Below are 57,671 nucleotides of genomic sequence, written 5' to 3'. Positions count from 1 at the left end.
ACAATCAGCCCGTCGACCTGCTGTTTGCGCTTTTAGTGCCGGCGGATCAGACAAAAACCCATCTGCATACGCTGTCGCTGGTGGCAAAACGGCTGGCGGATAAAACGATTTGCCGTCGCCTGCGCGCCGCGCAAAGCGACGAAGAGCTATATGAGATTATCACCGAAGCAGGAAGCAGCGATGACGCATAACGGGAGCGATAGCCTCCCCTTTATCGTACTGAGGAGAAACGGTACATGGTACTGATGATCGTCAGCGGCCGCTCAGGTTCGGGGAAATCCGTCGCCCTGCGGGCGCTGGAAGATATGGGCTTCTACTGTGTAGATAACCTGCCGGTAGTGCTGCTGCCCGAGCTGGCGAGATCGCTGGCCGACAGAAACATTTCCGCCGCCGTCAGCATTGACGTGCGCAACATGCCGGAGTCGCCAGAAATCTTTGAACAGGCGATGAAGAGCCTGCCTGAGGCGTTTTCTCCTCAGCTGCTGTTCCTTGATGCCGATCGCAATACGCTGATTCGTCGCTACAGCGACACGCGTCGCCTGCATCCGCTTTCAAGCAAAAACCTGTCGCTTGAGAGCGCCATCGACGAAGAGAGCGCGCTGCTGGAGCCGCTGCGCTCCCGCGCCGACCTGATCGTCGACACCTCCGAAATGTCGGTACACGAGCTGGCAGAAATGCTGCGTACGCGCCTGCTGGGCAAACGTGAGCGTGAGCTCACCATGGTCTTTGAATCCTTTGGCTTTAAGCACGGTATTCCGATCGATGCCGATTACGTCTTCGACGTGCGCTTCCTGCCTAACCCGCACTGGGATCCCAAGCTGCGCCCGATGACCGGCCTCGATAAACCCGTTGCCGCCTTCCTCGACCGGCACACCGAGGTTCACAACTTTATTTATCAGACCCGCAGCTATCTTGAGCTATGGTTACCCATGCTGGAGACCAATAACCGCAGCTATCTGACGGTCGCTATCGGTTGTACAGGCGGTAAACATCGTTCGGTCTATATCGCCGAACAACTGGCTGACTACTTCCGCTCGCGCGGTAAGAACGTGCAGTCGCGTCACCGGACGCTGGAAAAACGCAAATCATGACCGTAAAGCAGAGCGTTGAGATCACTAACAAGTTGGGCATGCACGCGCGCCCGGCGATGAAGCTGTTCGAGCTAATGCAAAATTTCGATGCCGAAGTGCTGCTGCGCAACGATGAGGGCACGGAGGCGGAAGCCAATAGCGTGATTGCTCTGCTGATGCTCGACTCCGCGAAGGGTCGGCAAATTGAAATTGAGGCCAGCGGTCCGCAGGAAGTCGAAGCGCTGGCCGCGGTTATTGCGCTGTTTAACGCCGGTTTTGACGAAGACTAGCGCCGGCGTCATTCCCCCGGTCGCTCGATGCTTACCGGGGTAACACACCCACCGACCGTATTAATACAGCCTGTTCTCCCGCATAAACCCTTCCCCGCCGAGCTGACGCATCTGGCGTAAAATCCACGCCTGTCGACTGCGGACATAGCCCGACGGCGCGTCCGCGCGAAAGCGAATCGGATTAGGCAATACGGCGGCCAGCAGGGCCGCTTCCGCCGGCGTTAACCTGCTCGCAGGCTTATGGAAGTAGCGCTGCGACGCGGCTTCAACGCCAAACGTCCCCTCGCCAAACTCGGCGATATTCAGATAAACGGTGAGGATGCGTTTTTTACTCCATACCGTTTCAATCCCGACCGTCAGACCGGCCTCCAGCCCCTTACGCAGCCAGCTGCGACCATCCCATAAAAACAGGTTTTTGGCCGTTTGCTGCGACAGGGTCGAGGCGCCGCGCACGCGGTTTTCGTTACGCTCATTGTGCGCCAGCGCCTTTTCTATCGCCGGAACGTCAAAGCCCCAATGGTCGGGGAACTTTTGGTCCTCAGCCGCCATCACCGCCAGCCCCATCCACGGCGATATCTCATCCATCCCCACCCAATCAGAGTGGGCGACATAATGAAAATTGCCGCTCAGCCAGGCGCCGACCTGCCGCTCCAGCATCACCGCCGAAAAGGGCACCGGCAGCACGCTAAACAGCGCAATGCCGCCGCCCCAGAAGGCGGCGGCCACCAGCAGCACCCGCAGCAGCCCACGCTTTACCGTTCGCAGCGGCGAAAAGCGGGTCTTCATGCCGTGAGAACCAGCACGCGCGCCACCAGCTTCTCAATCCCGCTCGCCGCTTCGGCGATATTTTGCGCCAGCATATAGGCCGGAGTGGTCACGACTTTATTCTCTTCATCCACCACAATGTCATCGACCGGACAGGGCACATGCTCGGCCCCCATATCCTCCAGCGCTTCGGCGGTGTCCAGATCGGTGCCAATGGTGACCCGCAGCGGGGCGGGTAAGATTTTTGGCAGCAGCGCCGGCGCGATGCAGATAAAGCCCAGCGGCTTACCGGCCCGATGCATAGCCTGCGTCAGCGCCTTCAGCTCGCCGTCGACGACGCATTCGCTGCCCCGGGAGGCGAAGCTGCTGAGGTTTTTCGCGGCGCCAAATCCACCGGGGACAATCAGCGCATCCAGATCATCGGCCCGGGCGTCGGACAGAGGCTGGATCTCACCGCGGGCGATGCGCGCGGCTTCAATCAGCACGTTGCGGCTTTCCGGCAGGAGCTCGCCGGTCAGATGGTTGATCACATCCGTTTGCGCCTTATCAGGGGCAAAGCACACCGCCTGGGCGCCGCCGCGAGCAATCGCCAGCAGCGTAATAACCGCCTCATGAATCTCGGTGCCGTCATAGACACCGCAGCCGCTTAATACGACGCCAATCTTTTTCATCACCCCTGCTCCTTAGTGCAAATTCGCTGAAACCAGTCAAAAATTTTGATTTACCCGTATTGCTTCACATATTTGACTGATTCATGTAACAAATAATTTAAGGTTTGCTATCTTGATCAGCGAGCAAACCAAATCCTCAGGTTGCGCCGTGTAAAAAATATCTCTAAAAATTGTGGCGCAACGACCGGTTCCCTGGTGTTGGCGCAGTGTTCGCGCACCCCGGTTTATCCGGGGTCATTTTTTATGTGCCGCCGCAACCCACGCCTTCAGCACCGCCACATCGTTCTGCCACTCCGATTTCATCTCTTCAACCCATTCACCAACGTTATCTGACCACGCGGGCAGGTCCGGCGTCTGAATCTGCTGTCCAAGCTGCTGAATGTGGCGCAGGCCGATAGAGCCCGCGGCGCCCTTAATCTTATGGCCTTCATCGACGATCCCTTTCTGGTCGCGGGCGGTAAGGTTGGACTCCAGCACCGCCAGATACCCCGGCATCATCTTCTCGAAAACCGCCAGACCGTCGCTGATAAGCTTCGGCCCCACCAGCTCGATATACTGCTCCAGCATCGGAATATCCAGCACCGAGGCCGATTTAGCCTCATCCACGGCCGGTGCCTCTTCTTCGTCATCTTCCGGCGAATCCCAGAACTTTTTGATGATGGCGGTGAGCGCCGGGACCGACAGCGGCTTACTCAGCACATCATCCATACCGGCATTCAGGTACTCTTTTTTGTCCTTCAGAACGTTGGCCGTGAGCGCCACCAGCGGCGGCAGCTCGTCGGCGGCAAAGCGCTGCTTCAGGTGGCGTGAGATATCGAGGCCGGTCATATCCGGTAGCTGAATATCCAGCAGCACCAGGTCATATTCACCGGGTTCGAACATCTCCAGCGCGGCTTTACCGGTCATCGCCACATCAACGCTATTGCCCAGTTTTTCCAGCACCGAGCGGGCGACAATCACGTTAAGCTCAATATCCTCTACCAGCAGCACGTTCAGCGCCGGGAGCGGCATTTCATCTTCCGCCAGCGTGTCTTCAACCTCCTCCGCTACCGCCGGCGCATGCACCGTTAAGGTAAAGGTTGCGCCCTGGCCCGGCTGGCTGGCGACGTTAATATCGCCGCCCATATTGCGTGCCAGCCGGCGCGACACCGCCAGGCCAATTCCGGTGCCGGTGGCAGGTTTCCCGCCGTGGCTATCCTTAACCTGATAGTACATGGCGAAGATTTTATCCTGCTCCGCCTGCGGAATACCGATACCGGAATCCTCGACCTCAAAATGCAGAATATTGCCCTCATCGTAGCGAATACGGACGGTCACGTTGCCGCCCTGAGGGGTAAATTTGACCGCGTTGCTGATGAGGTTCCACAGGATCTGCCGCAGGCGCGTACCGTCGGTGACGACCTTATGCGGCAGCGGCAGCGTCGGATCCATCACGAAGCGCAGCCCTTTCTGCTGCGCCTGCAGGCCGGAGAGGTTTTCGAGGTCGGCAAGGAAGCTGGTGAAGTCCACCGGCTGATTATCGAGCTGGACCTTACGCCGCTCCATCTTATCCATATCGATAATATCGTTGAAGATGTTACCCAACGTCACCGCCGATACGTGGATCGTTTTCAGGTATTTTTCCTGCTCGCCGGTAAGTTCGGTATCCAGCAGGATGCGGCTGAGGCCCACGATGCCGTTAAGCGGCGTACGCAGCTCGTGGCTGATGGTGGAGATAAAGGTCGTCTTATCGCGGCTGGCGCGCTCCAGAGCGTCCTGATAGCGCTTACGTTCGGTAATATCGCGACCGAAGCCCATCAGGCCACGGCGTTTACCGACGCGATCGTAGTAGGGAACCTTGCGGATTTCAAAGCAGGCTTTGCGCCCGTCCGGGTAATCCAGCCACTGCTCATAGGTCAGAGAGACGTTATGTCGGAATACCTTTTCATCCGTTTCCAGCACTTTCTCCGCAGCTTCCTCGTTATAGACATCCTGCGGCTTGAGGTGAATAAGCTGCTTCTCGCTTTTACCCGTCAGCAGCTCCATCGCCCGGTTACAGCCGGAAAACTCTTTATCTTCATTGCGATAGAAAACAAGGTCCGGCGAGGCGTCGAGGAATGAGCGCAGGAAGGAGGACTGCTGCTCAAGCTGAATCTGCGTCTCTTCACGTTCCTTCATCTCAATCTTTAGCTGTTCCAGCGTGGTTTCGCGCTCGGCTTCCGCCTTCTCGCGCTCGCCAATCTCCTGATTGAGCTGGGCGATGTTGTCTTTGAGCTGCACGTTGAGCTTCAGATCCCGCTCGCGCATCTCCTCCAGCTTCTCCACCAACCTCGAGAGGCGCTGTCGCGACTCCTCAAGCTGCTCAACCACCACCGACAGAAAGTAGACCGCCCACGGGGTAATCAGCAGGCCAAAGAAGATAGAGCGGATCACATCGATGCTTTCAACCTGGCCGTGCAGCACCATCGTAACGGCCATCTGCACCACAATCGCCAGCACCACCAGGGCCAGGGCTAACAGCATGGAAAAACGCACCAGACCCAGCTTCATCATCAGGTCAACATAGTACTGCGCCAGCATACGAATTTGCTTCATAAGGGATTCCTTCGCCACAACTGTGCACAATAATACCCAATTCTGAGCGAGGCGCCGTAAGTTGTGCGAAAAATGCCGATCCTCTTCATACTTCAGGCCGCCGCAGCGCGGGCCGCTGCTGAACTATCCGCGACGCTGCGCTATTCACGGACTATGCGGCGGTCGGGCTCCACGCGCGTCCCAGGGCCGAACCCTGCACGCCGTGCTGGTTCAGATAGCGGTCCAGTTCAACCATCCCGGTCCAGCGATTTTCGCACCACAGCGGTGCCAGCAGAGTGGGACGGCGGGCGCTGGCCGAGATTCGGTGATAAATCACCTCCGGCGGCGTATGTCGAATCATCTCTCCGGCGGTGACGGTATAGTCATCCAGCTCAATGCCGTTAAGGCGCCCGGCCTGCCAGGCTTTCGCCATAGTGCTGCCGGTGACGATATGCAGCGGATGCAGCTTGATGCCGTCCACGCCGGTCCCGACCACCTGCTCCAGCGTTTGCAGGCAGTGTCCCGGCCCTTCGCCCGGCAGCCCGACAATCAAATGCGCGCACACCTTCAGCCCGCGCGCTCTCGCCAGCCGGGTCGTGCGCTGATAGCAGGCAAAATCATGGCCGCGGTTAATGCGATGCAGCGTTTTATCGTGCGCCGTTTGCAGCCCCAGCTCCAGCCAGACTTCGTAGCCCTGCTCCCGGTACTCCGACAGCAGGTCCAGCACCGCTTCGGGGACACAGTCCGGACGGGTGCCAACGCAGAGCCCGACAATATTGGCCTGGCTCACCGCCTGCTGGTACATCGCGCGCAGCACCTGCACTTCGGCGAAGGTGCTGGTGTAGGCCTGAAAATAGGCCAGATAGCGCTTCGCGCGGTTCACCCGCTGCGCCTGAAGCGCCAGCTGCTCGGTAATCGAGCGGTGCTGCTGCTCTTCGTCGGCAAAAGAGGCCACGTTGCAGAACGTGCAGCCGCCCCGGCCAAGGGTGCCATCACGATTTGGGCAGCTAAATCCGCCATGCAGCGTCAGTTTATGAACCTTTTCGCCATAGCGACGCATAAGATCCCCACCAAACATATTGACTAATTTTTGTAACTGCATAATCTGATAGACCGGCCTGAAGAAAGGGGCCAAGCCTGCCATTTTTAGTCACCTACGGCGATGACCTGGATCAATCGTCAGAGTGACCGCTCACCTCATTGCATAACCACTCAATATAACTGCAATTTCATTCACGATTTCTATGATGACTTTTCCTTATACTTAGCCTCTGGTTTGCCATTATCTTCGCCAGGGTTAAAAACAGTGTTATTTCTGGCCTCAGAGACAATAAGCAGCTAAATGTTCTGCAATAAAAAGACACTTCAGCACAGATCGATAATGTTACGCTATCGATATAGTGAGACAGATCACACTAGATTACGCTTTCCGGCACGTTTCAATAGCGTTAAAAACCCGTTAATATCTTTAATAATCATAACATTAAACACCTCATAGCACATTTTTGTATAAATAAGATTGCCATTTGACGTAAGTGTGGATTCCCGATAAGTTGGGAATCCGCTGGAAGCTTTCTGGATGAGCTCTCTGCTCATCATATTTATGCAGTAATTGAGATTCCCTCTTACAGCAAGTCCTCAAACTTGCGTACCGATGCGAAAAGGATTTAAAGAGGGCGAATGCGAGGTGCAAACCCCGTCGCCATGCTCTTTCTGTGCCCGTGCGCAATCGGTATCGGAGGGTGTCCCGTAGAGCCTGGGGAGGTTCACTGATATGTTGTACGATAAATCCCTTGAGAGGGATAACTGTGGTTTCGGCCTGATCGCCCACATAGAAGGCGAACCTAGCCACAAGGTAGTGCGTACCGCTATACACGCACTGGCCCGAATGCAGCACCGCGGCGCGATCCTCGCCGACGGTAAAACCGGCGACGGTTGTGGCTTGCTGCTGCAAAAACCCGATCGTTTCTTCCGTATCGTTGCGGAAGAACGCGGCTGGCGTTTAGCCAAAAATTACGCCGTTGGGATGCTGTTCCTTAATAAAGATCCTGAACTGGCTGCTGCCTCACGCCGCATCGTTGAAGAAGAACTGCAACGTGAAACCCTGTCTATCGTCGGCTGGCGCGAAGTGCCAACTAACGAAGGGGTTCTCGGTGAAATCGCCCTCTCCTCGCTGCCCCGTATTGAACAAATTTTTGTTAACGCACCGGCAGGCTGGCGCCCGCGTGATATGGAACGTCGCCTGTTCATCGCGCGTCGTCGCCTTGAAAAACGCCTGCAGGATGATAAAGATTTTTACGTTTGCAGCCTGTCGAACCTGGTGAATATCTATAAAGGTCTGTGTATGCCGGCGGATTTGCCGCGCTTCTACCTGGACCTTGCGGACCTGCGTCTGGAGTCGGCAATCTGCCTGTTCCACCAGCGCTTCTCCACCAACACCGTGCCGCGCTGGCCGCTGGCACAGCCGTTCCGCTACCTGGCGCACAACGGCGAAATCAACACCATCACCGGCAACCGCCAGTGGGCGCGCGCGCGTACCTATAAGTTCCAGACCCCGCTGATCCCCGATCTGCACGATGCCGCACCGTTCGTCAACGAAACGGGCTCGGACTCCAGCTCTATGGATAACATGCTGGAACTGCTGCTGGCAGGCGGGATGGATATCGTTCGCGCCATGCGCCTGCTCGTTCCGCCGGCCTGGCAGAACAACCCGGATATGGATCCGGAGCTGCGCGCGTTCTTCGACTTTAACTCCATGCATATGGAGCCGTGGGACGGCCCGGCGGGCATCGTCATGTCCGATGGGCGCTACGCTGCCTGTAACCTCGACCGTAACGGTCTGCGTCCGGCGCGCTACGTCATCACCAAAGACAAGCTGATCACCTGCGCCTCCGAAGTGGGCATCTGGGATTATCAGCCTGACGAAGTGGTTGAAAAAGGCCGCGTTGGTCCAGGCGAACTGATGGTTATCGATACCCGCGGCGGCCGCATTCTGCACTCAGCAGAGACCGACGACGACCTGAAAAGCCGCCACCCTTACAAAGAGTGGATGGAGAAAAACGTTCGTCGCCTGGTACCGTTCGAAGACCTGCCTGACGAAGACGTTGGCAGCCGCCAGCTGGATGACGATACGCTCGCCAGCTATCAGAAACAGTTTAACTACAGCGCTGAAGAGCTGGATTCCGTGCTGCGCGTGCTGGGCGAGAACGGCCAGGAAGCCGTCGGCTCCATGGGCGACGACACGCCGTTTGCCGTGCTCTCCAGCCAGCCGCGTATTATTTACGACTACTTCCGCCAGCAGTTCGCGCAGGTGACCAACCCGCCGATCGACCCGCTGCGTGAAGCGCACGTGATGTCTCTGGCCACCAGCATTGGCCGCGAAATGAACGTCTTCTGCGAAGCGGAAGGCCAGGCGCATCGCCTGAGCTTCAAATCGCCGATCCTGCTGTACTCTGATTTCAAACAGCTGACCACCATGGAAGAGGAGCACTATCGCGCCGATACCCTGGACATCACCTTCAACGCCGCGGAAACAACCCTGGCCGAGACGGTGAAGGCGCTGTGCGACAAAGCGGAGCAGATGGTGCGCAACGGTACCGTGCTGCTGGTGCTGTCGGATCGCAACATTGCGAAAGATCGCCTGCCGGTACCGGCGCCAATGGCGGTCGGTGCTATCCAGACTCGTCTGGTCGATAAGAGCCTGCGCTGCGATGCCAACATCATTGTTGAAACCGCCAGCGCCCGCGACCCGCACCACTTCGCGGTCCTGCTGGGCTTCGGCGCAACGGCTATCTACCCCTATCTGGCCTATGAAACCCTGGCAAGACTGGTCGATAGCAAAACCATCGATAAAGATTACCGCACGGTGATGCTGAACTACCGTAACGGCATCAACAAAGGTCTGTACAAGATCATGTCGAAGATGGGTATTTCGACCATCGCGTCCTATCGCTGCTCGAAGCTGTTTGAAGCCGTTGGCCTGCATCGCGACGTTTCCGACCTCTGCTTCCTCGGCGTAGTCAGCCGCATCGGCGGCGCAGGCTTCGACGACTTCCAGCAGGACCTGCTGAACCTGTCGAAACGCGCCTGGCTGGTCCGCAAACCGCTGGACCAGGGCGGTCTGCTGAAATACGTTCACGGCGGCGAATATCACGCCTATAACCCGGACGTCGTACGCACCCTGCAGCAGGCGGTTCAGAGCGGTGAATACCGCGATTACCAGCAGTATTCTCAGCTGGTCAACGAGCGCCCGGCCGCTACGCTGCGCGATCTGCTGGCGCTGAATCCTGGCGACGAAGCGATCGATATCGCCCACGTTGAGTCGGCAAAAGAGCTGTACAAACGCTTCGATACCGCGGCCATGTCTATCGGCGCATTAAGCCCGGAAGCGCATGAATCGTTGGCGGAAGCGATGAACAGCATCGGCGGCTTCTCCAACTCCGGCGAAGGCGGCGAAGACCCGGCGCGCTACGGCACCAACAAAGTGTCGCGCATCAAGCAGGTTGCCTCCGGCCGCTTCGGCGTCACCCCGGCTTACCTGGTTAACGCCGACGTTATTCAGATTAAAGTCGCTCAGGGCGCCAAACCGGGCGAAGGTGGCCAGCTGCCGGGCGATAAAGTCACCCCGTACATTGCCAAACTGCGCTACTCGGTACCGGGCGTGACGCTGATTTCACCGCCGCCGCATCACGATATCTACTCGATCGAAGATCTGGCGCAGCTGATTTTTGACCTGAAACAGGTCAATCCGAAAGCGATGATTTCCGTGAAGCTGGTCTCCGAGCCGGGCGTTGGCACCATTGCCACCGGCGTGGCGAAAGCCTATGCCGACCTTATCACTATCGCCGGCTATGACGGCGGCACCGGCGCCAGCCCGCTCTCCTCGGTGAAGTATGCGGGATGTCCGTGGGAGCTCGGCCTGGTGGAAACCCAGCAGGCGCTGGTGGCCAACGGCCTGCGGCATAAGATTCGCCTGCAGGTGGACGGCGGCCTGAAAACCGGCCTCGACATCATCAAAGCGGCGATCCTCGGCGCGGAAAGCTTCGGCTTCGGTACCGGCCCGATGGTGGCTCTGGGCTGTAAATATCTGCGAATTTGCCACCTGAACAACTGCGCAACCGGCGTAGCAACCCAGGATGACAAACTGCGTAAGAACCACTACCACGGCCTGCCGTTCAAAGTGACCAACTACTTTGAATTCATCGCCCGCGAAACCCGCGAGCTGATGGCCCAGCTGGGCGTGAAGCGTCTGGTGGATCTGATCGGTCGTACCGATCTGCTGAAGGTGCTGGACGGCTTTACCGCGAAGCAGCAGAAGCTGGATCTGTCAAAACTGCTGGAGACCGCCGAGCCGCATGCAGGCAAAGCGCTGTACTGCACCGAGAACAACCCGCCGTTCGATAACGGCGTGCTGAACGCGCAGCTGCTGCAGCAGGCAAAACCGTTCGTTGACGGCAAGCAGAGCAAAACGTTCTGGTTTGATATCCGCAACACCGACCGCTCCGTTGGCGCCTCGCTGTCCGGCTATATTGCCCAGACTCACGGCGACCAGGGGCTGGCTGCCGACCCGATTACCGCCCACTTCAGCGGTACCGCGGGCCAGAGCTTCGGCGTGTGGAACGCCGGCGGCGTGGAGCTGCACCTGACCGGTGATGCGAACGACTACGTCGGTAAAGGTATGGCCGGCGGCCTGCTCGCGATTCGTCCTCCGGTGGGCTCCGCCTTCCGCAGCCACGAGGCGAGCATCATCGGCAATACCTGCCTGTACGGTGCGACCGGCGGTCGTCTGTACGCGGCGGGTCGCGCAGGTGAACGTTTTGCGGTGCGTAACTCCGGTGCCATCACCGTCGTTGAAGGCATTGGCGATAACGGCTGCGAATATATGACCGGCGGCATCGTCTGCGTGATCGGTAAAACCGGCGTCAACTTTGGCGCAGGGATGACCGGCGGCTTCGCCTACGTGCTGGATGAAGCCGGCGACTTCCGCAAACGCGTGAACCCGGAGCTGGTGGAAGTGCTGGACGTTGACTCTCTGGCTATCCACGAGGAGCATTTGCGCGGTTTGATTACCGAACACGTGCAGCTGACCGGCTCGTCGCGCGGAGAAGAGATCCTGGCCAACTGGCCGGCCTTCTCGGCGAAATTCGCGCTGGTTAAACCAAAGTCCAGCGATGTTAAAGCACTGTTGGGTCACCGTAGTCGTAGCGCAGCAGAGCTGCGTGTGCAGGCGCAGTAAGGAATTCAGATGAGCCAGAACGTATACCAGTTTATCGACTTACAGCGCGTTGATCCGCCAAAGAAGCCGCTGAAGATCCGCAAAATTGAATTTGTTGAGATTTACGAGCCGTTTTCAGAGGGCCAGGCTAAGGCGCAGGCAGACCGCTGCCTCTCCTGCGGCAACCCGTACTGTGAATGGAAGTGCCCGGTTCACAACTACATCCCTAACTGGCTGAAGCTGGCCAATGAAGGTCGTATTTTTGAAGCGGCTGAGCTGTCGCATCAAACCAACACCCTGCCGGAAGTGTGCGGCCGCGTGTGCCCGCAGGACCGTCTGTGTGAAGGTTCCTGTACGCTGAACGATGAGTTTGGCGCCGTGACCATCGGCAATATCGAGCGCTATATCAACGATAAAGCGTTCGAGATGGGCTGGCGTCCCGACCTTTCCGGCGTCAAGCCGGTCGGCAAAACGGTCGCCATCATTGGCGCGGGCCCGGCGGGCCTCGCCTGTGCTGACGTCCTGACCCGCAACGGCGTGAAGGCGGTGGTGTTCGACCGCCATCCGGAAATCGGCGGCCTGCTGACCTTCGGCATTCCGGCATTTAAGCTGGAAAAAGAGGTCATGACCCGCCGCCGGGAAATTTTCACCGGCATGGGGATTGAGTTCAAACTCAACGTTGAAGTGGGCCGTGACGTTCAGCTCGACGATCTGCTGAAAGAGTACGATGCCGTGTTCCTCGGCGTCGGTACCTATCAGTCGATGCGCGGCGGGCTGGAAAACGAAGATGCGAACGGCGTGTATGATGCGCTGCCGTTCCTGATCGCCAACACCAAGCAGACGATGGGCTTTGGCGAAACGCCGGACGAGCCGTACGTCAGCATGGAAGGCAAGCGCGTCGTGGTTCTCGGCGGTGGCGACACCGCGATGGACTGCGTGCGTACTTCTATCCGCCAGGGCGCTACTCACGTTATCTGCGCCTACCGCCGTGACGAAGAGAACATGCCGGGCTCGAAACGCGAAGTGAAAAACGCGCGTGAAGAGGGCGTGGAGTTCCAGTTCAACGTTCAGCCGCTGGGCGTTGAGGTGAATGCCAACGGTAAAGTGTGCGGCGTGAAGATGGCGCGCACCGAGATGGGCCAGCCGGATGCGAAGGGCCGCCGTCGGGCCGAAATCGTTGCCGGCTCCGAGCACGTCATTCCGGTCGATGCGGTAGTTATGGCGTTTGGCTTCCGTCCGCACAGCATGGAATGGCTGGCGAAACACAGCGTTGAGCTCGACTCACAGGGGCGTATTATTGCCCCTGAAGGTAACGAAAACGCGTTCCAGACCAGCAACCCGAAGATCTTCGCCGGCGGCGATATCGTGCGCGGTTCTGACCTGGTGGTGACGGCGATTGCCGAAGGTCGCAAAGCGGCTGACGGGATCCTCAACTACCTGGAAGTGTAACGCCAGGGCCCGGATAGCTGCTTATCCGGGTCGCCAAAAAAAGCCCGATGGTTTGTCGCCATCGGGCTTTTTCTATTTCGCCAGCAGGCTGGCGCTAACTTTAATCACCACCTTTTTAATCTCAGCGGCCTGCGTCACCATGCAGCCCGGTTTATGCGGTTCATCGGGCATGAATACCGCAAACATACCGGCCTGCAGGGTCAATACCTGTTCGCCGTCAATGCTTCGACACAGCTGATAATCATCCTCGTCGTGCGCGTCTTCGCACTCGCGAGCGGCTCCCGCTACGCCGAAAAATATCCGCTCTTCCCCCGCCAGCAGGATCTGGATATCAATAAACCGCGTATGCAGCTCCGCCTTTTTCTCTGCCGGCGCCCCGCTACTGAACCGCATCACGTTCATAAATACGCTGTCACCCTGCAGCTCGTAGCGCCCCGGCGCGATGCTTTGCAGGTCGTGAGCCTGCGCCAGAAGAATTGCCTGCGCCAGCGCCGGCGGAAGGCCGGCAGCGAATGGCTGCTGAACATTGCCCAAAATCATTGGTTATCTCCCTGTCCCCATAATGCCGCGCCCAGCAGGCCCGCATCGTGCCGGTAGTAAGCTTCCCGCAGCGGGACATGATAGACCGCGGGTTCCTGTAACAGATAGTCGTTAACCAGAAGCAGATAGCCGCCGGCAAGACCCACGCTGCCGCCAACCACCACGAGCTGACAGTCGGTAACGGCTTTCAGGTCGGCAATCAGCCGCGCCAGCGCTTGTGCCGAGCGCCGGATAAGCCGCTCCGCCTGCGGGTTCCCCTGTGCCGCACGGCTAAAGATAGCTTTCGCGTCCAGCCCGCTCAGCTCGCCCTCTGCGGCTGCCGCAATACCGCGCCCTGAGGCGACCGCTTCCACGCAGCCTGTACGCCCGCAGCCGCAGCGCGGGCCGTGGGGATCCGCCAGCGTATGGCCACAATGCCCGGCCAGGCCACCGCTTCCGGTATGCAGCCTGCCGCGACTAACCACTCCGCCGCCGACCCCCGTCGACACGGTTAAGAAGAGCATCTCACCCACTTTCTCCGGCAGCACCTGATACTCCGCCCATGCCGCCGCCTGAGCATCGTTGAGCGCGATGCCGGGTAGCCCGGTGAGCGTGGACAGACACTCAACCAGAGGAAAATACGCCAGGCCGCCAAGATTAGCCGGGTTGATGGCGGTTAAGGCGCCGTGCCGGATGATACCGGTTGAGGCCACGGCAAAACGCTCTGCGCGCGCGACCAGCGGAGCAACGAGCTCTTCTAAGGCAGCGGCTAGCGCCGCCGCCGTTCGGCTGGCCGGAGTGGGCAGTTCACGGCGCTCCAGCAGCGCAAGCTCATCGCCCACCAGCCCCGCAGCCAGCTTCGTCCCGCCGATATCTATCGCCAGCGTGCTCATGGTGCCGCCTTTTTCAGCACCGCGTTATACCATTCACAGATATGCTCCAGACGGGTAATCGCCGAGCCAACGGTAACCGCCCACGCGCCGCTACGCATCGCCTCCCCTGCCTGCTCCGGCGTGTTGTAGCGCCCTTCCGCAATCACCCGACAGTCCGCCGCGTGCAGGGCGCGGACCAGCGCGAGATCCGGCTCCTGCGGCGTTTCCCCGCCGGTGTAGCCCGACAGCGTGGTACCAATAATCTCCGCCCCCAGCCGCCGGCAGGAGAGGCCATCTTCAGGAGATGAGCAGTCTGTCATCGCCAGCTTATTACGCTGATGGATCCTCGCCAGCAGCGTCGCTACCGGCACCGGCCGCGGGCGGTCGGTGCCGTCAACGGCGATGATATCCGCCCCAGCCAGCGCCAGGGCGTCCACGTCCTCGAGAAACGGCGTGATGCGCACCGCCGAATCCGTCAGGTCGCGTTTGAGGATGCCGATAATCGGTATCGTCACCGTAGCCCGGGTCGCGCGGAGGTTCTCCACGCCTTCAATACGTAACGCTACCGCCCCGGCTCGTTCAGCGGCGAGCGCCATAGCGGCAACGATGGGCGGCGTATCCAGCGGGCTGCCGGGAACCGGCTGACAGGAAACAATTAATCCACCGTTGGCGCTGATGCGGGTATCGAGTAGTTCAAGCAAAGACATGATGACTCCCTGGCAAAGACAATCGCCCGGCATGCCGCCGGGCACAGGTTAGCGGATTTTCATTAGGCCACGTTTGCGCGCACCCGACGCCGCGGCGCCGCTGAACGGCAGACCGTCAATCGCGTCGTGGGTCCGCAAGGCTTCGGGACGGATCCAGCGCTGAACGCGGGAGGGCATATCCAGGCCAATCAGCAGGATCACGACGAAGGTCAGGCCGAAGGAAAGCGATCCCAGGGTCGTGCCGAGATCCATTCGCTGCGCGATCAGGGCGCCAAGCACCGGGGCAATCGCTCCACCCAGCGCCCCCACGTTGTAGGTAAAACCTAATCCGGCCGCACGCTTGTCGGTATCGAAGTAGCCGCCAATCAGCTTCGGCAGGATCCCGGAGATCCCCTGCCCCAGCATCTGCTGGAAAAACAGTAGCAGGCCAAGGACCCAGACGTTTGTGCCACCGATAGCAAAGACGGGAATAATGAGGAGCTGTGACGCAAGCAGGCTGTAAACATAGGCTTTTCGCGTGCCCAGCCAGTCGCCGAGAAAGCCGCCGACGCAGCAGCCAACCGCGGCGCCAAAGCCGCTAAAAAACAGCACCTGTGCGACGGTAGTATGATCGTACGCCAGATCCGTCTTGAGATAGGTTGGCAGAAGCGCCTGAATGGGCCATGAATACAGGAAGGCAAACAGCACAACGACCATCAGCGTTACGCCGGTCGGCCAGCGGTTGCCGCTACTTTGCACCATAAAGCTGATAAATATAGCCGCGCACAGCAGCCCCAGGAGCACCACTATTCCGGCATTTTGCAGCTCACCCGCGAAGCAGAACCACAGCGCCGTTGCCGCAGCGAGGGTCAGGAAAATATTTATCACCCGGTGTTTTCCGCAGTACAGAATATCGACCATCGTGAGCACCGGCGTTTTTCCGGCATGCTTCTGCTGCCAGTCTTCCGCTTCCGGGATGTTTTTTCGCAGCCACAGCGCAAAAACAATCGGTACGATACCGATGAAAAATAGCGCTCGCCATCCCCAAACGGGAACCACCAGGCTATAGACCTGTGCAGCAACGACGGCCCCTACGGAGAAGCCGGAGATCAAGAATCCGCTGGCCTTATTGCGCAGCTTTTTAGGCCAGCTTTCAATAACGTAGGTAGCGCTGGAACCATACTCCCCCGCCATCCCCATGCCGATCACCAGCCGGGCGATAAACAGGGTGGTGTAGCCCGACGCAAAGCCGCAGGCCAGGATGCCCACCGAAAAAAGAATAATGCTGCTGACCATCGCCAGCCGCCGTCCATAGCGATCGCCCATCGCCCCGAGCATCAGCCCGCCAAACCAGCGCGAGATGAAGGCCGCAGAGATAAGACTCGCCGCCTCAACGGTGGTCAGGCCAAAGTCTCCCTGGATTTCCGTCAACACCAGGGCGATTAATACAAAATCAAAACCATCAAGCAAATACCCCAGCCAGGCGGCGGAGAAAGCCCGCCACTGCGCCCGGTTGAGATGGCGATACCACGGGATGTTCTGGGTCGTTGTGCTCATTTTACTCTCCCGCGATGGGTCAGACCCACGCTTGGTTTCTCATGCCAGATGCCGCTATCACCCATCTGGCATATCAATGTTATCGCCCGGGCGGAAGCGCTGCTGCCGCTCTCCGGGCGTTGCTCCACTCTCATAGCGCGGAGGCTATCCTCAACCCAGATGCTGCCTCTCTTGCTGCAGCTGCTGCGCCAGCGCCTTAAGCTCCGGCAGGAATTTTTCATCGACCGGCGCGAATGGCCTACGGCACAGCGGTTCAGCAACGACGTCCATATAGTGAAGAACGGTTTTAAGCCCGCGGAATACGCCGGTTTTGATCAGCAGGTCGATGACCTTATTACATTCAGCCTGAAGCCTCTGCGCCTGTGCGATATCGCCGGACTGAAGCGCTTTAACGATCCCCTTATAGCGCCAGCCCATAATGTTGTAGGTGCTGCCGATCCCGCCGTCTGCGCCGGCCACCAGCCCGGAGGCAAAGATTTCGTCAAAGCCGTTGTACAGTACCAAATCCGGATGCGACCGGCGGATTTGCTCCATCTGGTAAAGATCGCCGGAAGTCTGCTTCAGCGCGCCCACGCCCGGGAGCGTCACCAGGGTGCCTATCTGATCGAGCGTCAGCTTCACGCCGCTGAGCACCGGGATGTTATAGACCACCATCGGCAGGCCATTAGCAGAATCAATAATCGCCTGATAGTGAGCGCAGTGTTCTTCAAAGCTGAACGGATAGTAGAACGGCGTCACCGCGGACACCGCATCGTAGCCGTAACCTTCGGCAGCCTGCGCAAGCTGCTGGCTTTCCAGAGTGCTGACGCAGCCGACGTGGGCAATCAGCGTCATCTTCCCCTGCGCTTCTTCAGCCACAATTTCCAGCACCTGCTGGCGCTCAGCGCTGGTCTGCACGAACGCCTCGCCGGTAGAACCGCCGACGTAGAGCCCGTCGATCCCCTGATTGAGATTAAAACGCACCAGCCGCCGCAGGCTGTCTTGATCCAGCTTTTGCTGCCCGTCAAACGGCGTCAGCAGCGCCGCCATTACCCCACGTAAATTCACCGCCATAGAGACCTCGTCGCGTTATTTGTTGTGATTAACTATGTACCTTTATACCTGTTATACCAGAACGAATAAGCAGCAGCCTCATACCAAACGCTTATTATGCGATCTGCTTCACTAAACGATCCTGAGGATCCTTAGACGGATTTACGCGACTTCTTTTTCTTGCCGAAGGCGTGCCAGGTGGCGGAGACGCTGTTGAGGTGGGTTTGCAGAGCGCGATCGGCTTCATCCGGATCGCGGCGCCGAATGGCGGCAACGATATCGATATGCTGTTGATAGCTTAAATTATTATGCTCATAAAGTTCCCCTTCAGGGACCTTAGGACGCGCGGCGATGAGCCAGTCCAGGAGCGCAACGTGAATGGCCATAAAAATCGGATTGCCGGGAATTTCCGCCAGCACGCGATGGAACTCAACGTCTGAACGGATAAACAGCGTATTGTTATCCAGCGACTGGCTGTTGATCTCAAGAGCCTGCACCAGCTTTTCAAGCTGTTCATCGCTGGCATGCTCAGCCGCGTAGCGAACCAGGCTGGATTCAAAAAACAGACGCAGCTGCTCGAAATGCGCGATTCCGCCGGGATGGGAGAGGAAATCTTTCGCCATACCGGAGAGCTCTCCGATGATGGTATCAGCAGAAGGTCGCGAAACGCGGGCTCGTTCACCGTTGCTAATCTGCACCAGACCTTTACGCTTTAGCGCCGCCAGCGCTTCACGTACCGACGGGCGGCCGACGTTGAAAAATGTCATCAGCTCCCGCTCTGAGGGGAGCTGCTCGCCTTCGGCAAACTCGCGCCGGCGAATCATTTGCTCCAGCTCTTCTTCGACCATTTCGGACAGTTTTTTACGCGTCAGCGGCCGGCTACGCAGCGAGCGTCCGACGTTATCAGCAGTACTTTCAGCGTGCGTATCCGATGCTTTCATAGTGTCCATAGGTAGCGAAGAGTGACAAATGTGACAGCAGATTCATCATATCATAGGAACATCTGGCGGGTGAAGTTAACGACAGCCAGGGCATAACGACGGCTGACGATGCGTGAGACCGCTGGATTCAGGCGCAGGATGATATAAAAAAAGCAGGGCCTGATGGCCCTGCCTGGAGGATTACTTCACGACGCGTAGCGCCGGTCGCCCACCGCGAGGCGGCGGCGTATCATCAGGGTCATCCTCGTGATTATCCGGCTTATCGCCGTCAATCACTGACATTACCGTTTCGTTCTCGTTGCTTAACGATGCTTCGTCATCATTCAGGCTGATGGCGTCCTCATCGTAAGCCGTTTCCGGCTCGAACATGGTCCCTGCGCCGTTTTCACGCGCGTAGATAGCCAGTACGGCAGCCAGCGGTACGGAGACATTGCGCGGAACGCCGCCAAAGCGGGCGTTGAAGCGCACTTCATCGTTAGCCAGCTCCAGATTCCCGACGGCACGCGGAGCAATGTTGAGAACGATTTGTCCGTCGCGCGCATACTCCATCGGAACCATAACGTCCGGCAAAGTGACATCGACGACCAGATGCGGAGTCAGCTGGTTATCCAGCAGCCACTCATAGAACGCCCGTAGCAGGTACGGGCGACGCGGCGTTAGCTGCGATACATCCATCGGTTAGCCTCGACCGAGTCGCATTTCACGCTCGGGTTCAGTTAAGGAAGCCAGGAAGGAGTCACGTTCAAATACGCGAGTCATATAGCCCTTGAGCTCCTTCGCACCCGCACCAATCACTTCGACGCCGAGTACCGGTAAACGCCACAGCAGCGGTGCAAGGTAGCAGTCTACCAGGCTGAACTCGTCGCTCAGGAAATAAGGCTTCTGGGTGAAGACTGGCGCAATCGCCTGCAGCTCTTCACGCAGCTGCTTACGCGCGTTATCAGCCTGTGCGGCGGTGCCGGTCTGAATGGTATTCATCAGCGAATACCAGTCTTTTTCGATACGTTGCATGTACAGACGGCTTTCACCACGCGCCACCGGATAAACCGGCATTAACGGCGGATGTGGGAAACGCTCATCCAGATATTCCATAATGATGCGGGATTCCCACAGAGTGAGCTCACGATCCACCAGCGTCGGTACGCTTTGATTTGGGTTGAGGTCAATCAGATCCTGAGGTGGGTTATCCTTCTCCACGTGTTCTATCTCAAAACTAACACCTTTTTCTGCCAGCACGATGCGGACTTGGTGGCTATAGATGTCAGTAGGACCAGAAAACAGCGTCATTACCGAACGTTTGTTGGCAGCGACAGCCATGAAAACCTCCAGGTATATTCAGAATTTTGTACTGCTACCAGCCACGCATGGCTAGCCAGATGTAAAAACCCCATTCGCGGGAAGAGATTCTCGTTTATGAAAGAAACAAAAAACGAACAATCACCAGCATTTGGGCAGAAAATTGGATGATAGTTTACCAGATCTTGACGACGTTGTGGTGAGGGGATTCTGGAAATGCTGAAAAAGTGGTAAGAATGGGTGACTTCGCCATGAAAAACGACCGTTTTATCCATAAAAAAACCCGCCGAAGCGGGTTTTTTCGCAAATTGTTCTGCGTGAGCAGAAAACAATTAACGTTTGGAGAACTGAGGACGACGACGTGCTTTACGCAGACCGACTTTCTTACGTTCAACCTGACGAGCATCACGAGTAACGAAACCAGCTTTACGCAGTTCGCCACGCAGGGACTCATCATACTCCATCAGAGCGCGGGTGATACCGTGACGGATCGCACCAGCCTGACCAGAGATACCACCACCTTTAACGGTGATGTACAGATCCAGTTTCTCAACCATGTCGACCAGTTCCAGCGGCTGACGAACTACCATGCGGGCAGTTTCACGACCGAAGTACTGTTCCAGAGAACGTTGGTTGATAACGATTTTGCCGTTGCCCGGTTTGATGAAAACGCGAGCTGCGGAACTTTTGCGGCGACCAGTGCCGTAGTATTGATTTTCAGCCATTGCCTATAATCCCGATTAGATGTCAAGAACTTGCGGTTGCTGTGCCGCGTGGTTGTGCTCGTTACCAGCGTAAACTTTCAGTTTACGGTACATAGCACGACCCAGCGGGCCTTTTGGCAGCATGCCTTTAACCGCGATTTCAATCACACGCTCAGGACGGCGAGCAATCATCTCTTCAAAGGTCGCTTCTTTGATACCACCGATGTGGCCGGTGTGGTGGTAATACATTTTGTCTTCGCGCTTGTTGCCGGTTACAGCAACTTTTTCTGCGTTCAGAACGATGATGTAATCACCAGTATCAACGTGCGGAGTGTATTCCGCTTTATGCTTGCCGCGCAGGCGCAGAGCCAGTTCGGAAGCCAGACGGCCCAGAGTTTTACCGGTCGCGTCAACAACATACCAGTCGCGTTTTACGGTTTCTGGTTTAGCTGTAAAAGTTTTCATTAAAAGCTTACCCAAATAATAAGTTACACGTTGGTGAACACCCAAACGTTTAGTCAGTTGAGGTTCACACGACATTGTCCAGCAAACCTACCCCTTCGAATAGCCTATGCCGGCACATAGAAAGTTTTGGGAAAAAAACCTTCTCGTAACGTGGGGTCGCAAGATTATAGAGAAGTCACGAGTAAAGATCGACCCCTTTATGTGATTTGGATTGGGTTTTTTCGCCAGCGGAGCGGGCCTTCGCGCATCTGCGTCAGCCCTCTCCCGCCGGGAGAGGGAGAAAGACGCGTTACGGCATATGAGGACGCTTTAAATACTCCTCGCTCTGCATCTCCTGCAGGCGAGACAGGCAGCGCTGGAACTCGAACTTCAGGCGTTCGCCCTGGTAAATTTCGTGCAGCGGCACCGCCGCGCTGACCGCCAGCTTAACGTGGCGCTCGTAGAATTCATCAACCAGCGCAATGAAGCGCCGCGCCTCGCTCTCCAGCTGCGTCGTCATAACCGGAACATCAAATAGCATAACGGTATGGAACAGGCGAGACAGCGCAATATAGTCATGCTGGCTCCTCGCATCGACGCACAGCGTCGTGAACGACGCCGCCAGGGTCTGGTTCTCCACGCCGAGCGTGGGCAGAGGACGGTGGTTGATCTCCAGCGTCGGCGTCTGCTCGCGCCTCGCGCCGGCCAGCGCCAGCCACAGCTTATCCATCTGCTGCCGAGTCTGCTCGTTGAGCGGCGATAGCCAGAGGTGGGCCTGAGTGAGCGTGCGTAAACGGTAATCAATGCCCGCATCGACGTTCATGATATCACAATGCTGCTTGATCGCCTCGATAGCCGGCAGGAAGCGGGCGCGCTGCAGGCCGTTACGGTACAGATCGTCCGGGGGAATATTAGAGGTCGCCACCAGCGTGATGCCGCGCGCAAACAGCGCCTTCATTAACCCACCCAGCAGCATGGCATCGGTAATGTCTGACACAAAAAACTCATCAAAGCACAGCACATCGGTTTCCGCCTTGAAGCGGTCGGCAAGGATCTCCAGCGGGTCGCTGTGCCCCTGCAGGGCAATCAGCTCCTCATGAACGCGCAGCATAAAGCGGTGAAAGTGCAGGCGCTGCTTACGCTCGCCGGGCAGGCTCTGATAAAAGAGGTCCATCAGCCAGGTTTTACCGCGCCCCACGCCACCCCACATGTACAGGCCGCGGGCGGAGCCCGTTTCAGGCGCTGGCTCACGCTTGCCCAGCAGTTTGCCGAATTTCGCCCGCAGGCCGCCGCTTTGCGGCGTCGGCACGGGTTTTGCCTGCAGTTCATGATAGATAGTATCAAGGCGGCTTACCGCTTCTTGCTGGACGTCGTCGGACTGATGAGAGCCCTCTTTAAGAGCTAAAAGGTAACGCGATGTTGGGGACAGGCTTTGCATGATCTAATTGTTATTCCTTGAAAATCGTAACGTCAAAGCTCACGATTGTCGAAAAAAAGGCCGTTCTACACTACGCGATGATACGCCAGGATTCCACTTCTGTGGAATTAGCGGTTATAGTGGCACTATCGGGCGCAGGCGGAGAGCCTCATAGCCACCCTACGGAACCACAAAACAACGGGAGATGTACATGACCTGGGAATATGCGCTAATTGGGCTAGTTGTCGGTATCATCATCGGTGCCGTCGCCATGCGTTTTGGCAACCGCAAATTACGTCAACAGCAGGCGCTGCAGTTCGAACTCGAAAAGAATAAAACAGAGCTTGAAGAGTATCGTGAAGAGCTGGTCAGCCATTTTGCGCGCAGCGCTGAACTGCTGGATAACATGGCCGATGACTATCGCCAGCTGTACCAGCATATGGCAAAAAGCTCCAGCAGCCTGCTGCCGGATACCATGGCGGAGGCTAATCCGTTCCGCAACCGCCTGGCTGAATCAGAAGCCGGTAACGATCAGGCGCCGGTGCAGATGCCGCGCGACTATTCTGAAGGCGCATCCGGTCTGCTGCGCGGTGGTGCAAAACGCGACTAATCCTGTGGTTAGCGTAAAAATATTTTCCGGGCGCACTCTTTGCGCCCGTCTTCCCCCCTACATCCCAGCTACAATTTAAAACATTGACCACGTTGTTACCTGGTCGAAAATTCAATAACATCAGGCCATTCGGGACGATTTTCCACACACCTCAGGTTACGAGAGCCAGCATCTAATGAAGAAACAGACTTTGCTGTTGAGTGCGTTAGCGTTAAGCATCGGGTTATCGTTGTCCGTTGTACCTACGGCTACGGCGTCGATACCCACGCAGGTACCGGGCCAGGGGGCAGTGCCGAGCCTGGCGCCGATGCTGGAAAAAGTGCTGCCTGCGGTGGTTAGCGTCCAGGTTGAAGGTACCGCCTCTCCTGCGCAAAACATGCCGGAAGAGCTGAAAAAATACTTTGGCGACAATGCGCCGCAGGAGCAGGCACAGCCTTTTGAGGGGCTCGGCTCAGGCGTTATCATCGACGCCGAAAAAGGCTATGTGCTGACCAATAATCACGTCATCAGCCAGGCGCAAAAGATAAGCGTCCAGCTCAACGATGGCCGCGAGTTTGACGCGAAGCTGGTCGGCAGCGACGATCAAAGCGATATCGCCCTGCTGCAGCTGCTAAAACCAACCCATCTGACGCAAATAGCCATCGCCGATTCCGATAAGCTGCGCGTGGGTGATTTCGCCGTCGCCGTCGGTAACCCCTTCGGCCTCGGGCAGACCGCCACCTCGGGCATCATCTCCGCCCTCGGCCGCAGTGGCCTGAACCTGGAAGGGCTGGAGAACTTCATTCAGACCGATGCCTCTATTAACCGCGGTAACTCCGGCGGCGCGCTGCTGAACCTGAATGGCGAACTTATTGGTATCAATACGGCGATTCTGGCACCGGGCGGCGGCAGCGTCGGCATCGGCTTCGCCATTCCCAGCAACATGGCGAAAACCCTCGCTCAGCAGCTGATTCAGTTTGGTGAAATCAAACGCGGCCTGCTGGGAATTAAAGGTACTGAAATGAGCGCCGATATCGCTAAGGCGATGAACATCGACGTTCAGCGCGGCGCTTTCGTCAGCGAAGTGCTGCCGAACTCCGGTTCAGCGAAGGCGGGGATTAAATCCGGGGACGTGATTGTCAGCATGAACGACAAGCCGCTCAACAGCTTTGCCGAGCTGCGGTCGCGTATCGCCACCACCGAGCCGGGAACCAAAGTGAAGCTGGGGCTTCTGCGCGACGGTAAGCCGGTGAATGTTGAGGTCACCCTGGATAAGAGCACCTCTTCCAGCGCCAGCGCCGAGCTGATTATACCCGCCCTGCAGGGCGCATCGTTGAGCGATGGCCAGATGAAGGACGGCACCAAAGGCGTGGTAGTTGATAGCGTCGATAAGGCCAGCCCTGCGGCACAGGTCGGCCTGCACAAGGACGATATTATCATCGGCCTTAACCGCGAGCGCATTAGCACTATCGCCGAGCTGCGCAAGGTGCTGGAGAGTAAACCGGCGGTCATCGCACTTAACGTGATGCGCGGTAACGAAAGCATTTATCTCCTGCTGCGCTAATGCTCAGATCCGGACATCGCGATCGCCGCGATGTCCGGAATATCGGGCGACGGGACGCAGCCTGCGCGCCGGTAACGTGAAAGACGACGCCGGTAAGTCGTGTTATGCTGCGCTTGTCCATTCATTAACGATACCTGCATCATGCCTGGAAAGCTTTTACGTTCAGTACTCATTGGTTTGATCGTCGGGGGACTGCTGCTGGCCGCAATGCCCTCGCTGCGTCAATGGCATCTGTCGACGACGACCCAGTACGATAGCGCGGACGAATCGCCCGCCAGCTATAATCCTGCCGTTCGCCGGGCTGCGCCTGCGGTGGTTAACGTCTATAACCGCGCCCTCAACGGCACCAGCCACAATCAGCTGACTCTTGGTTCCGGCGTCATCATGGATCAGCGCGGGTATATTCTGACCAATAAGCACGTCATTAACGACGCTGACCAGATCATCATCGCGCTGCAGGACGGCCGCGTCTTTGAAGCCCTGCTGGTCGGTTCGGATACCCTCACCGATCTGGCGGTATTAAAAATCAACGCCAACGGCGGTCTGCCGGTAATCCCGATTAATCCGAAACGCGTGCCGCATATTGGCGACGTGGTTCTGGCGATTGGTAACCCGTATAACCTCGGGCAAACCATTACCCAGGGGATTATCAGCGCCACCGGTCGTATCGGCCTTAACCCGACGGGTCGACAAAACTTCCTGCAAACCGATGCCTCTATCAACCACGGTAACTCCGGCGGCGCGCTGGTCAATTCGCTGGGCGAACTGATGGGCATTAACACGCTGTCATTTGATAAAAGCAACGACGGCGAAACGCCGGAAGGGATCGGTTTTGCTATCCCCTTCCAGCTGGCGACTAAGATCATGGATAAGCTGATCCGCGACGGCCGCGTGATCCGCGGCTATATCGGCATTAGCGGCCGTGAGATCGCGCCGCTACATGCGCAGGGCGGCGGGATCGATCAGCTGCAGGGGATCGTCGTGAACGACGTTGCGCCCGAGGGGCCTGCGGCCCAGGCCGGGATCCGCGCCAACGACGTGATCATCTCGGTCAATGACAAGCCCGCAGTTTCCGCCCTCGAAACTATGGATCAGGTTGCTGAGATCCGTCCGGGTTCAGAAATTCCAGTAGTGATCATGCGCGAAGATAAGAAAATCACCCTGCATATCGCCGTTCAGGAATACCCGGCAACCAACTAGCTGCCATAAAAAAACCGGAGCAGGGTTTGCTCCGGTTTTTTATTCATATCTCAATCTTATTTATTAACGAAATCTTCGCCCAGGGCGATATCTTTCTTCAGCGTATCGAGCATGCCTTCCAGCGCCTGTTGTTCAAACGCGCTGAGCGTGCCAATCGAGCGGCGCTCTTCTACACCATTTTTGCCCAACAGCAGCGGCTGTGAGAAGAAGCGCGCGTACTGGCCATCGCCTTCAACATAGGCGCATTCCACCACGCCCTTCTCGCCCTGCATCGCGCGGACCAGCGAGAGGCCGAAACGCGCTGCCGCCTGGCCCATAGAGAGGGTTGCCGATCCGCCACCGGCTTTGGCCTCAACGACTTCGGTGCCGGCGTTTTGAATACGTTTCGTCAGGTCTGCCACCTCTTGTTCGCTGAAGCTTACGCCAGCAATCTGTGACAGTAACGGCAGGATAGTGACGCCAGAGTGGCCGCCAATCACCGGCACTTCGACATCAGATGAGGATTTACCTTTCAGCTCAGCAACAAAGGTATTAGAGCGGATAATGTCCAGCGTGGTGACGCCAAACAGCTTGTTCTTATCGTAAACGCCGGCTTTTTTCAGCACTTCTGCCGCAATGGCCACCGTCGTGTTCACCGGGTTGGTAATAATACCGATGCAGGCCTGCGGGCTGGTTTTGGCAATCTGCTGAACCAGATTTTTCACGATACCGGCGTTAACGTTAAATAAATCGGAGCGATCCATTCCTGGCTTGCGCGCAACGCCAGCGGAAATCAACACCACATCAGCGCCTTCGAGCGCCGGGGTTGCGTCTTCACCGGAGAAACCTTTGATTTTTACATCGGTAGGGATATGGCTAAGATCAACCGCCACGCCCGGGGTTACCGGGGCAATGTCGTACAACGAGAGTTCTGAACCTGAAGGCAGTTGGGTCTTAAGTAGTAGGGCAAGCGCCTGGCCGATTCCACCAGCGGCGCCGAGGACTGCAACTTTCATCCTAAACTCCTTATTATGGTTAATATAGTCTTTCGTTACTCCGTCGCCTGGACCTTAATTCACAAGATGAACAATTACAATAAGTATGGTTGAAGAATGCGTTCTGGTGCGCAGCGATGCATCCGCTTCGCATTTTCATCCCTGAGACTGGCCATCCAGCAAAGCGTAGTACCGGACCGACTAGTGGTTACAATACACCCAGCCTGTTCGGCAAAACAACACCAATCTCATAACATTTAATTTACTTTTACAGCTATTTACGCCCCGTAATGAAGGCATGTTCCTTAGCAGGGTTATTTGCTAAAATATGCCCCCTTCATAACATTATTTACTTTATCCCCTTGCGGATTATTTGCATAAAAATTCATTATTATGCATAATGATGTTGTTTTTACCACCATAATCTGGGTGACTTATGCGAAGTTCGGCAAAACAAGAAGAACTGGTTAAAGCATTTAAACTGCTGCTTAAAGAAGAAAAATTCAGCTCTCAAGGTGAAATCGTTCAGGCGCTGCAGGAAGAAGGTTTCGATAATATCAATCAATCGAAAGTCTCGCGCATGCTCACAAAATTTGGCGCGGTACGCACCCGCAATGCCAAAATGGAAATGGTTTACTGTCTGCCTGCCGAGCTTGGCGTTCCGACGACGTCCAGCCCGCTGAAAAACCTGGTACTGGACATCGACTATAACGACGCCGTCGTGGTTATCCATACCAGCCCAGGCGCGGCGCAGCTCATCGCGCGTCTTCTCGACTCCCTGGGTAAAGCGGAAGGCATCCTCGGCAGTATTGCCGGCGATGACACCATCTTTACCACCCCGGCCAGGGGCTTTACCGTCAAAGATCTGCACGACGCGATTCTGGTCCTGTTTGAGCAAGAACTCTAAGTCCTCTCCCTCACCCTCTGGCTGCCGCCGGAGGGAACTTCAAAAAATGCAGCATTTTTTTAACATTTAGTGTGGTTTTTCACGCCTATACATTCCTTTACTGAATGAATGGACCGAAAACGCACAAAATATCAAATCCATCCATCCATATGATTTTATTAGAAATAGTTGGCACCTGCGGCTAATAAATGACATTTCTAATTCTTATACGTTATAAAAAAGACATTTCTATGTAATTATTTACACTCAAAACAATTAGCACGGTATTAATATTTTTGGTGATTAGTGTATACTTGATTTTGTGATGAGGGTCACGAAACAAAGAGCCCTCAATAATAAGATTCGACGAGGTGAACATCATGAAAATCAAAACAACCGTAGCTGCACTCAGTATCCTGTCCGTTCTCTCTTTTGGCGCTTTCGCCGCTGATTCAATCAACAGCGATCAGGCCCAAGGCCGTCAGTCAATCGGCACCGTTTCCGTCGGCGCGGTAAGTGCTTCCCCGATGGATATGCACCAAATGCTGAACCAAAAAGCGCAGGAGGAAGGGGCTTCTTCCTATCGCATCATCGAAGCGCGCACCGGTGACCACTGGCACGCAACGGCAGAACTTTATAAATAAGCTTTAACAACAGTCGGTTATTAACTGAATACAGAATATCTCCAGCGGCCCAGGTACATCGCAAACCTCCCGCCGCTGCAATCAACATGGTTGGAGTAAAAATTATGAAAACTGCAATGATCATCGCATCCCTGGGCCTGGCTTCCGTACTCTCCTTCGGCGCAAGCGCCGCCGTACAGCAGGTCAACGCCGAACAGGCTCAAAACCTACAGTCCATGGGCACCGTTTCTGTCTCGCAGGTAGGCAGCGCACCGATGGATATGCGCCAGGAACTGGCGGCGAAAGCCGCTAAAGAAGGCGCCAGCAGCTACCGTATTATTGAAGCCCGTACCGGCGACAGCTGGCACGCTACGGCTGAGTTGTACAAATAAACCCTCGTCGTCTTATCCGACGACTTGCCCCCGCCTGGCGGGGGCTTTTTTATGCCTGTCTGGCATTAAAACGTAGTTCCCCTTCCAGCTCTTCTTCCGCTTCATCAAACAGCAGAATCAACGCGCCAAAGCGCCGTCGCTGCTTATCGCTCAAGTGAATAAACTCAATCTCCAGCGGTAGCGGCAACAGACCGCCGGTGGTCGCCTCCCAGAGCGAATCCAAATTGTTTACTCTCTCCCGACCCAGCTCAAAGACGCGCGAAAACTCGCGATAGAAATCCTGCTGTTCCGCTATGTCATCGAAATCAAACGTGTAGACCGTCATCGCCCGCCCCCGCTTAATACCCGCAGCTATTCCCCGCTAAATACCATACCGCCGGACGGTCGTTTTACCATCCTTATATTTCTCAATCGAAGGGGTACCGTTGATGAATAAGTATAGCGATAAAAAAACCGACGCTTCAGGCGTCGGCTTTTAGTCTTTAGCTATTTGTCAGCACATGCTGATACTTGCGCAGCATCTCCACCAGCCGTCGGACCGGCTCCGTCACCTGCGGCGAGGCTTCCCAGAGCCGTAGCTTCTCCTGATAAATATCCAGCTCGTCGAGCAGGCGGGAGAAGTAGCGTCGACGCTTGTCGTCATTACCTGCGGAGATAACGTGATCCGCAGTGCGGCGCAGCTGGCGATGGTATGCCGACAGATCGTCGTTAACCGGCACCGGCGCATCGCGCAGGCGCTGGTGAGCAATAATCAGCGTCAGCGCCAGGCGGAAACGGGCAATATCGTCCGGGAACTTGTTCAGCAATAAGAAGAGCTGTTGATAGAGGGCCGGGAGATGGTTCTCTTTGCGCCTGGCGGTATTGGTGGTGAGCGATGATACCGCCGCCGAGACAAACTGATTGAGCAGCACGCGCCCGGTGCGCGCCCGCGAATTATCCCGCACCAACAGGATAACCATCAGCGCGAGGAAACAGCCGACTATCTGGCCTAACGCGCTGTCAAGGAACTGGCTGAACTGGAACTGCATCGGGTTATCCAGCACCAGGATATTAATGGTACCGGCCAGCGCCCCCATTGAACCCAGCCGCCGCTTCTGCACTTCAATCCCGATGAAGAATGCCATCACCGCCAGACTAATGCACAGCAGCAGCATGCTCTGCTGCGTTGCGGGCATAATCACGAGGAAGAAAAACGCCCCCAGCGGTAGCGCCGCCAGCATCCCGTAAAGGAAGTCCAGCGCCACCATCCGCGGGTTCGGCAGGCGCATCGCCAGCGCCGTGACTACCGCGATCATCACCATCGCCCCGCTGCCGGAGGTCCAGCCGGTCCACAGCCAGAACAAGGTGCCGAGAATGCAGGAAATGGAGGTTCGCCAGAAGTTCACCATCGCATGGTGGCGCTCGGCCGACTCGGCCTTGATGACCACTTCGCCCCGCAGCACCTCATCTTCAATGCGGCTAATTTTGGTATTGCTGACCACGCCCCTTTTTAACAGCAGATAGCGCGTCGCGGCGCCGACCCAGCTATAGATCGTGACCGGCGTATTATGCTCCCCTTTCCAGGTCAGAAAGCGGCGCATTCTCTTCAGCTGCCGATGGACGTCCTGCACGCTCTCAACCGGCTCGGCGAACAGCTCCCGGTAATCATCCGTCACCATTTCCGGCCGTGAGTTCTGGATTAAGTAGGTCTCGCAGGCCTGGGTGATCAGCGTCAGGGAGAGAGTATTAATCGCCTTCAGCCGCTGGTTGACCTTGGCCCAGCGCGAGGACTCCATGATCAGGTTTCCGCGCATGCCTTCCAGCGCGCTGGTCCGGCGAACCAGCGCTCCCCAGGCTTTATCCACCACTGCGCTGTCGCCATGCGCCACGCAGAGCTGCATCAGACGATAGTGTTCGACCAGCAGGTTATCCAGCTCGAGGTCGATCTCTTTTTTGATCGACCGCGGCGAAAACAGCAGGTCCGCCACAATGGCGCTGACGATACCGACCACGATCTCGCTGCAGCGCTCGACGGCAAACTGCGGCGCCAGCATCGGATCGGTATGAATGGTGATAACAATGATCAGCGCGGTATAGCCCGCGAGTCCCCAGGCGTAGGAGTTTTCAACCCGCACCAGCGAAGAGATCCAGGTGCAGAATCCGGCCCACAGGCAGCACACCAGCATCATCAGCAGCGGGGCGCGGATCATCAGGATGATAATGGCCAGCGCCGCAATACAGCCGATAAAGGTGCCGACAATACGCAGCATCCCACGATAGCGAATGGCGCCAGAATAGGGCTCTCCCCCGGCCGCAAACGCCGGGCCCGCGGCAACGATTGCCGCCGTCAGCACCGCCCAGCGGGGCGTTTCCAGCTGAAAGTGGAAGCCAACAAAGAGTGCCAGCACCACCGCGCACGCCAGCTTAATCGCAAAGCGGAGGTGCCGGGGGGCAATAGTGAAGATCCCCATGACGATTAACCAAACTCACGCAGGCGCAGGGCCAGTTTCTGGAAGAAATTCGCCTGGCGGACGTCGCGGTCCTCTTTCCCGGTGATCACCACCGTTGCGGTGGTTCCCGCCGGCCAAATATTGCCCTGCTGCTTATCGAGACGAATACGCACCGGTACGCGCTGCGCCAGGCGCACCCACTCAAGGTTCGAGTCCACGGAGGCCATGCCTTTTGCATCGCTGCTGCTGCTGGCGTTCGTCACCCCGGCGGCAATACTGTCAACCGTCCCTTTGATCGTGCTGCTGCTGCCCAGCGGGGTTATCTCCGCCCGGAAGCCCGGACGTACGCCTTCCAGCTTGGTCTCTTCGAGGTAGGCCACCACGTAGAAGGTATCCTGTTTCACCAGCGCCACCGCCGTAGAGCCGCGGGTAATAAATTCACCGCTGTAGACGTTGAGGTTGGTCACCCAGCCATCGGCCGGCGCGCGGATAACCGTCCGCTGCAGGTCGAGCTTCGCCAGATCGCGGCTTGCCACCGATTTTGCCAGCTGGTGTTCCACCGTCTGCAGGACGTTATTGGCCTGGTCTATCTCCTCCCGGGACATTGCCTGAACGCCGAGCCGGTTACGACGACCGGCCTCAACGCGTTTTTCCTGGGCCAGAGTTTGGTAATAGGAGACGTCGGCCTCGGCCTCTTCAAGCGCCTTCTGGTAGCGCGGTTGGTCGATCACGAATAAAACCTGACCTTGCTTAACCAGCTGGTTATCCTTGATATTAACCTGCGAAATCAGCCCCGAGACGTCGGGTGCGATGGCCACGATGTCGGCGCTAAAGCGCGCATCGCGCGTCCACGGCGATGCGGTGTAGTAGACCCACGCGCGAAAAATTGCGACAAATGCCAGGATAACCAGTATCACAGTGATTGCGGTACGGAAGATATTTCTTGTTAGTGTTTTCACATCAACCTCAAACGAACAAACGCGATATCAGATAAAAAAGGCAGCAATATAACGCGGTATTAAACAGTGCAGGGTGCCAGACGAAGTCATAGATGCCGGTGGGAACCAGCAGTCGGTGCACCAGCCAGAAAATGGCCAGCGATATTAACAGCTCAAAGAAGATCGGCGGAAACGACAAGCCGAAAATCACGATGACAGGAAACAGACTCATGATGACCTTGATAAGAAGCGTGCAGGTGGTAAGCGTGAAGCATTTATTATGTAGCTAACAATATAGTAACGTAACAATTGCAGCATGATCTATATTATGTGATCTAAATCACTTTTAAGTCAGAGTGAACAATGGAACGACTAAAACGCATGTCCGTTTTTGCCAAAGTGGTTGAACTGGGTTCATTTACCGCCGCGGCCCGCCAGCTCCAGATGAGCGTTTCTTCAATCAGCCAAACCGTATCCAGGCTGGAAGATGAGCTGCAGGTAAAGCTGCTTAACCGCAGTACCCGCAGCCTTGCCTTAACCGAAGCCGGGAAGATTTATTACCAGGGCTGCCGCCGAATGCTGCATGAAGTCCAGGACGTCCATGAGCAGCTTTACGCGTTTAACAACACGCCAATCGGCACCCTGCGCGTCGGCTGCTCTTCAACTATGGCACAGAATGTCCTCGCTCACATTACCGCAGGCATGCTCAAAGAGTACCCCGGGCTGTCGGTCAATTTGGTCACCGGGATCCCGGCGCCGGACCTGATCGCCGACGGCCTGGACGTGGTTATTCGCGTCGGCGCTCTGCAGGATTCCAGCCTCTTTTCGCGTCGTCTGGGGTCGATGCCGATGCTGCTCTGCGCGGCAAAAAGCTACCTGCAGCAGGCGGGGACCCCGGAAAAGCCGGCGGATCTCGCCAGCCACTCCTGGCTTGAATACAGCGTGCGTCCGGATAACGAATTCGAAATCATCGCGCCGGAAGGGATCTCGACGAAGCTGATCCCGCAGGGGCGCTTCGTCACTAACGATCCGATGACCCTGGTGCGCTGGCTGACCGCCGGCGTCGGCGTCGCTTACGTTCCGCTCATGTGGGCGATCGAAGAGATCAACCGCGGGGAGCTCGAGATCCTGCTGCCAAGCTATCAGTCGGATCCCCGCCCGGTGTACGCGCTCTATACCGAAAAAGACAAGCTGCCGCTAAAGGTCCAGGTGTGCATTAACTACCTGACCGAGTATTTTGTCGAGGTGGCGAAAATTTATCAGGGGATGCACGGCCGCGGGCTCGACCATTAGCCGCTGGCGATAACGCGCGGCGGGATAAGTACGGGAAAGGTTACGCCTTCGACGAATGCGAAGGCGTATTGAGGATACTCAGGCAGTGCCGCCGACGGTGAGCTTATCGACCTTCAGCGTCGGCTGACCGACGCCAACCGGCACGCTCTGGCCCTCTTTACCGCAAACGCCAACGCCGCTATCTAGCTTCAGATCGTTCCCCACCATGGAAATCTGCTGCATGGCTTCGATCCCGGAGCCGATAAGCGTCGCCCCTTTCACCGCCTTAGTCACCTTACCTTTTTCAATCAGATAGGCTTCAGAGGTAGAGAAGACAAACTTGCCGGAGGTGATATCCACCTGACCGCCGCCGAAGTTTGGCGCAAAGATACCGTAATCAACCGATTCGATAATCTCCTGCGGCGTCGATTTACCCGCCAGCATGTAGGTGTTGGTCATACGCGGCATCGGCAGATGCGCGTAGGACTCGCGACGGCCGTTACCGGTAGGCGCAACGCCCATCAGGCGGGCGTTGAGCTTGTCCTGCATATAGCCTTTGAGGATACCGTTCTCGATCAACACGTTGTATTGACCCGGCGTGCCCTCGTCATCGACAGCCAGCGAACCGCGGCGATCGGCAATGGTGCCGTCATCGACCACGGTACAGAGTTCTGACGCCACCAGCTCGCCCATATGGCCGCTGAACACCGACGTCCCGCGACGGTTAAAGTCGCCTTCCAGGCCGTGGCCTACCGCTTCATGCAGCAGTACCCCAGGCCAGCCCGCGCCTAATACCACCGGCAGCATGCCGGCCGGGGCCGCCACGGCGGAGAGATTAACCAGCGCCATGCGCACGGCTTCTCTTGCCCAGGCGTCAGCGCGAACTTCGCCCTCTTCGCTGGCGAGAAAATAGTCGTAGCCGAAACGTCCGCCGCCGCCGCTGGAGCCGCGCTCGCGTTTGCCATCATCTTCCACCAGCACGCTGACGGAAAGGCGGACCAGCGGTCGAACATCCGCCGCCAGCGTACCGTCGGTCGCCGCAACCAGAATCAGTTCATACACGCCGCTGAGGCTGGCAGAAACCTCCTGCACGCGCTTATCGGCGGCCCGCGCCGTTTTGTCTACGCGACGCAGAATGTCCAGCTTCTCTTCACGGCTCATGCTTTGCAGCGGATCGATGCTGGCATACAGCGGGCTATATTCCACCGCGCCAAGAGTGCGAACCTTACCGTCGCCGCTGTCGCGCACGATGGTACGCGCCGCCTGCGCGCTTTGCTCCAGCGCCAGCAGGCTGATCTGGTCAGCATAGGCGAAGCCGGTCTTCTCGCCGCTTACCGCGCGAACGCCGACGCCCTGGTCGATATTATACGAACCATCTTTGATGATGCTGTCTTCCAGAACCCAGGATTCGTGATAGCTCGACTGAAAATAGAGATCGCCGTAATCAAGACGGCGCTCGGCCAGCTGGCCAAGAATGGCAAAAAGGTCCTGATGGCTCAGGCCGTTTGCCGACAGTAATTGTTCACTTACCAGGTTCAGACTCATCGTTTGCTACTCGTTTGTTGCCGCCCGTCAGGCGGAAATAGGTGCCCATAATCGTTCAGGTTGCAGAAAGGCGGCAGCTGACCAACCCCGGCAGCTTAGCTCCGGGGTGAACAGGCGTAGCCAACGCATCTGCTGTTTGAAATATAACGGGTATAGAACGCTATCTATTGAGAGTGCGATAATTCCCCGCAATCGTCAAATCATTGCTTTTTGTCGCTGCGCGCCTGGCGCAGCACTTCATTGATTTGCGGCTGATCGATAGGACCGGTGATGCGATAGCGCAAAATAGACACCTTATTCCACAGCGGCCCCAGCACCTTGCTGGCGGCAAACACCGCGGCGCCGACGATCGGGTTAATCACGAACGCCGTTGCCACGCCGACGGTCGCCGAGATTTCCGGCGCCACCACCGCCTGCAGGTCCAGCTGGCGGCGCACGAGGTCCACCGAGCCCGTCATCGCAATATCCGCTTCAAGGCCGTCAACCAGCGTATCATCGGTATTGAGCACGCCATCTTTAATCCATGCGGTACTGCGGATCGAATCGAACCAGAACCCTTCGCTGAAGGTGTCGCTGAAGTCGAAGCGCAGTTTGCGCAGCAGCGCATCCACGCTCAGCAGACGCAGGAGCTGGCCGGCGTGGCCGGTGCTCAGGTCGGTAAACTCGCCCTTGCCAAGACGACTTTTCAGCACCCCGTTGAGCGAGGCCACGTCCGGCTTCCACGGCGGCGCGCGCCAGTGCAGATCGTAGTCGACGTCAAACGACGAGCCTTTCACCGGCGTTGAGACGCCGAAGAAGCCGAAGAAAGCGTCGGTTTTACTGCCGTGAAGCTTACCTTTCAACGAGGTGCGTACGCCGCTTGCCGCATTGACCCACACGCCATCGGAGGTCAGACGGCCGAAACCGGTATCCACCAGCCCGTTGGCGAGAGTTAGCGTATCGCCGCTAATCGCGAAGTCGCCGTCGATACGCCCGTATTTTTGCCCCCACAGCCAGCACTCCGCGCAGCGCAGCTGGAGATCCGGCCAGCCGCGGAAATCGATTCGGCTATCGGCAAAAGGATTGCTGCCGCCCGGCGCCGCATCGCTCTTCTGCGCGGCGGTCGGGTTGTAATAGAGGTAGCGAATGGCCGCCAGCCACGGGGCGTTTTGGCGCATGGTCAGGGAAGCGTTAATTTCCCGGCCCTGCGCTTCAACCTTCGAACCACCGGCCTCCGGACGGGAGACAAGGCTGACGTTATTCCAGCTCTGCCCGGCAAAGGTCAGCGACGGCGTCCGCAGGGTCACCCGCTCGGGGAAGATGATATTGCTGCTGACTTCATTGGCCGCACCGCCCTGGAACAGGGCCAGCCACTGCGCCCCGTCCATCGGCGGCATGTTGAGCTCTACGCCAGCCTGCTCCGGGAGCTGAGAAACGGCCTTGCTGTCGGAGGTTAAAATCGCCCGATCCAGCGTCAGCTTGCGGTTCAGCAGCCAGCGGCTGTTGATATGGTTTTTCGCGCCGATGGAGCCGGTCAAATCAAAGCTGCTGAGCCCGCCTGCGACGTTAATTTTCACCGGCAGCGCTTCGCCGGCTGGCTTGTCTACGGGTGCAGGTAAGCGACTGCTCACATTTTTCAGGTCGCCGTTAATATCGACCCTATAGCTTGCGCTGCCGCGATACGGTAGCTCAATCGCCACCTTACCGTCCCACGGCACGCTGCCGCTTACCGCCTCATCGATAGCTTTCGGCAGCAGGCCGGTCCGCGAAGGCTGCCAGCTGGCGTTCATTCCTACATCGACCAGGAAGGCTTTCTGCCCCTCGGTGGTGGAGAAATTAAGATTCAGCGGCTGATTAAACCAGCTGGCGCTCATGTTCTCGCTTGTCAGATTGCCGTTAACAAAGCTGAATTTACCGCTCAGGTTGTTCAGCGTCGCGTCGATGGGCTTGATAAACAGGCTGTTATTGTTGAGGTTCACGTCGCCTTTGGCGGTCGTCAGCTCACCGTCCAGCGGAATGTCGAGATGTAAGCGAGCGCTCACACCACCATCCAGCTGCAGCTCGTCCAGCGCGGCGCCCAGCGTCTCCTTGAGCGGCGTCTCTTTAAAGTAAGGGCCAACCTCTTTGCCCGCACCGTTGATATCGGCGTCGATAAGCAGCTTTTCCCGCGAATAGTCAGGGATCGCCGCATCAAGGTTGCTGGCGGTCACCTTGCCCAGCATGACCTTATCGGCCTTCATCCACAGCCCGTTGTTGATAAAGTCGAGGTTGATGTCCAGACCGGTCAGCGCCGGCCAGTCCGGCTGGAAAGCGAAGGTGGCGTTGGTCAGCGGTACGGAAACCTCGAACTGGCCCTCGTTGTGCAGATAGGGGAACAGGTGCGGGTTGCCGCCGTAAACCAGCGTCGCATCGGTGGACTGGCCGCCTTGAATCGCGCCGCTGAGGTAATCCACCAGCTCTTTGCCCATCAGGTTTTCCGGGAAATAGCGCCACGCCTGGCCGCCGTCATTGGTGCTGATCCCTGCCAGAATGCCCAGCCAGGGTTCATCGCCCTGCGGCTGTAAATAGCGGAAGCCGCCCCGGGCGCGCACGCCGGTCGCCTGTACGTCAATATTGCGCCCGTCGAGCATAAAGCCCTTTTCATTCTTTACCCAGCTAAGGGTCGCGTCGCCCTGCGCGATTTCCAGCGGCGCGCGAAATACCGTTTCATAGGGCATTTTCGCCTGCGTCATGCTGGCATGCAGGGAGCCGTTCTCTAAGCTTCCGGCGACGCTGCCGGAGAAGTGCTCCGCGCCGGGCAGCAGCTTCCACTGCTTCCACGAAAAGTCGCTCCAGCTGGCCTGAAAGCGCGATTTTTCCGCCGCCTGCAGCGGGATATCCAGCGCCAGAAGATTAATTTTGCCGTTTGGCCGGGTGGTGCGCCAGATTTCGCCGAGCGCGGGCGCCAGCTTATCGGCAAAAGGCTGCAGCCCGGTCAGGCCGTTCAGCTCGAGGTTGCTCGCGCGGATGCGCAGCTCGTCGCTGCGCGAATGGCCGTCCCCGCCAACGTCCTGCGCCGGGATCCACGCCATCGCCAGCGCGCCGCGAGGCCACGACTTGCCGTCAATAGAGATCCGCGTATCGGGGATCCGGAAGCCCCAGCTCTGCTTATCGCGGGAGATGTGCGCCGTCAGGTTATCCACCACCAGCCGATGGGGCTGATTATCGCCCTGCCAGCTGGCGCCGCCTTTTTTCAGCCATACGTCGCCGCCGGCGATATCGCCTTTGTCGATAGTCATCCAGCCTTCAAGGCTAAAACGCGCGCTCTGCAGGGCGATATTGTCCTGCATCCAGCGGCCCAGCCACGGCTTAACGTCAATATCATCCGCCTGCAGCCATACGCGGCCCTTGTTCAGCAGGCCGTTTTCATCGCGCAGATCCATCCGCACCTTCATCACCCCGTGCTGGCCGTTGAGGCTGGAAAGGCTCAGCTCGCCTTCCGCACGATGGCGATTTTTACCGTTCAGCCAGGTGAGCTGCGGAACGGCCAGTTCGGCGCGCTGGCCGGAGAGAGTCACGAAGCTCAGGTGGCTGTCGCGGAGAATGAAGTGATCGAACTGGCGCAGGAACAGATCGCCGATGTGGTCGGTTTTCAGGCTCTCGCCGCCGTCGTTGGTCTGGATCGGCGTGTTGGTGTGGATTTTTAGCTGCCAGAAGGTGAGATCGCGAAACTGCCAGCGCATGTGGAGCAGGCTTTGCCATACGTCCAGCGCGAGGGTGACGCGTTTAACCGACAGCTCGCCGCCGTCTTTGAGGCCGGCTTTCACATCGCGGACATCCAGCGTGGGGCCAAAATTCTGCCAGCTGGCGCTCAGCCGGGACGCCTCGACCGGAGAGCCGGAGATCGCGGAGATTTTCTCCAGCAGCTGGGGGCGCCATGCGTCCAGCTGCGGCAGCACGAGACGCAGACCGCTCACCAGCAGTGCGATGACAACAATCAGTGTTGCCACGGTGAGCAGTAATATCCCGGGCAGTCGCCTCACGCATCTCTCCTTGTCAAACTATTACACCTCATCCTTCATCTGCCCCTTAGCGCTGCGTTCACGGGTACCGCCCGGCCGGCGCATCACCGCGGCCGACAGGCCGAACGAGGGCAAACCAGATGATTACATCATTACCACATCAAACTGCTCTTGATTATAGAGCGGTTCAATTTGCACTTTGACCTGTTTACCGACAAAGATTTCGACTTCCGCCAGCGCGTGGGACTCTTCCCCTTTCAGGGTTTCCGCGACGGCAGGAGAAGCATAGACCAGGAAACGGTCGGAGTCGTAGGCATGATGTACGCGGACGATCTCGCGCATGATTTCATAACACACCGTTTCAACCGATTTTACCGTGCCGCGACCGTGGCAGGTCGGGCAGTCCTTACACAGCACGTGCTCCACGCTTTCGCGGGTGCGCTTACGGGTCATCTCCACCAGCCCAAGCTGGGAGAAGCCGTTGATGCTGGTTTTCACCCGATCCTTATTCAGCGCCTGCTCCAGAGAATGCAGCACCCGGCGGCGGTGATCTTCATTATTCATATCAATGAAATCAATGATAATAATCCCGCCGAGGTTGCGCAGCCGCAGCTGGCGGGCAATCGCCTGGGTCGCCTCAATGTTGGTATTGAAGATGGTATCGTCAAGATTGCGGTGGCCAACGAAGGCCCCGGTGTTGATATCGACGGTGGTCATCGCTTCGGTCTGATCGATAACCAGATAGCCGCCGGACTTCAGCTCCACTTTACGCTCCAGCGCGCGCTGAATTTCGTTCTCCACGTCAAAGAGATCGAAGATCGGCTGGCGGCCGCTGTAGTGCTCGAGCTTGCTGGTCATCTCAGGCATATATTCGGCGGTGAACTCCAGCAGCGATTCGTAGGTCAGGCGGGAGTCGACGCGAATGCGGTCAAGATGGGCGTCGGCAAAATCGCGCAGCACGCGCTGTGCCAGCGCCAGCTCGCCGTACATCTGATAGCGGGTCTGCTGGCGCTTCTTACGCTCCATGACCTTCGTCCAGACTCGCTTGAGGTAGGCGGCATCGGCGGCCATTTCCTGCTCGTGTACGCCTTCAGCCGCCGTACGGATGATAAATCCGCCCTGCTCATCGCAGTAGTCGGCGACAACCTTCTTCAGCCGCTCGCGCTCCGCTTCGCTCTCAATACGCTGGGAAACCCCAACGTGCGAGGCCCCTGGCATAAACACCAGATAGCGGGAAGGAATGGTGATATCGGTGGTCAGGCGGGCGCCCTTGGTGCCAAGGGGGTCTTTCACCACCTGCACCATCAGGTCCTGGCCCTGGCGGACCAGCTCGGAGATATCGCGCACGGTGAACTGCTTTTGCTCTTCCCCGGCGACGCACTCGGTGTGCGGCATGATGTCTGAAGCGTGCAGAAACGCAGCCTTATCCAGGCCAATATCTACAAAAGCCGCCTGCATTCCCGGCAGCACTCGACTAACACGACCTTTGTAGATATTGCCTACGATCCCGCGCCGCGCTTCGCGCTCAATGTGAATTTCCTGCAGAATACCGCCATCGATATACGCGACGCGCGTTTCCGATGGCGTTACGTTCACTAATAATTCAGCCGTCATCTTTATCCCTTTTCTTCACGCAGTGAGTTAAAGTTACTCAGCAACTCATACGTTTCTACCAGCGGTAAGCCGACTACGGCGTGATAGCTGCCATTAATCTTCCTGACAAAACAGCCACCCAGCCCTTGAATACCGTATGCACCTGCTTTATCTAAAGGCTCGCCGCTGGCGACGTAGCCGGCGATATCCTGCTCGCTCAGCAGGCGGAAGGTCACCTCCGTTACCACCAGACAGTCCAGCGCCTGCTGCTTATCCGCCAGGGCAACCGCCGTCATCACCTGATGCGTTTTCCCGGAAAGCATGCGCAGCATCTCTGCGGCATGCCCGGCATCGCGCGGCTTTTCCAGCACCTCGCCGTTAAGGATGACAATGGTATCCGCCCCCAGCACCGGCAGATCGCGCGATGCCAGCGCAACGCCGGCCTGCGCTTTTTCACGCGCCAGGCGAGTGACGTAATGCTGAGCGCTCTCCTGCGGCTGGCGTCGTTCCTCAATACCGGGAACCACGCGCTCGAAGGAGAGCCCCATCTGAGTCAACAGCTCCTGTCGACGTGGAGAACCTGAAGCAAGATACAGAGTTGTCATATCAACCTTATTGCACCGCAAATTGCTGACGCACTTTACGCATCAGCAGGAATAGCCATGGCCAGAGCACGCCGTTTACTACACTACTCCAGAACACTTCCGGACGGAAAGAGACGTTGATCACTAAAAACTCTGCCCAGAAAACAACGATGTCCACCGCGAGGGAGAGCATCATCACCACCAGCGCCTGCTGCCAGAGCGCCAGATTGCGGAACAGCTGATATTTCAGTGCGACCAGATAAGCGATGATGCTTAACGATAGCGCGCGAACGCCCAGCGTCGAGCCGCTGATGAGATCGAGAACGGCGCCCATCACGAAGCCCGTGCCGACGTTCACCCGATGCGGTAACGCGAGGATCCAGTACAGCAGGATAAGCAGCACCCAGTTTGGCCGGAAGACGCTGATGTCCGCCGGCCAGGGCATGATCTGTAGCAAGAGTGCAATAAGAAACGAGAGCCAGATAACCCAGCGTCCCTGGCTACGGTAGCTTGCCACTATTGCCCCCCTGCAGGCAGAGGTTTAGCAGGTGGCGTCAGGCCGGTTGCGGGAGCCGGCATTTGTGGCCCGACGGAATCCGGCGCGGGCAGAACCTGCGGCATCATCTGCATCAGACGTTCATTCGCGACGCGATGAACCTCTTCCGGGGTCATCGGGTTGGAGCCGTTACGATCGGCCCCCCACAGCAGCAGCAGATAGCGCAAACGCTGCAGGCCCGCGGTCGGGCGAGCCTGAATAACGGTATACGCGCGCTGCGTATCCAGCTTGACCGAAGAGACCACGCCCACCGGATACCCTTCCGGGAAACGGCCGCCAAGACCTGAAGTCACCAGCACGTCGCCGACGCGAATATCGGTATTCGCCGGCAGATGCTCCAGCTGCAGATCGTCAGTGCAGCCATTACCGGCGGCAATCACGCGGATATCGTTGCGCAGCACCTGAATCGGCAGCGCATGGGTGGCGTCACAGATAAGCAGCACGCGGCTGGTCATCTTCGCGACGGCAACAACCTGACCGACAACGCCCTTATCGCTGATAACCGGCTGGCCTTCGTAAACGCCGCTGACGCTGCCTTTATCGATAACCACCTGATCGCTGTAGGGATCGTTAACCGTTGAGATGACCTGAGTCACCATTTTTTGCTCATCCTGGCGCAGCGGGGAGCCCAGCAGTTCACGCAGACGCGCGTTCTCCTGCTTGTACTGGCCCAGCATCAGCAGGTCGCTGTTTTTCAGCAGCAGTTCCTGACGCAGCGCGCGGTTTTCCAGTTCGAGCTGATCGCGGGTGGCCAGCGTTTGCGATACGCTATCCAGCAATTCCCGAGGACCGTTAGAAATAAAGTAGAAAGGACTGACGGCTGTATCCATGTACGTTCGGATCTGGCTGAACGTACCCAGGCGGCTGTCGGCGATAATCACGCCAAGCGCCACCAGAACCGCCAGAATAAGGCGAATCTGTAGCGACGGGCCACGGCTAAAAATTGGCTTCATAGGCTATGCGTATTCTCGTGTCAGTTAAGACCAGGGGCAACCCTTGAGCCACCCCAGACCTTCGGCTGACTACTCTTCGCTAAACAAGTCGCCGCCGTGCATATCGATCATTTCCAGCGCTTTACCGCCGCCACGCGCGACGCAAGTCAGTGGATCTTCTGCAACTACGACAGGAATACCTGTCTCTTCCATCAGCAGGCGGTCGAGGTTACGCAGCAGCGCACCGCCGCCGGTCAGGACCATACCGCGCTCGGAGATATCAGAAGCCAGCTCTGGCGGGCACTGCTCGAGAGCAACCATCACCGCGCTAACGATGCCGGTCAGCGGCTCCTGCAGCGCTTCGAGAATTTCGTTCGAGTTCAGGGTGAAGCCGCGTGGAACGCCTTCAGCCAGGTTACGACCGCGCACTTCGATTTCACGCACTTCATCGCCCGGATAAGCGGAGCCGATTTCATGCTTGATACGTTCTGCCGTCGCTTCACCGATCAGGGAGCCGTAGTTACGACGCACATAATTAATCACGGCTTCATCGAAACGGTCACCGCCGATACGCACGGAAGAGGAGTAAACCACGCCGTTCAGGGAGATAACCGCCACTTCTGTGGTACCGCCGCCGATATCCACAACCATCGAACCGGTTGCTTCAGAAACCGGCAGGCCTGCGCCGATCGCAGCCGCCATCGGCTCTTCGATCAGGAAGACTTCACGGGCGCCAGCGCCCTGAGCGGATTCACGGATAGCACGACGTTCAACCTGGGTTGCACCAACCGGTACACACACCAGAACGCGCGGGCTCGGACGCATGAAGCTGTTGCTATGCACCTGTTTGATGAAGTGTTGCAGCATTTTTTCGGTAACAAAGAAGTCGGCGATAACGCCGTCTTTCATCGGGCGAATCGCCGCGATGTTGCCCGGCGTACGCCCGAGCATCTGCTTCGCTTCATGACCGACAGCGGCGACGCTTTTCGGCGATCCGGCACGATCCTGACGAATGGCCACAACGGAAGGCTCATTCAATACGATGCCTTGTCCTTTTACATAGATAAGGGTATTCGCGGTACCCAGGTCAATGGACAGGTCATTGGAAAACATGCCACGAAATTTTTTTAACATACTAAGGGATAATCCTGAAAGCTGGGGCGGAAAACAAAATCCGCTTACTTTACCAACCACACGCAGCAGCGACAAGGCGCAAAAATCATCTGCTACGGTGAAAATTAGTGCAGTTCATTTCCTTCGTTACAAATTTTCCGGCTCCGTTCAGTGCTGAAAACTTCAGCAGCGCTCCACGCTTCAATTTGCAACCTGTCAAAGGTCATTTACTGGCATTTACATTGCGATAATCCGGCAGGTAGACAAGCACACCCCCTTCACTATGGCGCGCGTTATTCTACGTGAAATAACGCCAAACGGCAGATCAAACCGAGTATCTTTGCGAATATTTTTTCACATTTGTGTCAAGTGGCTGTGAGGCGGCAAAAAATTCCCCCTGGCCACCGGTAACACCGCATTGAGACAGGACCTGCCACTCGCTACGACTGCGTACTCCGGTTGCAAAAACCTGGACCGGCATACCCTTGCAGGCCTCCACCAGGCTCTGAACCAGCAGCTGGTTCTCACTGCGTTTTTCAATATTACGCGACAGTCCAGGGTGTAGCTTGATGACTTCAACGTCCAACTGCTTGATCCAGCTGGTTCCAACCAGCGTTAATCCGGCCTGAACAACGGCAACTCGAATACCTAAAGCGTTAACCAGCCGCATAACCGGCTGCAGGCGGCCGATATATTGACAAACATCTGCCTCTGCAAGTTCAAAAATAATGCGCTGACGTTGCGATTTTTCACACTGCATCAAAGTATCGCGCAGCCAGCGCTGGAATCGAGGACGGATCAGCGACTCCACGGTCACCTGTAAAGCGAGGTTTTCGTCCGGCCAGAAGCCTAAAAATGGCAGCAGCCGCGTGATCTGCAGGCGGTCATACTCTTCCGCCAGGCCAAACTGCTGCACCATCGGCATATATTCCGCCGCAATCACCTCTTCCGTACCGTCATAGAGGCGGGACATCAGCTCACGGTGATGGACGCGACCGTCGCGATTCACCGCGGGCTTCTGATATAACCGCGGCCCGCCGCGGCTTAGCATCTGTTCAATCAACGTGCGCCAGCGCACGTTGCCGCGCCCTTTCTCCGGCAGCGAATCGTCATAAACCGACCAGCTATTGCTCCCCTGCAGAACCGCGTTGCGCGTTGCCGCTTCCGCGCGCTCCATCACCTGAGCCGTGGTCTGTCCGCTGCGGAAGGCGCAAATACCGATATGCATCATGTCATCGCGGTCAAGAATGCGCGTGGGCGGCAGCGCGTCCATCGCCTTCAGCAGCAGCCCGGCGATGCTGTCCGCCTCCTTGAGGGTGCGGTGCGGCAGCAGGACGGCAAAATCGCTGCGGTGATAGCGCGCCAGCAGCGCGCCGGGATAGCGCATAATAAAAGTAGAAAGCAGGTTGATGAGCGTGAAGTAATGCTCCTCCGCTGCGGCGCGGCCCCAGTTATCGCGCAGCAAATCGAACTCCGGCAGGCGGATCATCATCACAATGCCGTATGAGCCGACTTTTTCCTGATCTTCCAGCAGCGTGGCGAGCTGGTTATCGAAGAACAGGCGGTTATTGAGGCCGGTTTTGGTGTCCTGAGCGGCATAGGAGCGAATAAGCGTATCCATACGGCTTCGCTGATCGCTGGCAAACTGCAGCTCGGATAGCAGCATATCCAGCGCGCTGCTGGTGCTCACCGGCCACTCGTGCACCGAGCCGCGCACCTGGGGTCCGCGCTCGCCGTTAAGGATCCTCGTCGCCCGCAGCTCCAGCAGCTCCTGCCCGGACAGCTGACGACGGATCCAGCGAACGGAAAAAAAGACCATCAGCACCATAAAGCCAATGGCGATGGAAAGCGGTGCGGTCATGTGCAGCGAGCGGAAGTAGTTAACCATCGGGTCCATATAGACCAGATGCAGGGTCATGCCGGGGTGCTTTAGCGACGGGACCATGACCTCCCGAAACTGGTTATTACTCCCCAGCGGGCGGTAGCTGTCGCTACGCGAGTGGCTGTACACCGATTTGCCGTTAAGCAGAAAATCAACCTGCACAACGTCGACCGGCGTCATCAGCTCATCCATCTGCGGTTCAAGTCGGGCAAAGGATGAAGAGATCAGGCGGTTATCCAGCACCGTCGCTACGGCCTGGACGCGATTCTCCACTTTTTGCTGAATACCGTTATAAAAACTCAGCGACGCGCCAATAAGCGTGACAAAGATAGTCAGGCTGGTAAGCAGCGTGACAAATGCTGAGAATTTCGTCGTTAATCGCATCCCTGTGTTAACTCCGCGTGTGAATGACTGCCCGATGAATATTCGGACTCCGGTACTGGCGCTTTCCCCAAAGTAAGCACTAACTTTTTAAAGTGCGAGGCATACTATCAAAGCTGACGTATCTGGCAATTTATTGCGCTGTATCGGCGTAATAATGCCGATAGCGAGTATAGTCTGCAGAAAAATTTTTCCAATCTTTGTACCAATAAGGACCCGCATATGCAGGCTTTAATATTAGAACAGCAGGATGGCAAAACAATCTCTTCGGTGCAAACCATCGACGCCAACAGGCTTCCGCAGGGCGATGTGACCGTCGATATTCAGTGGTCCAGCCTCAATTATAAAGACGCGCTGGCGATCACCGGCAGCGGAAAAATCATCCGCAACTTTCCGATGATTCCTGGCATCGATTTTGCCGGTATCGTCCATACCAGCGAAGATCCGCGTTTCCATGCAGGCCAGCAGGTGCTTCTCACCGGATGGGGCGTTGGCGAAAATCACTGGGGCGGCCTGGCCGAGCAGGCGCGCGTGAAAGGCGACTGGCTGGTTGCGATGCCTGAAGGGCTGGACGGCCGTAAAGCGATGGCTATCGGTACCGCCGGCTTCACCGCCATGCTGTGCGTGATGGCGCTGGAAGATGCCGGCATTCGTCCCCAGGATGGCGAGGTTGTCGTCACCGGTGCCAGCGGCGGCGTCGGTAGCACCGCGGTCGCCCTGCTGCATCGCCTGGGTTACCAGGTGGTCGCTGTTTCTGGTCGCGAAAGCACCCATGACTATCTGAAAACGCTGGGCGCACAGCGGATCGTTGGGCGCGAGGAGTTTGCCGAAACCCGTCCTCTGGAGAAACAGCTGTGGGCCGGGGCGGTCGATACCGTCGGCGATAAGGTGCTGGCGAAAGTACTGGCACAGATGAACTACGGCGGCTGCGTGGCTGCCTGCGGCCTGGCCGGCGGCTTTGCTCTGCCGACGACGGTGATGCCGTTTATTTTGCGTAACGTCCGCCTGCAGGGCGTTGATTCGGTAATGACTCCGCCCGCACGCCGGGCTCAAGCCTGGCAGCGGCTGGTTGGCGATCTGCCTGAGTCGTTCTACGCGCAAAGCGCCACGGAAATTACGCTCGAAGAAGCGCCGGCCTTTGCCGATAAGATTATGGCTAACCAAATCCAGGGCCGGACGCTGGTGAAAATCGCCTAATATGCAATTTTTCGTGACATATTCGCGATAACTCTCCGCCTCCGTCATGCTTAGGAAAAAGCATGCCGGAGGATGTCATGAAACACAAAAAGCTAACGGAAGCCGACGTCACGGCAGAATCCGTTTTTATGCTGCAGCGTCGCCAGGTTTTGAAAACGCTGGGGATTACCGCAACGGCACTTTCCCTTTCCCCCACGGCAAAAGCCGATCTTCTCGACTGGTTCAAAGGTCACGACCGCCCTCCCGCGCCGGCGGGCAAAGCGCTGACGTTCGACAAACCCGCCGAATGGCAAAACGCGCTGACGCTCACCCCGGAGGATAAGGTATCCGGCTACAACAACTTCTATGAATTTGGTCTGGATAAAGCCGATCCGGCGGCCAACGCGGGCAGCCTGCGAACCGATCCGTGGACGCTGACCATCGGCGGAGAAGTGGCTAAACCGCTGACGCTCGATCATCACGATCTGACCACCCGCTTTCCGCTCGAAGAGCGCATTTACCGGATGCGCTGCGTCGAAGCCTGGTCGATGGTGGTGCCGTGGGTGGGCTTCCCGCTGCATAAGCTGCTGGCGCTGGTTGAGCCCACCAGCAGCGCCCGCTACGTGGCATTTAAAACCATCTATGCTCCTGACCAAATGCCAGGGCAGAAGGATCGCTTTATCGGCGGCGGCCTGGCCTATCCTTATGTCGAAGGCCTGCGTCTGGATGAGGCGATGCATCCCCTCACCCTGCTGAGCGTGGGCGTCTACGGTAAGGCGCTGCCGCCGCAAAACGGCGCGCCGGTGCGCCTGACTGTCCCGTGGAAGTATGGCTTCAAAGGGATTAAGTCGATTGTCAGTATCGAACTCACCCGCGAGCGGCCGCCGACCACCTGGAATCTGGCGGGACCGGATGAATACGGCTTTTACGCCAACGTCAATCCGCACGTCGATCATCCCCGCTGGTCGCAGGCAACGGAGCGCTTTATCGGTTCCGGAGGCGTGCTGGACGTCAAGCGCCAGCCGACGCTGCTGTTCAACGGCTATGCTGACGAAGTGGCTTCGCTCTACCGGGGCCTGAATTTGCGGGAGAATTACTAGTGCGCCTGAACGTAAAACAGATTACCTGGCTTAAGGTTATGCTCCATCTGGCCGGGTTTCTTCCCTTTCTCTGGCTATTCTGGGCTGCGCAGCAGGGGTATTTCAGCGCCGACCCGGCAAAGGATATTCAACACTTTACCGGTAGGATGGCTCTTAAATTTCTGCTGGCAACCTTGCTTGTCTCGCCGCTGGCGCGCTACGCTAAACAACCGCTGTTGATTCGTACCAGGCGCCTGCTGGGACTGTGGTGCTTTGCCTGGGCGACGCTGCATCTGACCAGCTACACGCTGCTGGAACTCGGGATTAACAATCTGGCGCTGCTGGGTTCTGAGCTGGTGAGCCGGCCCTATCTGACGCTGGGGTTTATCAGCTGGCTTACCCTGCTGGCGCTGGCGGTCACCTCGACGCAGGCGCTGCAGCGAAAATTAGGCCGTCGCTGGCAAACGTTGCATAACTTCGTCTATCTGGTGGCGATCCTTGCGCCCATCCACTATTTATGGTCCGTGAAGATATTATCCCCACAGCCGTTGATATATGCCGGGCTGGCGGTTGGGCTTTTGGCGTGGCGTTACAAGAAGTTCCGTCAGTGGTGGCGCTAATCCCCGGATATGTGCAGTTTCCCGCAGATCTTTTATCAACCGCGACTCATTTAACGATAGCGGTTGATAATCTTCCCTGATAAGACCAGTATTTAGCTGCCAAATGCTACGAAATCGTTATAATGTGCGACTTTGGTTTTCCTGGAGGGGTTTTTACACCCTGAAAAGGTGACAAGCGCGTTTCGAAGGTATATTTTGTTTTTTACCCGAGAATGGCAGGAGATAGCCGCACAATGGCTGACAAGTTTCGCATTTTGCTTTTGAATGGACCTAACCTTAACATGCTTGGTACACGCGAGCCTGAGAAGTACGGCACCCTCAAGCTTTCTGAGATTGTTAACCGTCTGGAATCAGAAGCTGCGGCTCTGAACGTGGCGCTGGATCACCTGCAATCAAACGCGGAGTACGCGTTAATCGACCGAATTCATCAGGCTAAAGACGCTGTAGACTATATCCTGATTAATCCGGCCGCGTTTACGCACACCAGCGTGGCAATCCGCGACGCGCTACTTGCGGTGAGCATCCCGTTTATCGAGATCCACCTGAGCAACGTACATGCCCGCGAACCATTCCGTCATCACTCTTATCTGTCGGATATCGCCGCAGGCGTTATCTGTGGATTGGGGGCGGACGGTTATTCATACGCTTTACAGACGGCGGTAAAACGCCTGTCACAATCACACTAAACAAAGAGTACGGAACCCACTCATGGATATTCGTAAGATTAAAAAACTGATCGAGCTGGTCGAAGAGTCTGGCATCAACGAACTGGAAATTTCTGAAGGTGAAGAGTCTGTGCGCATCAGCCGCTCGGCTCCGAACACCGGTTATCCAGTGATGCAGCAGGCTTATGCCGCTCCGATGATGCAGGCACAGGCACCTGTTGCCGCAGCACCGGCAGCCGCGCAGGCAGAAGCCCCGGCGAAAGCGGAAATCAGTGGTCACATCGTACGTTCCCCGATGGTCGGTACTTTCTACCGCACCCCGAGCCCGGACGCTAAAGCGTTTGTGGAAATCGGCCAGAAAGTCAACGTGGGCGACACTCTGTGCATCGTCGAAGCAATGAAAATGATGAACCAGATCGAAGCCGACAAAGCCGGCGTGGTGAAAGCCATTCTGATCGAAAGCGGCCAACCGGTAGAATTTGACGAGCCGCTGGTAGTCATCGAGTAACGAGGCGAACATGCTGGATAAAATTGTTATCGCCAACCGTGGCGAGATTGCACTGCGTATCCTGCGTGCCTGTAAAGAACTGGGCATCAAGACCGTTGCTGTGCACTCCACTGCGGATCGCGATTTAAAGCACGTATTGTTAGCGGATGAGACGGTCTGTATCGGCCCGGCTCCGTCCATTAAGAGCTACCTGAATATCCCGGCGATCATCAGCGCGGCTGAAATCACCGGCGCGGTGGCGATTCACCCAGGCTACGGCTTCCTTTCCGAAAACGCCAACTTTGCTGAGCAGGTTGAACGTTCCGGCTTTATCTTCATCGGCCCGAAGGCTGACACTATTCGCCTGATGGGCGACAAAGTGTCGGCGATTACCGCCATGAAGAAAGCCGGCGTGCCGACCGTTCCTGGCTCCGATGGCCCGCTGGGCGACGACATGGACGCTAACCGCGCCCATGCGAAACGCATCGGCTACCCGGTTATCATCAAAGCCTCCGGCGGCGGCGGCGGCCGCGGCATGCGCGTCGTGCGCAGCGATGCCGAGCTGGCGCAGTCCATCTCCATGACCAAAGCTGAGGCGAAAGCCGCTTTCAGCAACGACATGGTGTATATGGAGAAATACCTGGAGAATCCTCGTCATATCGAGATCCAGGTCCTGGCTGACGGCCAGGGTAACGCTATCTATCTGGCCGAGCGCGACTGCTCCATGCAGCGTCGTCACCAGAAAGTTGTCGAAGAAGCGCCGGCGCCGGGTATTACTCCGGAACTGCGTCGCTACATCGGCGAGCGCTGCTCCAAGGCCTGCGTTGATATCGGCTATCGCGGGGCGGGTACCTTCGAGTTCCTGTTCGAAAACGGCGAGTTCTACTTCATCGAAATGAACACCCGTATTCAGGTTGAACACCCGGTAACAGAAATGATCACCGGCGTTGACCTGATTAAAGAGCAGTTGCGGATTGCCGCAGGCCAGCCGCTGTCCATCAAGCAGGAAGAAGTTCAGGTACGTGGCCATGCGGTTGAATGCCGTATTAACGCCGAAGACCCGAATACCTTCCTGCCGAGTCCGGGTAAAATTACCCGCTTCCACGCGCCGGGCGGTTTCGGCGTTCGCTGGGAGTCTCATATCTACGCCGGCTACACCGTGCCGCCGTACTATGACTCAATGATCGGCAAGCTTATCTGCTACGGCGAAAACCGTGATGTGGCCATTTCACGCATGAAAAATGCGCTGCAGGAGCTGATCATCGACGGCATCAAAACTAACGTCGATCTGCAGATTCGCATCATGAACGACGAGCACTTCCAGCATGGTGGTACCAATATCCACTATCTGGAGAAAAAGCTCGGTATGCAGGAAAAATAACCCTGCATCGCTGCAAAAGGCCGGATAATCCGGCCTTTTTTCTTTTTCTCTCCCCTCATCTTTTCCATGCGGTACAATCCCCGCTTTCTTCATCCTCCTGGGACTAAAAAATGGACAATCGGTTTGTTCAGGCCCACAAAGAAGCGCGCTGGGCGCTGTGGCTGACCCTTCTCTATCTTGCCGCCTGGCTGGCTGCGGCCTATCTCCCGGACAGCGCAATCGGCATCACCGGGCTGCCGCACTGGTTCGAAATGGCCTGCCTGCTGGTGCCTCTGATATTTATTCTGCTGTGCTGGGCGATGGTGCGTTTCGTATTCCGCGACATTCCGCTGGAGGATAGCGATGCAGCTTGAAATCATCGTCATCCTGATTGCCTATCTGTTCGTGGTCTTCGGCCTGTCGCTTTACGCCATGCGCAAACGCAGCAGCGGCAGTTTTCTCAGCGAATATTTCCTCGGCAGCCGTTCTATGGGCGGCTTCGTGCTGGCCATGACCCTCACCGCAACCTATATCAGCGCCAGCTCGTTTATCGGCGGGCCTGGGGCCGCCTACAAGTACGGGCTCGGCTGGGTGCTGCTGGCGATGATCCAGGTGCCGACGATCTGGCTTTCGCTGGGGATCCTCGGCAAGAAGTTCGCCATTCTGGCGCGACGCTACAACGCCATCACCCTCAACGACATGCTGCAGGCTCGCTACCAAAGCCGCGCCGTCGTCTGGATCGCCAGCATAAGCCTGCTGGTTGCCTTCGTCGGAGCGATCGCCGTGCAGTTTATCGGCGGCGCGCGCCTGTTGGAGACCGCGGCTGGGATTAAATATGAACACGGCCTGCTGATCTTCGGCATCACTATTGCCCTGTACACCGCATTCGGCGGCTTTCGCGCCAGCGTGCTCAATGACACCATGCAGGGTATGGTCATGCTGATCGGCACGATCGTGCTGCTGGTCGGGGTTGTCCACGCTGCGGGCGGTCTGCATCATGCCGTTGATACCTTACAGAAGATCGATCCGCAGCTGGTATCGCCGCACGGCGTAGACGGTATTCTAACCCCGACCTTTATGACCTCGTTTTGGGTGCTGGTCTGCTTCGGCGTGATCGGCCTGCCGCATACCGCCGTACGCTGCATTTCCTATAAAGACAGCAAAGCCGTTCACCGGGGGATCATCATCGGTACCGTGGTCATCGCTCTGCTGATGTTTGGCATGCACCTCGCGGGCGCTCTGGGCCGTGCGGTTCTGCCGCACCTGACCGTTCCCGATCGGGTGATCCCAACCCTGATGGTCCAGGTGCTTCCACCGTGGGCCGCGGGCCTGTTTTTAGCGGCGCCAATGGCGGCGATCATGTCGAACGTTAACGCCCATTTATTGCAGGCATCGGCTACGATCGTTAAAGATCTTTGGCTCAGCGCTCGCCCTGCCAAAAGGCATAATGAGCAAAAGCTGAAAAGGATCTCCACCGCCACCACTCTGGTCATAGGGATCCTGATGATGCTGGCAGCCTGGCGGCCGCCTGAAATGATCATCTGGCTCAACCTGCTGGCCTTCGGCGGCCTGGAAGCGGTGTTCTTATGGCCGCTGGTGATGGGCCTGTACTGGGAGCGCGCTAACGCGACCGGCGCCCTCAGCGCCATGCTCGTTGGCGGCGTGCTCTACGCCGTGCTGGCGACATTTAATATTCAGTACCTGGGCTTTCATCCGATTGTGCCCTCGCTGCTGTTAAGCTTGCTGGCTTTTGTGATTGGCAACCGTTTCGGTCAGCCCGTCCCTCCAGCCCCTATTATGACTACTGATAAATAAAGAGTTTTGCCATGCCATGGATCCAACTGAAACTGAACACGACCGGCGCACACGCTGAAGAATTAAGCGATGCGCTGATGGAGGCCGGTGCCGTCTCTATCACCTTCCAGGATACCCACGATACGCCGGTATTCGAACCGCTGCCGGGGGAAACCCGCCTGTGGGGAGACACCGACGTGACCGGCCTGTTCGACGCAGAGAGCGACATGAAAGAAGTCGTTGCTATTCTTGAGCAGCATCCTCTTCTGGGCGCCGGCTTCGCGCACAAAATCGAGCAGCTGGAAGACAAAGACTGGGAGCGCGAATGGATGGATAACTTCCACCCGATGCGCTTCGGCGAGCGGCTGTGGATTTGCCCAAGCTGGCGCGAAGTGCCGGATGCCAACGCGGTGAACGTGATGCTCGATCCGGGCCTCGCCTTCGGTACCGGTACCCACCCGACGACCTCCCTGTGCCTGCAGTGGCTCGATGGGCTGGATCTGGCGGGTAAAACGATTATAGATTTCGGCTGCGGTTCCGGCATCCTGGCGATTGCTGCCCTGAAGCTCGGCGCGGCGAAGGCCATCGGTATCGATATCGATCCGCAGGCGATTCAGGCCAGCCGCGATAACGCCGAGCGTAACGGCGTCTCGGATCGTCTGGAGCTCTATTTACCCCAGGATCAGCCAGAGGCTCTCAGCGCCGACGTCGTGGTCGCCAACATTCTGGCCGGCCCATTACGCGAGCTGGCTCCGTTAATCAGCGTCCTGCCCGTTACAGGCGGCCTGCTGGGCCTCTCCGGGATCCTTGCCAGCCAGGCTGACGGCGTCTGCGAAGCCTACGCCGATCGCTTTAATCTCGACCCGGTGGTTGAAAAAGAAGAGTGGTGCCGGATTACCGGCCAGCGCAAGTAAGCGCTAATGCGGCCTGCGGGCCGCATTTTTGTTTCCAGTAGCCGCCAAATGACGTCAAGAAATGGGAGCCAGATCGCATTACGAAGCGCTTTTTTGGCTACAAAAACAGCGTTTTATGCCGCCAATGACCCCATTTTTCTAAGAAAAATAGATAAGTTTTACGATTTTATAATTGAACATAAATTACCCGCCACGCATTAAATCAATGATTAATATGATAATTTATCCATAGCATTTTCGTTGCTCCTGGATTCATTGATCTGTGACAGGGGATTGCTCAAAGTTTGGCCTTTCATCTCGTGCAAAAAATGCGTAATATACGCCGCCTTGCAGTCACAGTATGGTCATTTCTTAACTCATGCGCATCGGACACTACCAGCTTAGAAATCGCCTGATCGCAGCACCTATGGCTGGCATTACTGACAGACCATTCAGGACGCTGTGCTATGAGATGGGAGCAGGTTTAACCGTTTCCGAGATGATGTCCTCCAACCCGCAGGTTTGGGAGAGCGACAAGTCCCGTTTACGGATGGTGCACGTTGATGAGCCCGGTATTCGTACCGTGCAAATCGCCGGTAGCGTACCGGAAGAGATGGCCGCAGCCGCCCGTATTAACGTGGAAAGCGGCGCCCAAATTATTGATATTAATATGGGGTGCCCGGCGAAAAAGGTGAATCGCAAGCTCGCAGGTTCAGCCCTCTTGCAGCATCCCGAGCAGGTGAAGTTAATCCTGACGGCGGTCGTCAAGGCAGTGGACGTTCCCGTGACGCTCAAGATTCGCACCGGTTGGGAGCCGGAACACCGTAACTGTGTAGAAATTGCCCAACTGGCTGAAGAGTGTGGCATTCAGGCTCTGACTATTCACGGACGCACGCGCGCCTGTTTGTTTAACGGAGACGCTGAATACGACAGTATTCGGGCAGTTAAGCAGAAAGTTTCCATTCCGATTATCGCGAATGGTGACATTACTGACCCGCTTAAAGCCAGAGCTGTGCTCGACTATACGGGGGCTGATGCCCTTATGATAGGCCGCGCAGCTCAGGGAAGACCCTGGATCTTTCGGGAAATCCAGCATTATCTGGACACTGGAGAGCTGCTGCCCCCCCTGCCGTTGGCAGAGGTTAAGCGCTTGCTTTGCGCTCACGTTCGGGAATTGCATGACTTTTACGGTCAGGCAAAAGGGTACCGAATTGCGCGTAAACACGTTTCCTGGTATCTCCAGGAGCACGCTCCAAATGACCAGTTTCGGCGCACATTCAACGCCATAGAGGATGCCAGCGATCAGCTGGAGGCGTTGGAGGCATACTTCGAAAATTTTGCGTAAACAGAAATAAAGAGCTGACAGAACTATGTTCGAACAACGCGTAAATTCTGACGTACTGACCGTTTCTACCGTTAACTCTCAGGATCAGGTAACTCAAAAGCCCCTGCGTGACTCGGTTAAACAGGCACTGAAGAACTATTTTGCTCAACTGAACGGTCAGGACGTTAGTGACCTGTATGAGCTGGTACTGGCTGAAGTAGAACAGCCCCTGTTGGACATGGTGATGCAATACACCCGCGGTAACCAGACCCGTGCTGCTCTGATGATGGGCATCAACCGCGGTACGCTGCGTAAAAAATTGAAGAAATACGGCATGAACTGATACTAGTCAGTTAATTGCTTGAATAAAAGGCGCTCTTCGGCATGGGGAAGCGCCTTTTTACTGCCTCGCGTTTACTCCCTCCCTGCAGCAGACAGCTGACTTCTCATCTGAGTTAACTCGCCGTCCGACGACTCGGTACGCAGAGCATCGACAGTAGCGGTGGAAAACGTCGTGCGCGTGATGGTTGAAGAGAGCCTTCCACGACTGCCCTCGTTGGCACTGCTATGGTGCTCATGGCCTTACGCAGCCTCAAGCCGTGGCAGGAACGCAGCGACGCAGAGAACGGCGTTAAGGCGATTATCCAACGTGCCTACCGGCGCCTTCAGCAAGAAGGACGCTATGGTATTACCGTTCAATCTGCCGGCCATTGTCGAACTCGGTAGGCGAGTTTTGACTTTAACCTTATCGATCAGGGCAACCTCGGCCACAGCGCGCTAACCCAGGCGCGTAATCAGCTGCCCGGCTGCATCCGGAGCAGCTGGCGCGTATTTCCGTACGCTGCCGGATAATATCAACAATATGTATGCGCGTAGCGCCAGCGGTGAAATGGCGTCACTCTCTTCGTTCGTCACATCGCGCCGGGTAAAAATTACCGGGGATACAATGCTCCTGATGGAGGCAGACTGCCGAACGGAACTGGCTATGACTGGACTGGAATGTCGTCTCAGGAACGGCTCTCCGGAAGCCAGGCGCCTGCGCGCTATGAAAGCGGGTATCTCCCGCTCTCTGTAACCTTGGTCATTCTTAGGGATTCCTGGAGCGTTGCCGGCAGCATCGTTTCACGGGCTAAATAATGATGTTGATTTCCAGGTCGGCTTATTAACCGCGATTGGCTTATCGGCAAAAAATACTATTCCGATCGTCGAGTTTGCTAAAGATCTTATGGATAAAGAAGGTAGAGGAATTATCGAGGCATCGCGTATGCGCCTGCGTCCGATCCTTATGACAACATTAGCCTTTATTCTCGGGGTGCTGCCTTTAGTTATTAGCCATGGTGCCGGAAGCGGGGCGCAAAATGCGGTGGGCACCGGCGTGATGGGCGGGATGTTAACCGCTACGCTGCTGGCAATCTTCTTCGTACCGGTATTCTTCGTGGTGGTAAGGGGCCGCTTTACCCGACGCGGGAAGTAGCTCATCGCCTCCTCAAAGGCGCCACGCTGGCGCCTTTTTCATTATCATCATTCATATTAATCAACCGGTTAGATTAAATTCACTATATTCCATAATGATAAGATCGGCAGCCTCTGTCTTTATTTCATTATTTTGTTCTACATCTTTTCTACGCAATTCCCCGCTTATCTCCATGATATTTACGTAGCTCATAAATTGAGATAATTTCCTCTATCAGGCCTCTGTTTCAGCGATGGTAAAATAGGCTATTCCGTCGTGTATCTCACCCGATGCAGTAAAACGGACTATTCAGAGGTAATATCATGAAGAAATTTATTTTAGTGACGCTGCTGGCAACTTTACTCGCCGGCTGCGCGCATGACTCTCCCTGCGTGCCGGTCTACGATTCTGAAGGCAGGCTAGTTCATACCAACACCTGCATGAAAGGCACGACTCAGGATAACTGGGAAACGGCTGGGGCAATTGCCGGCGGTGCGGCGGCAGTGGCTGGATTAACGCTGGGAATTGTAGCGCTGACCCGTTAATCATTACCGTTCCACTGGGTTTGATTCACTCTCCAGTAAGGGAACGGATATAAGAAAGGGCCTGGTCGCGAGACCGGGCCCTTTTTCGTGGACGGCAGGGGATAAAAACCGCGCTACGATAGCAAAAATGCGCCGCTCGCCGGTATTCCAGACCGTTCTACAGCAGCTTAGGCCGCCGTTTATCGCTAAGCTGCGTCATTAAATAGCAGACAAGCAAAAAGGCCCAGTCTTTCGACTGGGCCTTCTGCTTTATTTGATGCCTGGCAATTCCCTACTCTCACATGGGGAGACCCCACACTACCATCGGCGCTACGGCGTTTCACTTCTGAGTTCGGCATGGGGTCAGGTGGGACCACCGCGCT

53 protein-coding genes, 1 rRNA gene and 1 pseudogene (1 of these 55 running past the window's edge) are annotated in these 57,671 nt (G+C 56.9%); 25 read left to right on the top strand and 30 right to left on the bottom strand.

All coding sequences use genetic code 11. From position 1 onward, the window contains the following. The 3 genes in view from ptsN to npr are tightly spaced (at most 45 nt apart) and all read left to right on the top strand, a layout consistent with a single transcriptional unit that may run on beyond the window. Positions 1–191 carry the end of a PTS IIA-like nitrogen regulatory protein PtsN gene (ptsN, locus tag EDF75_RS21510; protein ID WP_041147421.1) on the top strand. Its footprint begins 298 nt before the window's first position, so only the last 191 of its 489 coding nucleotides appear in the window; its start codon lies beyond the left edge, outside the window; the stop codon is at positions 189–191. A gap of 45 nt (positions 192–236) precedes the next feature. Next, positions 237–1,091 carry an RNase adapter RapZ gene (rapZ, locus tag EDF75_RS21505; protein ID WP_041147422.1) on the top strand — a complete coding sequence of 285 codons (855 nt, stop codon included), beginning with the start codon at positions 237–239 and terminating at the stop codon, positions 1,089–1,091. Then, the gene (gene npr, locus EDF75_RS21500; RefSeq protein ID WP_041147423.1) at positions 1,088–1,360 is read left to right on the top strand and encodes a PTS phosphocarrier protein NPr; all 273 of its coding nucleotides are present in this window, start codon (positions 1,088–1,090) and stop codon (positions 1,358–1,360) included. Before rapZ ends, npr begins: the two co-directional genes overlap by 4 nt. Positions 1,361–1,420: 60 nt before the next feature. Here npr and mtgA read toward each other — a convergent pair whose 3' ends face one another. The 4 genes from mtgA to mnmL all read right to left on the bottom strand — a co-directional run bounded on the left by mtgA (position 1,421) and on the right by mnmL (position 6,451). After that, positions 1,421–2,146 (bottom strand): monofunctional biosynthetic peptidoglycan transglycosylase, encoded by a 726-nt coding sequence (gene mtgA / locus EDF75_RS21495; protein ID WP_045856569.1) that lies wholly within the window; start codon positions 2,144–2,146, stop codon positions 1,421–1,423. Next, complete coding sequence (elbB, locus tag EDF75_RS21490) at positions 2,143–2,796, bottom strand: isoprenoid biosynthesis glyoxalase ElbB (protein WP_133600828.1); 654 nt, start codon at positions 2,794–2,796, stop codon at positions 2,143–2,145. The genes mtgA and elbB overlap by 4 nt, the downstream gene beginning before the upstream one ends. A 234-nt stretch (positions 2,797–3,030) precedes the next feature. After that, entirely contained in the window at positions 3,031–5,370 is a 2,340-nt protein-coding gene (gene arcB, locus EDF75_RS21485; protein ID WP_133600827.1) for an aerobic respiration two-component sensor histidine kinase ArcB, read from the bottom strand. Positions 5,371–5,521: 151 nt separating this feature from the next. Continuing rightward, a complete protein-coding gene (gene mnmL / locus EDF75_RS21480) occupies positions 5,522–6,451 on the bottom strand; it encodes a tRNA modification radical SAM protein MnmL/YtqA (RefSeq protein ID WP_133600979.1) in 930 nt (309 codons plus the stop codon). A 672-nt stretch (positions 6,452–7,123) separates the two neighbouring features. On the opposite strand from mnmL, the gene gltB reads away from it, so the two are divergent. Together gltB and EDF75_RS21465 are read left to right on the top strand one after the other, a co-directional pair. Then, positions 7,124–11,584: a glutamate synthase large subunit gene (gltB, locus tag EDF75_RS21470; RefSeq protein WP_133600825.1), complete on the top strand. Its 4,461-nt coding sequence runs from the start codon at positions 7,124–7,126 to the stop codon at positions 11,582–11,584. A gap of 9 nt (positions 11,585–11,593) precedes the next feature. Beyond that, entirely contained in the window at positions 11,594–13,012 is a 1,419-nt protein-coding gene (locus tag EDF75_RS21465; protein ID WP_041147429.1) for a glutamate synthase small subunit, read from the top strand. Between the two features lie 72 nt (positions 13,013–13,084). Here EDF75_RS21465 and nanQ read toward each other — a convergent pair whose 3' ends face one another. From nanQ to zapE, 11 genes are all read right to left on the bottom strand, one after another. Further along, on the bottom strand, positions 13,085–13,552 hold the full coding sequence (gene nanQ, locus EDF75_RS21460; protein WP_133600824.1) for an N-acetylneuraminate anomerase: 468 nt from the start codon (positions 13,550–13,552) through the stop codon (positions 13,085–13,087). Continuing rightward, positions 13,549–14,424: an N-acetylmannosamine kinase gene (gene nanK, locus EDF75_RS21455; protein WP_133600823.1), complete on the bottom strand. Its 876-nt coding sequence runs from the start codon at positions 14,422–14,424 to the stop codon at positions 13,549–13,551. The genes nanQ and nanK overlap by 4 nt, the downstream gene beginning before the upstream one ends. Beyond that, positions 14,421–15,110, bottom strand: a complete 690-nt coding sequence (locus EDF75_RS21450; RefSeq protein WP_133600822.1) for an N-acetylmannosamine-6-phosphate 2-epimerase — start codon at positions 15,108–15,110, stop codon at positions 14,421–14,423. Before EDF75_RS21450 ends, nanK begins: the two co-directional genes overlap by 4 nt. 48 nt (positions 15,111–15,158) lie before the next feature. Next, complete coding sequence (locus tag EDF75_RS21445; RefSeq protein ID WP_133600821.1) at positions 15,159–16,646, bottom strand: MFS transporter; 1,488 nt, start codon at positions 16,644–16,646, stop codon at positions 15,159–15,161. Positions 16,647–16,796: 150 nt separating this feature from the next. Then, a complete protein-coding gene (gene nanA / locus EDF75_RS21440) occupies positions 16,797–17,699 on the bottom strand; it encodes an N-acetylneuraminate lyase (protein WP_133600820.1) in 903 nt (300 codons plus the stop codon). A 131-nt stretch (positions 17,700–17,830) separates the two neighbouring features. Beyond that, on the bottom strand, positions 17,831–18,628 hold the full coding sequence (nanR, locus tag EDF75_RS21435; protein WP_133600819.1) for a transcriptional regulator NanR: 798 nt from the start codon (positions 18,626–18,628) through the stop codon (positions 17,831–17,833). A gap of 171 nt (positions 18,629–18,799) precedes the next feature. Then, a complete protein-coding gene (sspB, locus tag EDF75_RS21430) occupies positions 18,800–19,294 on the bottom strand; it encodes a ClpXP protease specificity-enhancing factor (protein ID WP_133600818.1) in 495 nt (164 codons plus the stop codon). Positions 19,295–19,297: 3 nt separating this feature from the next. Next, positions 19,298–19,936 (bottom strand): stringent starvation protein SspA, encoded by a 639-nt coding sequence (gene sspA / locus EDF75_RS21425; RefSeq protein WP_041147437.1) that lies wholly within the window; start codon positions 19,934–19,936, stop codon positions 19,298–19,300. A gap of 311 nt (positions 19,937–20,247) precedes the next feature. Further along, positions 20,248–20,640: a 30S ribosomal protein S9 gene (gene rpsI, locus EDF75_RS21415; RefSeq protein ID WP_000829815.1), complete on the bottom strand. Its 393-nt coding sequence runs from the start codon at positions 20,638–20,640 to the stop codon at positions 20,248–20,250. A 15-nt stretch (positions 20,641–20,655) separates the two neighbouring features. After that, positions 20,656–21,084 carry a 50S ribosomal protein L13 gene (gene rplM, locus EDF75_RS21410; RefSeq protein WP_004106200.1) on the bottom strand — a complete coding sequence of 143 codons (429 nt, stop codon included), beginning with the start codon at positions 21,082–21,084 and terminating at the stop codon, positions 20,656–20,658. Between the two features lie 289 nt (positions 21,085–21,373). Next, the gene (gene zapE / locus EDF75_RS21405) at positions 21,374–22,501 is read right to left on the bottom strand and encodes a cell division protein ZapE (RefSeq protein ID WP_133600817.1); all 1,128 of its coding nucleotides are present in this window, start codon (positions 22,499–22,501) and stop codon (positions 21,374–21,376) included. 190 nt (positions 22,502–22,691) lie between these two features. Here zapE and zapG point away from each other — a divergent pair, with 190 nt between their 5' ends. From zapG to degS, 3 genes are all read left to right on the top strand, one after another. Beyond that, a complete protein-coding gene (gene zapG / locus EDF75_RS21400) occupies positions 22,692–23,090 on the top strand; it encodes a Z-ring associated protein ZapG (protein WP_041147439.1) in 399 nt (132 codons plus the stop codon). Positions 23,091–23,265: 175 nt separating this feature from the next. Further along, positions 23,266–24,633, top strand: coding sequence for a serine endoprotease DegQ (gene degQ, locus EDF75_RS21395; protein WP_133600816.1), 1,368 nt, complete (start codon positions 23,266–23,268; stop codon positions 24,631–24,633). Between the two features lie 141 nt (positions 24,634–24,774). Next, positions 24,775–25,833 (top strand): outer membrane-stress sensor serine endopeptidase DegS, encoded by a 1,059-nt coding sequence (gene degS / locus EDF75_RS21390; RefSeq protein ID WP_041147441.1) that lies wholly within the window; start codon positions 24,775–24,777, stop codon positions 25,831–25,833. Between the two features lie 56 nt (positions 25,834–25,889). Here degS and mdh read toward each other — a convergent pair whose 3' ends face one another. Continuing rightward, positions 25,890–26,828, bottom strand: a complete 939-nt coding sequence (mdh, locus tag EDF75_RS21385; RefSeq protein ID WP_041147447.1) for a malate dehydrogenase — start codon at positions 26,826–26,828, stop codon at positions 25,890–25,892. 415 nt (positions 26,829–27,243) lie between these two features. Between mdh and argR the strand changes: the two genes are divergently transcribed. From argR to yhcN-B, 3 genes are all read left to right on the top strand, one after another. After that, complete coding sequence (argR, locus tag EDF75_RS21380) at positions 27,244–27,714, top strand: transcriptional regulator ArgR (protein WP_041147448.1); 471 nt, start codon at positions 27,244–27,246, stop codon at positions 27,712–27,714. A 359-nt stretch (positions 27,715–28,073) separates the two neighbouring features. After that, positions 28,074–28,337, top strand: a complete 264-nt coding sequence (gene yhcN / locus EDF75_RS21375) for a peroxide/acid stress response protein YhcN (protein ID WP_128877066.1) — start codon at positions 28,074–28,076, stop codon at positions 28,335–28,337. A gap of 104 nt (positions 28,338–28,441) precedes the next feature. Next, complete coding sequence (yhcN-B, locus tag EDF75_RS21370; RefSeq protein WP_045857851.1) at positions 28,442–28,708, top strand: DUF1471 family stress response protein YhcN-B; 267 nt, start codon at positions 28,442–28,444, stop codon at positions 28,706–28,708. Positions 28,709–28,757: 49 nt separating this feature from the next. Here yhcN-B and EDF75_RS21365 read toward each other — a convergent pair whose 3' ends face one another. From EDF75_RS21365 to aaeX, 4 genes are all read right to left on the bottom strand, one after another. Further along, on the bottom strand, positions 28,758–29,033 hold the full coding sequence (locus EDF75_RS21365) for a barstar family protein (protein ID WP_041147450.1): 276 nt from the start codon (positions 29,031–29,033) through the stop codon (positions 28,758–28,760). Positions 29,034–29,190: 157 nt separating this feature from the next. Beyond that, entirely contained in the window at positions 29,191–31,158 is a 1,968-nt protein-coding gene (gene aaeB, locus EDF75_RS21360; RefSeq protein WP_133600815.1) for a p-hydroxybenzoic acid efflux pump subunit AaeB, read from the bottom strand. Between the two features lie 5 nt (positions 31,159–31,163). Next, positions 31,164–32,096, bottom strand: a complete 933-nt coding sequence (gene aaeA, locus EDF75_RS21355) for a p-hydroxybenzoic acid efflux pump subunit AaeA (protein ID WP_076946540.1) — start codon at positions 32,094–32,096, stop codon at positions 31,164–31,166. A 7-nt stretch (positions 32,097–32,103) separates the two neighbouring features. Further along, positions 32,104–32,307 carry a p-hydroxybenzoic acid efflux pump operon protein AaeX gene (aaeX, locus tag EDF75_RS21350; protein ID WP_004868260.1) on the bottom strand — a complete coding sequence of 68 codons (204 nt, stop codon included), beginning with the start codon at positions 32,305–32,307 and terminating at the stop codon, positions 32,104–32,106. A 131-nt stretch (positions 32,308–32,438) separates the two neighbouring features. Here aaeX and aaeR point away from each other — a divergent pair, with 131 nt between their 5' ends. Then, the gene (aaeR, locus tag EDF75_RS21345; protein WP_045856520.1) at positions 32,439–33,368 is read left to right on the top strand and encodes an HTH-type transcriptional activator AaeR; all 930 of its coding nucleotides are present in this window, start codon (positions 32,439–32,441) and stop codon (positions 33,366–33,368) included. Between the two features lie 78 nt (positions 33,369–33,446). Here the strand turns inward: aaeR and tldD are convergent, their stop codons facing one another. The 8 genes from tldD to csrD form a co-directional block, all read right to left on the bottom strand. Then, positions 33,447–34,892: a metalloprotease TldD gene (tldD, locus tag EDF75_RS21340; RefSeq protein ID WP_045856518.1), complete on the bottom strand. Its 1,446-nt coding sequence runs from the start codon at positions 34,890–34,892 to the stop codon at positions 33,447–33,449. 200 nt (positions 34,893–35,092) lie between these two features. Beyond that, entirely contained in the window at positions 35,093–38,893 is a 3,801-nt protein-coding gene (gene yhdP / locus EDF75_RS21335) for an AsmA2 domain-containing protein YhdP (protein WP_133600814.1), read from the bottom strand. 123 nt (positions 38,894–39,016) lie between these two features. Further along, entirely contained in the window at positions 39,017–40,486 is a 1,470-nt protein-coding gene (gene rng, locus EDF75_RS21330; protein ID WP_041147457.1) for a ribonuclease G, read from the bottom strand. A 2-nt stretch (positions 40,487–40,488) separates the two neighbouring features. Further along, the gene (locus EDF75_RS21325; RefSeq protein ID WP_041147458.1) at positions 40,489–41,070 is read right to left on the bottom strand and encodes a Maf family protein; all 582 of its coding nucleotides are present in this window, start codon (positions 41,068–41,070) and stop codon (positions 40,489–40,491) included. A 7-nt stretch (positions 41,071–41,077) separates the two neighbouring features. Beyond that, positions 41,078–41,566 (bottom strand): rod shape-determining protein MreD, encoded by a 489-nt coding sequence (mreD, locus tag EDF75_RS21320; protein WP_041147459.1) that lies wholly within the window; start codon positions 41,564–41,566, stop codon positions 41,078–41,080. Then, positions 41,566–42,558, bottom strand: a complete 993-nt coding sequence (gene mreC / locus EDF75_RS21315) for a rod shape-determining protein MreC (RefSeq protein WP_041147460.1) — start codon at positions 42,556–42,558, stop codon at positions 41,566–41,568. The genes mreD and mreC overlap by 1 nt, the downstream gene beginning before the upstream one ends. Positions 42,559–42,627: 69 nt before the next feature. Further along, positions 42,628–43,671 carry a rod shape-determining protein MreB gene (gene mreB, locus EDF75_RS21310; protein WP_002918653.1) on the bottom strand — a complete coding sequence of 348 codons (1,044 nt, stop codon included), beginning with the start codon at positions 43,669–43,671 and terminating at the stop codon, positions 42,628–42,630. Between the two features lie 304 nt (positions 43,672–43,975). Beyond that, complete coding sequence (gene csrD / locus EDF75_RS21300) at positions 43,976–45,916, bottom strand: RNase E specificity factor CsrD (RefSeq protein WP_133600813.1); 1,941 nt, start codon at positions 45,914–45,916, stop codon at positions 43,976–43,978. Between the two features lie 219 nt (positions 45,917–46,135). Between csrD and acuI the strand changes: the two genes are divergently transcribed. The 12 genes and pseudogenes from acuI to EDF75_RS27400 all read left to right on the top strand — a co-directional run. Further along, positions 46,136–47,110 carry an acrylyl-CoA reductase (NADPH) gene (gene acuI / locus EDF75_RS21295; protein WP_133600812.1) on the top strand — a complete coding sequence of 325 codons (975 nt, stop codon included), beginning with the start codon at positions 46,136–46,138 and terminating at the stop codon, positions 47,108–47,110. 77 nt (positions 47,111–47,187) lie between these two features. After that, positions 47,188–48,189, top strand: coding sequence for a protein-methionine-sulfoxide reductase catalytic subunit MsrP (msrP, locus tag EDF75_RS21290; protein WP_133600811.1), 1,002 nt, complete (start codon positions 47,188–47,190; stop codon positions 48,187–48,189). Beyond that, positions 48,189–48,788 (top strand): protein-methionine-sulfoxide reductase heme-binding subunit MsrQ, encoded by a 600-nt coding sequence (msrQ, locus tag EDF75_RS21285; RefSeq protein WP_133600810.1) that lies wholly within the window; start codon positions 48,189–48,191, stop codon positions 48,786–48,788. The genes msrP and msrQ overlap by 1 nt, the downstream gene beginning before the upstream one ends. A gap of 233 nt (positions 48,789–49,021) precedes the next feature. Then, positions 49,022–49,474 carry a type II 3-dehydroquinate dehydratase gene (gene aroQ, locus EDF75_RS21280; protein WP_041147465.1) on the top strand — a complete coding sequence of 151 codons (453 nt, stop codon included), beginning with the start codon at positions 49,022–49,024 and terminating at the stop codon, positions 49,472–49,474. Between the two features lie 22 nt (positions 49,475–49,496). Further along, the gene (accB, locus tag EDF75_RS21275) at positions 49,497–49,961 is read left to right on the top strand and encodes an acetyl-CoA carboxylase biotin carboxyl carrier protein (RefSeq protein WP_041147466.1); all 465 of its coding nucleotides are present in this window, start codon (positions 49,497–49,499) and stop codon (positions 49,959–49,961) included. 10 nt (positions 49,962–49,971) lie between these two features. Then, positions 49,972–51,321, top strand: a complete 1,350-nt coding sequence (gene accC / locus EDF75_RS21270; RefSeq protein ID WP_041147467.1) for an acetyl-CoA carboxylase biotin carboxylase subunit — start codon at positions 49,972–49,974, stop codon at positions 51,319–51,321. A 110-nt stretch (positions 51,322–51,431) separates the two neighbouring features. Continuing rightward, on the top strand, positions 51,432–51,674 hold the full coding sequence (locus EDF75_RS21265; protein ID WP_041147468.1) for a YhdT family protein: 243 nt from the start codon (positions 51,432–51,434) through the stop codon (positions 51,672–51,674). Then, positions 51,664–53,115, top strand: a complete 1,452-nt coding sequence (gene panF / locus EDF75_RS21260) for a sodium/pantothenate symporter (RefSeq protein WP_133600809.1) — start codon at positions 51,664–51,666, stop codon at positions 53,113–53,115. The genes EDF75_RS21265 and panF overlap by 11 nt, the downstream gene beginning before the upstream one ends. An 11-nt stretch (positions 53,116–53,126) precedes the next feature. Next, positions 53,127–54,008 (top strand): 50S ribosomal protein L11 methyltransferase, encoded by an 882-nt coding sequence (gene prmA, locus EDF75_RS21255; RefSeq protein ID WP_133600808.1) that lies wholly within the window; start codon positions 53,127–53,129, stop codon positions 54,006–54,008. A 358-nt stretch (positions 54,009–54,366) separates the two neighbouring features. Then, positions 54,367–55,332, top strand: a complete 966-nt coding sequence (gene dusB, locus EDF75_RS21250) for a tRNA dihydrouridine synthase DusB (RefSeq protein WP_041147471.1) — start codon at positions 54,367–54,369, stop codon at positions 55,330–55,332. Positions 55,333–55,357: 25 nt separating this feature from the next. Beyond that, positions 55,358–55,654 (top strand): DNA-binding transcriptional regulator Fis, encoded by a 297-nt coding sequence (gene fis / locus EDF75_RS21245; RefSeq protein ID WP_003855228.1) that lies wholly within the window; start codon positions 55,358–55,360, stop codon positions 55,652–55,654. A gap of 233 nt (positions 55,655–55,887) precedes the next feature. Beyond that, positions 55,888–56,785 (top strand): annotated as a pseudogene (locus tag EDF75_RS27400) (efflux RND transporter permease subunit); the annotation flags it as partial. Positions 56,786–56,845: 60 nt separating this feature from the next. On the opposite strand, the gene EDF75_RS27480 reads toward EDF75_RS27400, so the two are convergent. Further along, a complete protein-coding gene (locus tag EDF75_RS27480; RefSeq protein WP_256464604.1) occupies positions 56,846–56,977 on the bottom strand; it encodes a hypothetical protein in 132 nt (43 codons plus the stop codon). A gap of 110 nt (positions 56,978–57,087) precedes the next feature. Between EDF75_RS27480 and EDF75_RS21230 the strand changes: the two genes are divergently transcribed. After that, positions 57,088–57,309 (top strand): lipoprotein, encoded by a 222-nt coding sequence (locus EDF75_RS21230; RefSeq protein WP_041147475.1) that lies wholly within the window; start codon positions 57,088–57,090, stop codon positions 57,307–57,309. 258 nt (positions 57,310–57,567) lie between these two features. On the opposite strand, the gene rrf is transcribed toward EDF75_RS21230, so the two are convergent. After that, positions 57,568–57,671 (bottom strand): 5S ribosomal RNA (gene rrf / locus EDF75_RS21225); the annotation flags it as partial.

Origin of the sequence: Klebsiella sp. BIGb0149, from assembly GCF_004362605.1 — a bacterium.
Lineage (GTDB): Bacteria > Pseudomonadota > Gammaproteobacteria > Enterobacterales > Enterobacteriaceae > Klebsiella > Klebsiella terrigena.
Note: the sequence above shows the minus strand (reverse complement) of the source record. Positions and strands in the feature narration are given on the sequence as shown.

Excerpts from the sequence above, each read along its gene's own strand:
- zapG (WP_041147439.1), top strand. The coding sequence starts at position 22,692 with ATGACCTGGGAATATGCGCTAATTGGGCTAGTTGTCGGTATCATCATC.
- aaeR (WP_045856520.1), top strand. The coding sequence starts at position 32,439 with ATGGAACGACTAAAACGCATGTCCGTTTTTGCCAAAGTGGTTGAACTG.
- accC (WP_041147467.1), top strand. The coding sequence starts at position 49,972 with ATGCTGGATAAAATTGTTATCGCCAACCGTGGCGAGATTGCACTGCGT.
- accB (WP_041147466.1), top strand. The coding sequence starts at position 49,497 with ATGGATATTCGTAAGATTAAAAAACTGATCGAGCTGGTCGAAGAGTCT.
- yhcN-B (WP_045857851.1), top strand. The coding sequence starts at position 28,442 with ATGAAAACTGCAATGATCATCGCATCCCTGGGCCTGGCTTCCGTACTC.
- gltB (WP_133600825.1), top strand. The coding sequence starts at position 7,124 with ATGTTGTACGATAAATCCCTTGAGAGGGATAACTGTGGTTTCGGCCTG.
- panF (WP_133600809.1), top strand. The coding sequence starts at position 51,664 with ATGCAGCTTGAAATCATCGTCATCCTGATTGCCTATCTGTTCGTGGTC.
- csrD (WP_133600813.1), bottom strand. The coding sequence starts at position 45,916 with ATGCGATTAACGACGAAATTCTCAGCATTTGTCACGCTGCTTACCAGC.
- msrP (WP_133600811.1), top strand. The coding sequence starts at position 47,188 with ATGAAACACAAAAAGCTAACGGAAGCCGACGTCACGGCAGAATCCGTT.
- yhcN (WP_128877066.1), top strand. The coding sequence starts at position 28,074 with ATGAAAATCAAAACAACCGTAGCTGCACTCAGTATCCTGTCCGTTCTC.
- fis (WP_003855228.1), top strand. The coding sequence starts at position 55,358 with ATGTTCGAACAACGCGTAAATTCTGACGTACTGACCGTTTCTACCGTT.
- EDF75_RS21230 (WP_041147475.1), top strand. The coding sequence starts at position 57,088 with ATGAAGAAATTTATTTTAGTGACGCTGCTGGCAACTTTACTCGCCGGC.
- npr (WP_041147423.1), top strand. The coding sequence starts at position 1,088 with ATGACCGTAAAGCAGAGCGTTGAGATCACTAACAAGTTGGGCATGCAC.
- rplM (WP_004106200.1), bottom strand. The coding sequence starts at position 21,084 with ATGAAAACTTTTACAGCTAAACCAGAAACCGTAAAACGCGACTGGTAT.
- mdh (WP_041147447.1), bottom strand. The coding sequence starts at position 26,828 with ATGAAAGTTGCAGTCCTCGGCGCCGCTGGTGGAATCGGCCAGGCGCTT.
- degS (WP_041147441.1), top strand. The coding sequence starts at position 24,775 with ATGCCTGGAAAGCTTTTACGTTCAGTACTCATTGGTTTGATCGTCGGG.
- EDF75_RS21450 (WP_133600822.1), bottom strand. The coding sequence starts at position 15,110 with ATGTCTTTGCTTGAACTACTCGATACCCGCATCAGCGCCAACGGTGGA.
- argR (WP_041147448.1), top strand. The coding sequence starts at position 27,244 with ATGCGAAGTTCGGCAAAACAAGAAGAACTGGTTAAAGCATTTAAACTG.
- acuI (WP_133600812.1), top strand. The coding sequence starts at position 46,136 with ATGCAGGCTTTAATATTAGAACAGCAGGATGGCAAAACAATCTCTTCG.
- sspA (WP_041147437.1), bottom strand. The coding sequence starts at position 19,936 with ATGGCTGTCGCTGCCAACAAACGTTCGGTAATGACGCTGTTTTCTGGT.
- mreC (WP_041147460.1), bottom strand. The coding sequence starts at position 42,558 with ATGAAGCCAATTTTTAGCCGTGGCCCGTCGCTACAGATTCGCCTTATT.
- mtgA (WP_045856569.1), bottom strand. The coding sequence starts at position 2,146 with ATGAAGACCCGCTTTTCGCCGCTGCGAACGGTAAAGCGTGGGCTGCTG.
- dusB (WP_041147471.1), top strand. The coding sequence starts at position 54,367 with ATGCGCATCGGACACTACCAGCTTAGAAATCGCCTGATCGCAGCACCT.
- prmA (WP_133600808.1), top strand. The coding sequence starts at position 53,127 with ATGCCATGGATCCAACTGAAACTGAACACGACCGGCGCACACGCTGAA.
- EDF75_RS21365 (WP_041147450.1), bottom strand. The coding sequence starts at position 29,033 with ATGACGGTCTACACGTTTGATTTCGATGACATAGCGGAACAGCAGGAT.
- nanK (WP_133600823.1), bottom strand. The coding sequence starts at position 14,424 with ATGAGCACGCTGGCGATAGATATCGGCGGGACGAAGCTGGCTGCGGGG.
- EDF75_RS27480 (WP_256464604.1), bottom strand. The coding sequence starts at position 56,977 with ATGAGCTACGTAAATATCATGGAGATAAGCGGGGAATTGCGTAGAAAA.
- zapE (WP_133600817.1), bottom strand. The coding sequence starts at position 22,501 with ATGCAAAGCCTGTCCCCAACATCGCGTTACCTTTTAGCTCTTAAAGAG.
- rng (WP_041147457.1), bottom strand. The coding sequence starts at position 40,486 with ATGACGGCTGAATTATTAGTGAACGTAACGCCATCGGAAACGCGCGTC.
- mreB (WP_002918653.1), bottom strand. The coding sequence starts at position 43,671 with ATGTTAAAAAAATTTCGTGGCATGTTTTCCAATGACCTGTCCATTGAC.
- aroQ (WP_041147465.1), top strand. The coding sequence starts at position 49,022 with ATGGCTGACAAGTTTCGCATTTTGCTTTTGAATGGACCTAACCTTAAC.
- sspB (WP_133600818.1), bottom strand. The coding sequence starts at position 19,294 with ATGGATGTATCGCAGCTAACGCCGCGTCGCCCGTACCTGCTACGGGCG.
- EDF75_RS21445 (WP_133600821.1), bottom strand. The coding sequence starts at position 16,646 with ATGAGCACAACGACCCAGAACATCCCGTGGTATCGCCATCTCAACCGG.
- rpsI (WP_000829815.1), bottom strand. The coding sequence starts at position 20,640 with ATGGCTGAAAATCAATACTACGGCACTGGTCGCCGCAAAAGTTCCGCA.
- EDF75_RS21325 (WP_041147458.1), bottom strand. The coding sequence starts at position 41,070 with ATGACAACTCTGTATCTTGCTTCAGGTTCTCCACGTCGACAGGAGCTG.
- EDF75_RS21465 (WP_041147429.1), top strand. The coding sequence starts at position 11,594 with ATGAGCCAGAACGTATACCAGTTTATCGACTTACAGCGCGTTGATCCG.
- nanQ (WP_133600824.1), bottom strand. The coding sequence starts at position 13,552 with ATGATTTTGGGCAATGTTCAGCAGCCATTCGCTGCCGGCCTTCCGCCG.
- elbB (WP_133600828.1), bottom strand. The coding sequence starts at position 2,796 with ATGAAAAAGATTGGCGTCGTATTAAGCGGCTGCGGTGTCTATGACGGC.
- mnmL (WP_133600979.1), bottom strand. The coding sequence starts at position 6,451 with ATGCAGTTACAAAAATTAGTCAATATGTTTGGTGGGGATCTTATGCGT.
- aaeB (WP_133600815.1), bottom strand. The coding sequence starts at position 31,158 with ATGGGGATCTTCACTATTGCCCCCCGGCACCTCCGCTTTGCGATTAAG.
- nanR (WP_133600819.1), bottom strand. The coding sequence starts at position 18,628 with ATGGACACTATGAAAGCATCGGATACGCACGCTGAAAGTACTGCTGAT.
- nanA (WP_133600820.1), bottom strand. The coding sequence starts at position 17,699 with ATGGCGGTGAATTTACGTGGGGTAATGGCGGCGCTGCTGACGCCGTTT.
- aaeX (WP_004868260.1), bottom strand. The coding sequence starts at position 32,307 with ATGAGTCTGTTTCCTGTCATCGTGATTTTCGGCTTGTCGTTTCCGCCG.
- tldD (WP_045856518.1), bottom strand. The coding sequence starts at position 34,892 with ATGAGTCTGAACCTGGTAAGTGAACAATTACTGTCGGCAAACGGCCTG.
- EDF75_RS21265 (WP_041147468.1), top strand. The coding sequence starts at position 51,432 with ATGGACAATCGGTTTGTTCAGGCCCACAAAGAAGCGCGCTGGGCGCTG.
- rapZ (WP_041147422.1), top strand. The coding sequence starts at position 237 with ATGGTACTGATGATCGTCAGCGGCCGCTCAGGTTCGGGGAAATCCGTC.
- degQ (WP_133600816.1), top strand. The coding sequence starts at position 23,266 with ATGAAGAAACAGACTTTGCTGTTGAGTGCGTTAGCGTTAAGCATCGGG.
- arcB (WP_133600827.1), bottom strand. The coding sequence starts at position 5,370 with ATGAAGCAAATTCGTATGCTGGCGCAGTACTATGTTGACCTGATGATG.